The sequence below is a fragment of the Streptomyces sp. A01 genome, assembly GCF_059026195.1.
The window spans coordinates 1-56,749 of sequence record NZ_JBWLKN010000038.1 but is presented as its reverse complement, the minus strand read 5'-3'; the positions used below and the strand labels follow the sequence as shown (position 1 = coordinate 56,749).

Sequence of the window (56,749 nt, the reverse complement as noted above, 5' to 3'; positions counted from 1 at the left end):
AGGAGTCTCCCGTCTCAGCCAACCAAGTCCCACCAGGTCAAAAGCTCGTCGACGACTAGATTCCTTGAGACAGGTCAGTAGCGCGCGCCCTTGCACGGACGGCCTCCGCACCTGTCCCCCCGCCTCTCCCCTACCGCTGACGCCTCTCCCCTCCCGCCGAGCGGGCCCTGGCACGATCTGAGGCCGTCGAAATGACTGGTCCGCCGCTTCGTGCCCCTGTTAACGTGACCGCCGTGACGCACGGCGACATCAGCACCTCTGGTTCCCCGACGCGTGGCCGAGGCGGTCCTGCGCGAACATGGAGCAGACCTTGCCAGCGCCGAACACGGCCGGGGCTGGACCAACGCCACGTGGCTGGCCGATGAGCTTGTCGTGCGTGTCGCGACCAGGCCGGGAACAGCGGATCTGCTCCGTGAGGAACGCCTGGCGAGACTTCTTCCCACGGAAGTCGGCTATCCCGCCATCATCGACGCGGGCGTCCGGCACGGTCATGAGTGGGTGCTGACCCGGCGAGTGGCCGGAGAGAACCTTGAGGAGGTCTGGCCGTCGCTGGACCCCACAGCCCGGTCACGCGCCATCGAGCAGATGTGGGAACGAGCCCGTCACGTCCACCACGTCGACGTGGCCGCCGCCGCACGGCACGCCCGCTCCCGCTCGCCGTTCTTCTCCCCAAGCCCGGCGCAAGCGACGGCCGGCCTCAACCGGCTCGTCACCGCGGGAGAACTCACCGCGCCCCAGGCCAAGGGGCTCGGCCGGGCACTCGACCTCTTCTGGGCCGCCCTGCCCAAAGCGCCCAAGGCGCTGAACCACGGCGGCTTCTGCACACCGAACACCCTGTGGCACGACGGCCGGGTCGTCGCGCTGCTCGACTTCGAATTCGCCGTCGTCGCACCGCTCGCGATCGACCTCAACGAGGTCGTCAAGATGGCCTTCGCACCGGGTGACCCCGACGAACGCGCGCCACTGCGGGACGTGGTCCGTCGCATCGCCACATCCACGCTGGACGCCGCGGGCGGCCCCGACGTGCTCGTCGGCTACTCCATCATGCTCGAAACGTGGGTGCTGGAGAACGAGCTGGCCGCGGAAGACCCCGACGAGACCGACCGCGCCAACGCCACGGCCATGCTCACGGCCTTCGCCGAGGAGGACGGTGGGTACTTCGCACCGCTCCTCGCCGATATCCGGCAACGGGACCGCTGAGGACGCTTCAGCGGCTTCCGAGCCGGTGGTGAGGCGGTGACGGTGGCGCTGGCGGCGGCGGTGACGGTGGTAGCGGTGGGCTGGGGGTGACGCCGGGGGTTACTTCACGCCGAAGCCGCCGGAGAAGGACCCGGCGTTCCACATGGATGAGCCCACCTGGTGGTAGGCGTCGAAGAACGCCACGGCCCCGGACGGGAGGTTCTTCGGGACCTTGACCGTGAAGACCACCTTGGAAGAACCCGCCGGGGTGGGGCACTTGAAGCCGGTGCCTATGCCGATGTTCTTCGGGTCGTCGAAGGCGACGCACTTCTTGTCGGGCTTGGCGGTCAGGCCCGGGTGCGGGCCGTTGGCCCACTGGGGACCCATCTCGCCGACGTGCACCCGGTCGAGGTAGACCCAGATGTGCCCGGCCTCGGGCGAGTCGACCGTCACGGTCACCTTGGTCTTGCTGCCCGGCTTGACCGGCACCTCGTTGCGGGTGACCCGCACCTTGGAGATCTCATCCGACGCCGGGGCGGCGTGGGCGGCCCGCTGGCTGGCGGGGAAGCGCACGGCCGAGGCGCTGTCGCCCGACGTCTTGTCGCCGGCGGCACCGGCGCTCGGCACCGCGAGGAGGCCGAACAGCACGGCACCCGCGCCGACCGCCGCACCCAGGGTCCGGCGGGGGCGACTCGTCAGAACAGTTCGCGTACGGCGGGCAAGGGAAGGGCGCATGGGGAGACCTCTTTCGAGTAGCGCGGGGAACGACTCGCATCCGTGTGGCCGGTGAATCTCAGCCGGGCGAAACGCTAAGAGCACGCCAAGTGGCGCGGCAATGACAGCCGACAGGCAAATGCTTGCCTCGGGGCGACTCTTCGCGGGACCCCGCCGAAGGCGTCGGCCTCGCGGGCGCCGCTCCCGCGGGACCACCGAGCCGCCGGAGGTTCAGCGGTCGGCGCCAGGCGCGCCGGGCCGGACATCCGGGCCCGGCCTGCGACGCGCCACGTCGGCCAGCCAGCATGACCTCATCTCATATCTGAGATAACATTGAGCCCATGACAGACGCCTACCTCGCCCGTATCGGGAAGCTCATTCGCGACGCACGTCAGCACCGTGGCTGGACGCAGTCGGAGCTAGCAGAGGCGCTCGGCACCAGCCAGAGCGCTGTCAACCGCATTGAGCGAGGAAATCAGAACATCAGCCTTGAGATGATCGCCCGCATCGGTGAGGCGCTCGACAGCGAGATCGTGTCCCTCGGTTACGCGGGACCGATGCATCTGCGCGTGGTCGGCGGCCGCCAGCTGTCGGGCTCCATCGACGTCAAGACGAGCAAGAACGCCTGTGTGGCGCTGCTGTGCGCGTCGCTGCTCAACTCGGGCCGTACGACGCTGCGCCGGGTGGCCAGAATCGAAGAGGTCTACCGCATCCTGGAGGTGCTGGGCAGCATCGGCGTCCGCGCCCGCTGGATCAACGACGGCAACGACCTGGAAATCGTGCCCCCGGCCGAACTCGACCTGGACGCCATGGACCTGGACGCCGCCCGGCGGACCCGTAGCGTCATCATGTTCCTCGGCCCGCTGCTGCACCGCGTGGACCGGTTCCGTATCCCCTACGCCGGTGGCTGCGACCTCGGCACCCGCACCGTCCAGCCGCACATGACGGCACTGCGCCACTTCGGCCTTGAGGTCACGGCCACCGACGGGATGTACCACGCCGAGGTCGACCGCGACGTCGCCCCGACCCGCCCCATCGTGCTGACCGAACGCGGCGACACCGTCACCGAGAACGCGCTGCTCGCCGCCGCCCAGTACGAGGGCGTCAGTGTGATCCGCAACGCCAGCTCCAACTACATGGTGCAGGACCTGTGCTTCTTCCTGGAGGAGCTGGGCGTACGGGTCGAGGGCGTCGGTACGACGACGCTGACGGTGCACGGCGTCGGGCAGATCGACCGCGATGTGGACTACGCGCCGTCGGAGGACCCGGTCGAGGCCATGAGCCTGCTCGCGGCGGCCGTGGTGACCCAGTCGGGGCTGACGATCCAGCGCGTCCCGATCGAGTTCCTTGAGATCGAACTCGCCGTGCTGGAGGAGATGGGCCTCGACTACGAGCGGAGCGCGGAGTACCCGGCGAACAACGGCCGTACCCGGCTGGTCGACCTGGCCGTCAGGCCGTCCAAGCTGAGTGCGCCCCTCGACAAGATCCACCCCATGCCCTTCCCGGGGATCAACATCGACAACGTGCCCTTCTTCGCGGCCATCGCGGCCAGCGCGCAGGGCTCGACACTGATCCACGACTGGGTCTACGACAACCGGGCGATCTACCTCACCGACCTCAACCGCCTCGGCGCCGGGGTCAAGCTGCTCGACCCGCACCGGGTGCTGGTCGAGGGCCCGACCCGGTGGCGCTCCGCGGAGATGATGTGCCCGCCCGCACTGCGGCCCGCCGTGGTGGTGCTGCTGGCGATGATGGCGGCCGAGGGCACCTCGGTGCTGCGCAACGTCTATGTCATCAACCGGGGGTACGAGGACCTGGCGGAGCGGCTGAACTCGATCGGCGCGCAGATCGAGATCTTCCGCGACATCTGAGCCGGGCCTGCCGCCGCACGCCCTCGGCGCGGGGCGCACTCCGCACAGCGGGAACGCACGGGGCCCTGGCGGCTGAGCCATCCGGGCACGTTGGTCACGGCTGATGCCCCCTGGTCGCCGCGAGCTCGGGGGCGTCGCTCTCCGATGGGGTGTAGAACTGCCGGGACCAGCGCCGGAACTTGGTGATCGGCCCGTCTCCCCTGGTGAGCCGGGGCCGCTGTGCGTACCTGCGGTGCTCCCAGATGGGGAAGTCCTTGCTGGTGTCGTACCAGAACAGCGCGGTGAGCGACCGGGCGGTCAGCGCGGCGAGGGCCTCGGTGGCCCGGCCGTCGCCGAGTCTGGTGAACCGGGTGCTGATCGCCAGGCGCAGGTCCACATGGGCGGCGTCCACGGGGGTGGGGCAGAACCGGGTGCGGACCTGGATGCCGAGCTGGGGCACCTCGATCTCCGTACAGCCCACGCCGACGCCCTGGACCACGACCTTCGCCTTCGGCGAGACCGCCGACGCCCACGCCGACTTCTTCGTGGACTTGGCCGCGAAGAACCGGTACGTCGCCCCCATACGCACCCCGTCGAACCACGGCTCCTCGATGACTTCGTGGCCGATCCCGTGCACCGGCAGGAAGTGTCCGTAGTCCACGATGTTCTCCAGCACGTCCTGCGGATACTCCACGAGTGCCCGGACGGTGCTGTGCGGCTTGGAGAAGCCCTCGGTCGGCCGCGGGTCGATCTGCCAGGACGGCGGTTCTCCCAGCGCGTGCCGCCACACGAAGACCAGGCCGTCCACTTCGCAGCACTCCATCGTCGACAGACGGGCCTTGGGCGGCGGCGGAGTGCCGTACCTGGTCTTGAGACAGGCCCCGTCCGGGCCGTACTCGAAGTTGTGGAAGGGGCAGACGATGTTCTCGCCGCGTACCGTCCCGCCGTAACCGAGGTGGGCGCCCATGTGGGGACAGTGCGCCCCGGAGGCGCACAGCCGCCCGCTGGCCGTGCGGTACAGCACGACGTCCTCCTCCATCAACCGCCGGGTGAGGACCCTGCCCCGCCGCAGCTCGTCGCTCCCGGCCAGAGCGAACCAGCCGTTCGGGTAGGGCCCTTTGGGCTGGAGCCGCGCCATCGACGGCGGCAGGCCCGCGGGCCCCTCGTCGAACCACCCTGTCTTCCTGTCCTTCATGCCGTACCTTCCCTCGCTTCGGGCATGCCGCCCCGGCCAGACGCGACCTTCTCGATCTTGGTAGGACTCCAGCCGCGGTCTTCACAGCGCGCGGCAGTGGGTTTGGGGGCGCGCGAGGCGCGCGCACGGGTGCCACCCTGCCCTCCACCGAGCACCGTCGGCGGGATGCACGCGCGAGGCGCGTGCACGGGTGCCACCGCGCGAGCCGGACACTCATCCGGGTGCCGGAGCGAGCTGTCGGCGGCGCGGCGCCCCCTCATGACGCCACAACGTGCCGACGGGCCAGGTCCGTCAGGGTGCGTTCGAGGGGTGCCAGGGTGTGCGGGCCGATGGCGGCGACGGTGATGGCGGCGGCGACTCCCGCCCAGGCCAGCGGGCCCAGCGGGGTGCAGCCGAAGAAGTGGCTGAGGACGGGTGTCTGCACCAGGGCGGCCAGGGCGATGGCGGAGCCGAGCGCGGTGGCCAGGACCAGGGGGCTGCGGCGACGGCCGGTGAGGGTCTGGGCCAGCTGGGCGCCGACCAGGCCGCACAGGGCCATGGTGCTGGTGCGGCGCGCCGTTCCGGGGGTGAGAGCGCCGATGAGCCATGCCGTACCCGCGCCGAGTGCGGTGATCAACCCCCGCTGACGGATCTGCCGGGTCAGTGGCTCTCCGAGGGCGGCGATGGCGACCGGCGACTGCGCGGCATCGGTGTGCTGGGGAGGTTCCGGGTTCGGCTCGTCCTGCGGGGTGACCGCCACGGCCATGGCGGGGAACATGTCGGTCAGCAGGTTGACCAGCAGCAGTTGACGGGTCGACAGGGGCGAGGCGCCGGAGACGAGGGTGCCGACGACGGCGAACCCGACTTCTCCCGCGTTGCCGCCGATGAGGATGCTGATGGCGTCGGCGACACTGCGCCACAGGGCCCGGCCTTCCTCGACGGCGGCGACCAGGGGGGTCAGTTCCTTGGTGGTGAGGACCAGGTCGGCGGCGTTGCGCGCGGCGGCGGAGCCGCGTACGGCGATGCCGATGCCGATGTCGGCGGCGCGGATGGCCGCGGCGTCGTTGGCCCCGTCGCCGACCATCGCCACGACCCGCCCGGCTTCCTGGAGGGCCTCGACGACCTGGAGTTTCTGCTCGGGCGCGACGCGGGCGATGACGCCGCACCCGGCGAGCAGCCGGGCTCGTCCGGAGCGGTCCAGGGCCGCCAGTTCGTCCCCCGTGGCCACCGCGACGTCCTCCGGCCACCCGAGGCCGACCGCGATCGCGCGGGCGGTGCGGGGGTGGTCGCCGGTCAGGATCACCGGGCGTACCCCGGCGCTGATCAGGTCGGCGACCAGGGGTTCCGAGCTGGCGCGCGGGGTGTCGGCCAGGGCTACGAAGCCGACCAGGCGGAGCCCCTTCAGGGGGCGGCCGAAGAGGTCGTCCGTCTCGCCGGGGCTGAGTGCGCGCTGCGCCACGGCGAGAATCCGCAGGCCCTGGGCGGCCAGGGTCTGCGCCGCCTTGGGGGCGTCCGCACCGGCGCCTTCGCAGCACGGCAGGACCATCTCCGGGGCTCCCTTGACGACGAGCACAGGCGGGCCGTCGGCCTCGCGGCCGATCGCGCAGGCGTAGCCACGGCTGGCTTCGAAGGCCTGAGCGGCTGTCTGCTTCCAGTGCGGATCGGGTGGTGCGGCGGCCAGGACGGCTTCGTCGGTGGTGTGGGCGTGGCCGATCTCCTTGGTGGTCAGCGGGCAGGCCCGGGCCGCCACCCGCAGGACCGGGTCGGACGGTGAGCCGTCCGCCGCGTCGGTCCTGCCGTCCGCGGTGACCGTGTGGACCAGGCGCAGCCGGTTCTCGGTGAGGGTGCCGGTCTTGTCGAAGCAGATGGTGTCCATGCGGCCCAGCGCTTCCAGCGCCCTGGGGGTGCGCACCAGGACACCGTGGCGGCTGAGGCGGCGGGCCGCGGCCATCTGCGCCACCGTCGCCACCAGCGGCAGGCCCTCGGGGACGGCGGCCACCGCGACCGCCACGCCACCGCCGACGGCTTCGTTCACGGGCCGACCGCGCAGCAGCGCCAGGACGGTGACCGCCGCCCCGCCCGCCAGGGTGAGCGGCAGTACCTTGCGGGTCAGCTCGCGCAACCGTTCCTGCACACCTCCGGCGACCGAGCTGCGGGACGCCAGGTGGGCTGCCCGCCCCGCCTCGGTCTGGTCGCCGGTGGCGACGACCACCGCCTGGGCGTGCCCGGCGACGACGGTGGTTCCCTCGAACACCATGCAGCCGCGGTCCGAGACCACCGCCTCCGGGGTCGCGGCCAGCTGTTTGGACGCGGGAAGCGACTCACCGGTCAGTGAGGACTCGTCCACCTCCAGGCCGGTGACCTCCAGCAGGCGCGCGTCAGCGGGCACGACGTCACCGGTGCGCAGCTCGATCACCTCACCCGGCATGAGCTTGGCCGCCTCGACGGTGGCCGCCTCGCTGTCCGCGGCGGCGGCACGGCGCGCTTGCCGGCGCTGCCCCACCGCGAGCGTGGCCAGTGCCCGCTCGGCACGCAGCCGCTGCACACCGCCGAAGACGGCGTTGACTCCCATGGCACCGGTCACCAGCAGGGCGTCCACGGGCGCCCCCAGCACCGCGGACGCCGCAGCGCCGACGGCGAGCACCGGAGTGAGCGGATCGTTCAGTTCCGCCACCACCGCGGTGAACAGCCGCGCCGAGAGGCGTACGGGGGTGAAGACCGGCAGCCGCGCGATGGCCGCGGCCTGCTCGCTGACGGTGGTACGCAGCGCGCTGACCGGGCTCGGGGCGGGGCGGGCCGTGGCGGCCAGCCGGGCGACTGCCTCGTCGGGGTGCAGGGCGTGCCAGGGAACCTGGGGCCGTGGCGGGGGCACCGTCGTGGCGGCCACAGCGGAAGCCGACCGCCAGCCCACGAACAAGGCGGCGGCCGCCGCCGCGTTGACCGGGTTGATGCGGCAGCCCAGGGCGAACAGCGCGTGCCGGGGCCAGGACCTGCCCGTCATGACCATGAGACCGGACAGCGTGGCGCCTGCCTCGGCGAGGACCTTCGCCTGCCGGTCGGTCTTGCGCGCGGCGGGGACAGCCGCCAGCAGCCGCCACACTCCGGCCAGTCCGTCCAGGGTCAGGACGTCCGCTCCCCAGACCACCGCGCTGCTGTCATCGGTGACGGCCACGGCCAGGTCACTGGCCAGCAGCCCGTCCAGCACCTCCTGCCCCTCCGTACTCAGGTCCTGCCGCGCGGCGCCCTCCCCCGGCACCCGGGCGACGGTCGCCACGACGCGCCCCTGTTCACGCAGCCGCCGCACGACGTCAGCCAGTGCGCGCTCCCCCGTAGGGGCCTCGTCGGCCAGCATGGCGAAGGCCCCGAGTGAGGCGTCAGCCGGGATCACCACGTGCAGCCTGGCCCGGCGTGCCGCGTCCAGCACCGCGTCGGCCAGCGGATCGAGCTCCCAGCCGACCAGGACGGTGCCGATGTCCCTGCCGCGCGCCGAGGCGATCATCAAGCCGGTCTCGGCCGCTCCTTCGCCCGGCACCGGGCGCAGCCCGATCTCCGGTTCGCCGCTGGACGCCTCGGGGAACGCGTCCTGGTGCAGCGCGGCCGCGGCGGCGTGCCAGAGCCGGTCGTGGCTCCACCGTGCGACGCTGGGGTGCACTTCGAGTACCGCGCGCCGGTTGCTGCGCAGCGCGTCGGGGTGCAGTACGACGGTGTCCACGCGCTCCAGTTGGCGCAGCCGTTCGGTGTCGCGCACCAGCACGTCCTGGTGGGCCAGCGCGGTGCCCAGCGCGGCGGTGAAGGCCACCGGGCCGTACCGGGCGGCCTTCGGCGAGCCCGCCAGCACGGCCTCGGCCGCCTGTTCCGCGTTGCGGGCGAACAGCAGCGTCGCGGCCGCGCCCACCAGGCTCCCGGTGACGGCCTGGTCCGCGTACTCCTGCGCCGAGGACCGGCCGATCGATGGCCGGGGGACCCGGCGGCCCGACACGCTCGCCCGGTCCGGCGCGCACAGGGTGTCGTGCGCCGCGTCGAACGCGGCGGCGCGGGTGAGGGCCTCCACCACCTGGCTGGTCCGCAGGGCGGCGTCCAGCGCGAGGACACCGGGTGACTGGCCGAAGCCGTGGGCGGCGGCGTTGGCCGCCGCCAGCACCACCTCGGCCGCGGAGGCGCCCAGCCGGTGGCGGAGCACCGCCCGGACCCGCGAGTCCTCACGCAGCAAGGTCACGGCCGCGGTGACCAGCTTGGGCGAGCTCTTCAGCCGGACCGCCCGCGCCGTCACCGCCGTGGCGATACCCGCCACATCGCACACCAGGGCCAGCGCCCCCGACCGCACACCGCTGACCGCCCCCGGGTGCGCGCACCCCGGCGTGCCCTGCCGCTCATCCGGCCGCTCGTCGGCGTGTTCAAGACCGTGCCGTTCGGCCAACTCCAGGGCCTCGCGCGCGACGTGCTCGGTGAGAGCGTCGTCGGTGACCTGTACGACCAGCCGCGCCAGCCCGCCGTCCCAGTAGGCGCTCACCACGTCAGGCCGCCGCATCAGCGCGAGCGCCACCCGCTTCACCGCCGACTCCAGAGTGCGGGCGCCGCGTCCGGCGGCGCCCGGCCTCCTCCGCAACGCCACATGCACCCGGGAACCGGCCCGCCACATGTCCGCGCCGGGCGTCACGGTGTTACGGGCCACCCGGCCGACCCGGACCGCGGCGGCGGACACCTCCGCCGTGGTCCGGAACCCGGCTTCGACGGCATCGACCGCCAGCCGGGCCGCGGCGTCGGCCGACGCTACGGCCCGGCGTGCGGCCTGGACGGGGACGCCCAACGCGAGATCAAGCCCCGCTACCGGGAGCCGTGTCAGTGAGCGCAGCACCATGCCCTACCTTTACCCGAAATTTCCACCAGTCGCCCGGTCGCGTCCATCGCGCATTCACGTGTACCCCGACCCGGGCTTGTCACCAGGTGTGTGTCAGCGGGGCGCCACCGGGGCGGTCGGCCCACTGGCCGTCGCCGGACGGCTGACCGGCTGACCGTCGCCGGGCGAGCGGCCGTCACCGGCCGAGTGGCCGTCACCAGCCGAGCTGCGCTGGTCGGCTGACGCCGCGCCAGACAGAGCACGGAGCACGGAGCACGGACCACCGGGAACGGCGCACGGAGCCCGAGGAGCGGAGCACGGGGCATGGGGCACGGAGCCAGGGGCCGTGTCGTCCCCCCGCGTCGCTGGCGGCGCCGCTCAGGAGGCGAGTTCCGCTGAGCGCAGCAGTACGCCGAATCCCTTGCCCCTGCCGCCGACTTCGAGTGCCCTCAGCCGGGTCGTGTCGACTCCCTCGAACGCGCGGAGCGGCACCCGGATGGTCGAGATCTGGAAGTTCTCCGGGTCGGCGCCGCGCTGCACTCCCGTCAGGGCGGGGTGGCTCGCGGGGAGGGTGACCGTGGACGCGCGCCCGCGCGTGTCCCGCAGCGTGACGCGCAGCGGCATCCCGGCCGTGGCCTTCGTGGGCATCCCCCAGGGGCTGAGTTGGAGGGCCAGCGCCCGGCGCACGGCGCTGGCGCGGGGCAGAGTGACGCGTACGCCGCCGGACCTCTCCCAGCCCGCCCACTGGACGTGGGCGGTGTTCCGGCTGACGATGCCGCTCCCCGGCCGCGGGCAGGCGTCGGGGTGGTCGCGGGGGTCCATGGGCGGGTAGTAGCGGCAGACCCTGGTCCTGGCGTCGCCGATGGGCACGACGGGCTGCTGCCGCCGCTCCGTGGACTGGCGCGGGTCGAGGAGTACGACGCGCCCGCGGGCGGGGGTGTTCACCAGCCAGCGCGCCCAGCGGCCGTGGAAGGTGCCGGGCACCGGGGCGGCCGGGTCGGTGAGGTGGCGGGGGTAGCGGGGCGGCCCCGCGCCGCGATGGGTCTGGTGCAGCCAGTCGGCCGCCGCGCCGCGCAGCAGCCTTTCGTGGTCGGCGACCGTCGGGCACGCCTTGCTGCATACCTTGCGGTCGTCCTCGTGGTGGCGGCTGGCCTCGCGGTTGAACGGGTAGTGGCCGATGCCCCGTACCGTCACGGCGGCGGCGGGCGCCGTGCGCCGCTGGGTCACGTACCGCGCGAGGTGCGCGTTGCCCATCATGTTGACGTCGCCGTCGAGGCCGCCGATCACGGTCAGGTACGGCAGCCCGGGCGGCGGTGCGGGTGAGAAGTCCTGGCCGGGGAAGGTGTTGACGTCGTACGCGGGAGTCAGCGCGAACACCGACGTGAGGCGCGTCGGGGCGCCCGCCCGCCAGGTGCGGGCCATCGGGGCGATGCCGTAGGCCGAGCGGGAGTGCGCGATCAGCGCGGCGCGCGAGGTGTCGACGCGGCCGGTGAGGCGGGTGCCGAACGCCCGGTCGCCGCGTCGTACGGCGGCGGCGAGCTTGTCGCGCGTCGCGTCCATGACGCCCAGCCACGCGGCCTTCTGGTCGTAGCCGCCCACGATCTTCTGCCCCACGAACAGGGGCGCGAGGTCGGGTACGAGGACGGCGTAACCCTTCTGGGACAGCGTTTCGGCGAGGTAGCGCATGCCCCGGTCGTAGCGGCGCTCCTTCGTTCCCCTGGGGCAGGGGTAGGCGACCTTGCCCGCCGTGCAGCCGCCCGCCCGCATGTGGCCGACGACGACGAGCGGCGCGGGCCGGCCCGGGGACCGGGCGGGCACGGTGAGCATGCCCCGTACGGGGGTGCGGTAGCGGCCCGGGTCCCTCACGGGGCCGATGTCCAGGTTGCCCAGGTCGAAGTAGCTGACGGTGACCGAGTCGTCGTGACTGACCCGGGGCGGGGCGAGGCGGCGGCCCACCGGGGCGTGCGGACCCCTCGGCGGGTCAGGGGCCGCCTCGGCCCGGGGATCGCCCGTGATCGGCCCGGCCGCCGGGTCCGCGCCGCGCGCCGCCGGTTCCCCGGCGTCGGCCGTACGCGCGGGGTCGTCCGTGCGCTGGGCCTCGGCGGCTCCGGCCTCGGCGGGAAGAACGGCGGTCGCCAGGCAACCAGCCATCAGTAACGCGGCAGCCGCGACGGCGCGGGGGGATCTGGTCACCAGTGCCTCCTTTGGATAGATCCGTTTTTCCAGAGGAAGGCGGTGCGCGCCACCGGGGTACCGCCAATGGCGCGGGGCATGGACCCACGTGGCCCTCGCGCCTACGGCAGCATCGCGATCCCGTCCAGTTCGACCAGCGCCTGCTCGTCCCACAGCCGGACCACGCCGATCACCGCCATCGCCGGGTAGTCGCGGCCCGCCAGCCGTTGCCATACGCGCCCGAGTTGGGCGGCGTGCGCCCGGTAGTCGGCGACGTCGGTGGCGTAGACGGTGACCCGGGCGAGGTGTTCGGGCGCTCCCCCGGCGGCGCGCAGCGCGGCGAGGAGATTGCTCAGGGCGCGTTCGAACTGGGCCGGGAGCGGTCCTTCGACGACCTTGCCGCCGCCGTCGAGCGCGGTCTGCCCGGCCAGGAAGACCAGCCGGGAACCGGTGGCGGTGATGGCGTGCGTGAAGCCGGTGGCCGGGGACAGCTCGGGCGGGTTGGTGCGGTCGAGGGTCACCGGTAGAGCTCCTTCGCGATGATGGTGCGCTGGACCTCCGTGGCGCCCTCGTAGATCCGGGGCGCGCGCACCTCGCGGTACAGGTGCTCCAGCGGGTGCCCGTGCTGGAGGGCGCGGGCGCCGTGGATCTGGACGGCGGCGTCGACAACGTACTGGGCGGTCTCGGTGGCGAACAGCTTGGCCATCGCGGAGTGCCGTGCGATGCCGGGCCCGCCCGCGTCGCAGGCGGCGGCCGCCGCGTAGACCAGCAGCCGCGCGGCCTCGGTGCGGGTGGCCATCTCGGCCAGCTGGTGGGAGACGGACTGGAGGTCCTTCAGCGGCCCGCCGAACGCCGTACGCGCGCCCGCGTGCGCGATGGACAGGTCCAGCGCGGACTGCGCCATGCCGACGGCGAAGGCGCCGACGCTGGGCCGCAGCAGGTTCAGGGTCCGCATGGCCACGCCGAAGCCCGCGTCCACCTCGCCGAGGACATCGGTGGGACGGACGGGCACGGCGTCGAAGGTGAGGCTGCCGATGGGGTGCGGGCTGAGCATGTCGAGAGGCCGTCCGCCGAGCCCGGGGCGGTCCGCCGGAAGCAGGAACGCCGTGATGCCCCGGGACCCGGCATGCGCGGTGGTGCGGGCGAAGACGGTGTAGAAGTCGGCCTCCGGCGCGTTGGAGATCCAGCACTTCTCGCCGGTCAGCCGCCAGCCCTCGCCGTCGGGTTCGGCGGCGAGCGCGAGCGCGGCGGCGTCGGAGCCCGCGCCGCTCTCACTGAGCGCGTACGCGGCGACCGCCCGGCCCGCCACCACCTCAGGCAGCCAGCGGGCGCGCTGCGCTTCGGTGCCCGCCTGGACGAGCGGGTAGCCGCCGAGGCCCTGGAGGGCGAGCGCCGTCTCCGCCTCCGTGCACTCCATGGCGAGCGATTCGCGCAGCAGGCACAGGTCGAGGGCGCGCACCGGACCGTCGTCGGGGAACAGCCGCCGCAGCAGCCCCAGTTCACCGAGGGCGGCGACCAGCGGGCGGTTGACCCGGCCCGGGGCTCCGCGCTCGGCGAGCGGGCGCAGCCGCTCGGTGGCGAGGGCACGCAGCGTGGCACACCATTCCCGCTGCGGCGGGTCGAGAGCGAAGGCGGACACCGGCATCCTCCTCTATCGCGGCATGTTGACTGTCGTCACCAACACGTTACGCTGACGAAGCAGCTTCAGGGCAGGACTGCCGCACTTCCCCGCCCGGTGCCAGGCCGGACGGCAGGCCGTAGGGGGCGCATCCTCGATGGAGTTCATGCCGTCAGCCCACACCGACACCTTCGCCCGCGAACACCTGCCGCCCGCCGCCCAGTGGCCCACGCTGCTGCTCGGCCCGCCGGGCCCGGCCTACCCCGACAGGCTCAACTGCGCGGCCGAGTTGCTGGACGCCACCACGGAGCGGTTCGGCGCCGACCGGATCGCGCTGCGCGGCGGCGACGGGCAGCACTGGACGTACGGCGAACTGCGCGGCCGCGTCGACCAGCTGGCCCACGCCCTCACCTCCGACCTGGGCGTACGTCCGGGAAACCGGGTGCTCCTGCGCGGCCACACCTCCCCGTGGCTGGCCGCCTGCTGGCTGGCGATACTGAAGGCGGGCGGCATCGCCGTGACCGTGCTGGCCAGCCAGCGGCCGAACGAGCTGGCCACGATCTGCGCCATGGCCCAGGTGCGGCACGCGGTGTGCGCCGCCGACTCGCTCAGCCACCTTGAGGAGGCCGGTGTCCCTGGCCTACGCATCGCCGCTTACGGGTCCGACGAGCCCGATGACCTGCTACGGCTCGCCGCCGGGCGGCCCCGCTCGTACGAGGCCGTGCCGACCGCCGCCGACGATGTCGCCCTGATCGCCTTCACCTCCGGCACCACGGGGCGCCCCAAGGGGTGCATGCACTTCCACCGCGATGTGCTGGCCATCGCCGACACCTTCTCCGCGCACGTGCTGCGGCCACGCCCTGACGATGTGTTCGCGGGCAGCCCACCGCTGGGTTTCACCTTCGGCCTGGGCGGTCTTGTCATCTTTCCGCTGCGGGCGGGCGCGTCGGCGCTGCTCGACGACTGGGGCGGCCCGTCGAAGCTGCTCGCCGACATCGCCCGGCACCGGGTCTCTGTGCTGTTCACCGCGCCGACCGCGTACCGGGCGATGCTCGGGCTCCGCGGCGGCCACGACATCTCCTCCCTGCGCCGCTGCGTATCGGCGGGCGAGAACCTGCCCGAGGCCGTATGGCACGCCTGGCACGAGGCGACGGGGCTGCGGCTGATCAACGGAATCGGCGCCACGGAGCTGCTGCACATCTTCATCTCCGCCGCCGACGACGCGATCCGGCCCGGCACGACGGGGCTGCCGGTCCCCGGCTTCGAGGCGCGGGTGGTGAGCCCCGACGGCGCGCCGCTGCCCGACGGCGAACCGGGGCTCCTCGCGGTACGGGGCCCCACCGGCTGCCGGTATCTGTCGGACGAGCGGCAGCGGGAGTACGTACGCGACGGCTGGAACCTCACCGGCGACACGTACGTACGGGAACCAGACGGCTACTTCCGCTTCGTGGCCCGCGCCGACGACATGATCATCACCTCCGGGTACAACGTCGCCGGGCCCGAGGTCGAGGAGGCCCTGACACACCACCCGGATGTGGTGGAAGTGGCCGTCACCGGCCGCCCGGACGAGGCGCGCGGCGCCGTCGTCGTCGCCCACGTCGTCCTCGCGCCGGGCCTGCCGCGCGGGGAGGAGACGGCGGCGGCCTTACGGGAGTTCGCCGCCCGGAAGCTCGCCCCGTACAAGTGCCCGCGGGAGGTCCGCTTCCTCGACGCCCTCCCCCGCACCCCGACCGGGAAGCTACAGCGGTACCGGCTGCGCGGCGGCGATCTAGAGTGACCGCGTGACCGACCCGCTCGCGCAGCACACCCCGCGTTCCCTGATCGTCACGTACTACGGCGCGTACGGCCGTGGGCACGGGAAAACGCCGGGCGGCCCCGTGCCGGTGGCCGCCCTGATCCGGCTGCTCGGCGCGGTGGGCGTCGATCCGCCGTCGGTACGGTCCGCCGTTTCCCGGCTCAAGCGGCGCGGACTGCTCGTCGCCGCGAAAACAGCGGACGGAGCCGCCGGTTACGCCCCGTCGGACGCGGCGCGCCAACTCCTCGACGACGGCGACCGGCGCATCTACGGCCGCATCGGCGCCAGCCGCTTACCCACGCGGCCGGGCCCCGCCCGGCCGGACACCGCACCGCCCGCTTCCACCGTGCCCGACGGCTCCCCGCACACCGGCTCCCCAGAAGAACGCTTCGAACGGCCGGGCCCCGCAGGCCCCGGCCCCGTGGTCCAGGAACCGGACAGCTGGCTGCTGGCGGTCTTCTCCGTGCCGGAACACGAGCGCCACAAGCGCCACCTGCTGCGCTCCCGGCTCTCACGCCTCGGCTTCGGCACGGCGGCACCGGGCGTGTGGATCGCCCCGGCCCACCTGTACGAGGAGACCCGGCACACCCTTGAGCGGCTGGAACTCGCCCCGTACGTGGACCTGTTCGAGGGCGCGCACACCGGATTCGAGCCCACAGCGGAGTCGGTGCGCCGCTGGTGGGACCTGGACGCCCTGGCCGCACGGCACCACGCCTTCCTCGACACCCACGAACCGGTCCTGCGCCGCTGGACGCGCCGCCGGTCCCTCCCCCCGGCGGACGCCTACCGGGACTATCTGCTGGCGCTCGACTCCTGGCGCGCGCTGCCGTACGCCGACCCCGGGCTCCCCTCCGCCCTGCTGCCCGCCGACTGGCCGGGCGACCGCTCGGCGCGGGTCTTCGCCGCACTGCACACCCGGCTACGGGACGCGGGCGCGGAATTCGCCGCATCCCAACTCCGGTAACCACACGGCACGTGCACCCGGACCGGGGGCCCGATAACCGTTCGATCACCCTGCCCCCCACCAGGCACACTGCCGTCATGCCCATCGCGCTGCACCACATCGTCATCGACGCCCACGACCTGCCCGGGCTGGCCCGGTTCTGGGCCCAGGTGCTGAACTGGAAGATCCTCTCCGAACGCGAACGCGAGGTCGTGATCGGCCCCGACAAGACCGCCCCGGTCGGCATCTGCTTCATGCCGGTGACCGACCAGAAGGCCGGCAAGAACCGCCTCCACCTGGACCTGACGTCCGCACCGGAGGACCGGAACGCCGAGATCGAGCGCGTCCTCGCCCTGGGAGCACGCCGGGTGGACGTCGGCCAGACCGGCACCGAGTCATGGACGGTCCTCGCCGACCCTGAGGGCAACGAATTCTGCGTGGTCCGCCCGAAAACGACCCTCATCGGCTAGCCACTGCCAGCCGGGGCTGCCATGGATGGCGTGGTCACCCTGGTGCATCCACCTGTATTCACCGGGACATCCCCTCACGAGGGGAACGGGATTCCGCCCGGCCGGTGCCGCGGACAAAGGAAGGAGCGTGTCGCCATGAAGTGGCGAACCTAGCCGCCCGCCCGGAAGGTCCGGGAGCCCGGGCGGCGGTTCCGGAAGGAACGAGATGTCCCGTACGGACAGGACGAAGCCGTTGTGGGTGCGCTTCATGGAGCACCGTCCCCGGCCCGTCCACGATCACCGCTACGGCGCCTGCGATCTGCCGCAGAACCCGACGCGGGAGGACGCGGACACCCGCTGCCAGTGGGAACACCCCGGCATGCTGCTGTTCCGCCGCACCTGCTGTTCGGGATGCGGTGTGCGCTCCTGCATCAAGGAACGGCAGCGCATGGCCAGGGCCGGCAACCGCAAGGAACGCTACGCGGGCCGGCGCGAGGCGCGCCGTTTCGCCACCGGGCAGGACAGCGACTGACCCCCGCTTCACGCCAGGTCCGGCGGCCCCGGCCGCTCGCCGGGCGTCAGCCGATCTTCGGCGGCTGGTCCGCCAACGCCGTCACCTGCAGCCGCCCCCAGTCCACGACCCGGTCGAACCGCAGGGTCGCGGACCTGGTCTCGGCGGGTGGCGTGACCTTCAGGTATCCGGCTTCCACCGCGTCTGTGCCCGACTGGGTCCAGGCCATGTCCGCCCACGCCGAGTCACCCGGCTCTATGCGGACATTGGTCTTTCCCGGGTCCTTCGCGTACCAGGTAGAGCCCCATTCGGCCTTGGTGGGGAGTGCCTTGCGGTCCGCGCTTTCCAGCCCCAGGCCCGGATAGCCGCGGAGTACGCAGGTGTGGTCGGTGGTGTTCTTGAACCGCAGGTAGATGCCCGCGTGGCTCATGCCGTTCCGGACGCCGTCCGGCACGCCGCCCTTGTCCAGCGTCACCTTCAGTCCGCTGAGCTTGCAGGTGGGGGTGGCGGCCGCCACGACTGTGGCACGGTCGTCCGCCGAGCGGCCGTTGGCGCTCGCGCCGCTCGTGGCCAGCCCGGTGGTCAGCAGCGCCGCGGCCACGACGGTGACCCCGGCGGCGGTGCGGGCGGTACGGGCGGCATGCGCGCCGCGCGACGCGGCAGCGGCCCCGGTGCTGGTGGTGCCCGTAGTGCTGCTCGTAGTGCTGGAGATTCGCATGATCGGTTCGGCTCCTCCTTGTGCTGACCCGGAGTTCGAGTTCCACCCGGGATGGCGGTGTTGGCACTGTTACGCCTATCCGTACTTGTGATGACAAAAAGCGGACATCAACGGATGGGCCTATTTCAGGCCAAGAGCAGGAGTTCCCGGAGTGCGGTGCTCACCGCCCGCCCCGGCTGTGCGCTCCCGTGCGCCGGGAACGCCGCGCGAGCGCCCCGCCGCGCCCACGTCGCGCCCACGTCGCGCCCGTAAGATCACCACAGGTCACGACTGATGCCGTCATTCCTGTCGGCACCCGGGCGGCCCCGCCGCCCTGGCACCCTCCTGCCGGGCAGGAAGAAGCGCAGACCACATAGGGTGCTGGCATGTCTCGGTCACACAACTCTCAGCAAAACCTTCAGCCCCATCAGCACCAGCAGTCCGCCCCGGTGCGGCGGCGGCGCCACAAGACGCTGCTCGCGGCCGCCGGTGTCGGCATAGCCCTCGTTCTGAGCGGATGCAACGACAACGGCGACACGGCCACGGACGACAGCTCCGGCGCGGCGAAGTCCAAGGCGCCCTCGTCCGGGGCATCCAAGCCGTCCTCTCCTGGCGCGGCGGACCCCTCCGGCTCGGCGAACCCCTCGGCTGACAAGCCGCTCGTCGCGGGATGGCAGACGCAGACCCAGAAGAAGCACCACTTCCGCTACGACGTGCCCGCCAGGGCCGCCAAGTGGAAGGTCCTCCCCCAGGACACCGCCCTCTCCTACACCGGCAAGGACGGCAAGCCGATCGTCGTCATGACCGGTGTCGCCAACTTCCGCGAGGGCGGCTGCGAGTCGAGCCCCAACCCCAAGGTCCTCGGCGAGGCGGGCAAGGGGCAGCTCGCGACGGTCGGCACCACCGGCGGCGGCAAGGACGGCACGCTCCAGGAGAACGCCCGCAACTGGGCGGGCAACTGGGGCTTCGCCGCGTACGGTGGCCCGGACCACAAGCCCAAGATCGAGGTCAGCCAGGCCAAGCCGTGGAAGCAGGGCGGCATCGAGGGTTACACGGCGACCGCCAAGGTCACCGTCACCAACCGCCCGAGCAGCTGCGTCCCCCCGACGGCCGTCGTGCACAGCATCGCGCAGAAGCTGCCCGACGGCACCATGCACGGCTGGGTGATCTACGCGGACCAGGGCGTCCCGAACGCGCTGACCGGCGCCGACATCAAGAAGGTCATGAAGACCGTCCGGTCCACGGCCAGCTGACGCCCATCGGGCCGGCACAGCCCTGAGGACCCCCACACCGGAAGAGCCTGGCACAGCCCGGAAGAGCCGGACGAGCCCGCCGCCGCGAAGGCGGCGGGCTCGCGGCTTCCGGCGGCGTCCCGGGCGGACCGGACCGGCTCAGGACCGGCTCAGGACCGGCAGGACCGGTAGGCGTCCTCGGTTACGAGCCCAGCGCCAGGCGTGGTTTGGGGCCGTCGACCCGTCCGGTGGGTGGTCGGCGGCTGCCCGCCTGGTACTGCGCCGGCCAGGGCGCCGCAGGCCCGCTGTAGCCCTGTTCGGCGGCGGCGTGCAGGGTCCAGTGCGGGTCGTAGAGGTGGGGCCGGGCCAGGGCGCAGAGGTCGGCGCGGCCCGCGAGGATCAGGGAGTTGACGTCGTCCCAGGAGGAGATCGCGCCGACAGCGATGACCCGTACGCCCAGCTCGTTGCGGATGCGGTCGGCGTACGGGGTCTGGTACGAGCGACCGTAATCGGGCGTCTCGTCCGGTACGACCTGGCCGGTGGACACATCGATGGCGTCGGCTCCGTGGGCGGTGAAGGCGGCCGCGATGGCGACCGCGTCGTCCACCGTGGTGCCGCCGTCCGCCCAGTCCGTGGCGGAGACCCGCACCGTCATGGGCGCGTCGGCGGGCCAGACGGCCCGTACCGCGTCGAACACCTCCAGCGGGTAGCGCAGGCGGCCCCGCAGGTCGCCGCCGTAGCCGTCGGTGCGGTGGTTGGTGAGCGGGGACAGGAAGCCGGAGAGCAGATAGCCGTGGGCGCAGTGCAGTTCGAGGAGGTCGAAGCCCGCGCGGGCCGCGCGCCGCGCCGCGTCGGCGAACTGGTCGCGTATCTCCGTCAGTCCGGTGGCGTCCAGCGCGTGCGGTGTCTGGCTGACGCCGGGACGGTAGGGCAGGGCGGACGGGGCGACCAGCGGCCAGTTGCCGTCCGGCAGCGGATCGTCGATGCCCTCCCACATCAGCCGGGTGGAGCCCTTACGGCCACTGTGGCCGAGCTGGACACCGATCGCCGCGCCCGGTGACGCGTCATGCGCGAAGGCGACGACACGTCGCCAGGCGCTCTCGTGTTCCGCCGTGTACAGGCCCGCGCAGCCTGGCGTGATCCTGCCGGTCGGGCTGACACAGACCATCTCGGTCATCACCAGTCCGGCGCCGCCCAGCGCCCGGGCGCCGAGATGGACGAGGTGGAAATCGCCGGGCGTGCCGTCCTTGGCCGAGTACATGTCCATCGGGGACACCACGACGCGGTTGCGCAGCGTCAGGCCGCGCAGCCGCAGCGGCGTGAACATCGGCGGTGTGCCCGGCGGCACCGCCGCCTCACGTTCGACGGCGGCGACGAAACCGGCGTCGCGCAGCCGCAGGTTGTCGTGGGTGACGCGACGGCTGCGGGTGAGGAGGTTGAAGGCGAACTGGCGCGGTGGCTGACCGAGATATCCGGCCAGCCCCTCGAACCATTCCAGGCTCGCGCGGGCCGCGCGCTGCGTCGACGCCACGACGGGGCGCCGCTCCGCCTCGTACGCGGCCAGCGCCTGCGCCACACCGGGCTGCTCCTCCAGGCAGGCGGCCAGCGCCAGCGCGTCCTCGACGGCCAGCTTGGTGCCGGAGCCGATGGAGAAGTGGGCGGAGTGCGCGGCGTCACCGAGCAGCACGATCGAGCCATGCGACCAGCGGTCGTTGACGACCGTACGGAAAGCCGTCCAGGCGGAGTTGTTGCCCCGCAGCGGCCGCCCGTCGAGGGCGTCGGCGAAGAGCTTCGCGCAGGCTTCGGCGGACTCCCGTTCCCCGCACCGGTCAAGACCGGCCCTGCGCCACACCTCCTCGCGCGCCTCGACGATCACGGTGCTCGCGCCGGTAGCGGCGGGCCCGGCGTGGCGTCGCGCACCGGACTCCGGCGGCGGCTGGGCGTACGGGTAGCCGTGCAGTTGCAGCACTCCGTGCTCGGTCTCTGCGATCTCGAAGCGGAACGCGTCGAACGCGAAGTCGGCGGCGAGCCAGACGTAGCGGCAGCGGTGGGTGGTCAGCCGGGGGCCGAAGGCGGCGGCGTGCGCGGAGCGGGTGGCGCTGTGCACGCCGTCGGCGGCGATCACCAGGTCGTGGTCGCGGGCGAGCTCGGCGGCGGGCGGAGCCGAGGTACGGAAGCGCAGCCGCACGCCCAGGGAACGGCACCGCTGGTGCAGGATCTCCAGCAGTCTGCGGCGGCCGATCGCCGAGAAGCCGTGCCCACCGGACGTCAGCACCCGTCCTCGGTGGACCACGTCGATGGTGTCCCAGCGGACGAACTCGCGGCGCAGCGCCTCGTAGACGACGGGGTCGGCGTGTTCGATCCCGCCGAGTGTCTCGTCGGACAGGACCACCCCGAAGCCGAAGGTCGTATCGGCCGCGCCACGCTCCCAGACGGTGACCTCGCGCTGGGGGCGCAGCCGCTTGAGTAACGCCGCCGCGTAGAGCCCGCCGGGCCCGCCGCCGATGACCGCGACCCGGGCGGCCGTGGTCACCGCTACCGCCCCCGCCACTTCGGCGCGCGTTTGCCGGTGAAGGCCGCGTGGAATTCGGCGTAGTCGGCGCTGTGCATGAGCAGCGCCTGGGTGGACGCGTCGAGCTCGATCGAGGCGGCGAGCGGCATGTCCAGTTCGGCGGTGAGCAGGGCCTTGGTCTGCGCGTAGCCGAGCGCGGGCCCTTCCGCGAGGCGGCGGGCCAGGACTGCGGCCTCGATATCGGCGCGCCCCTCGTCGGCGAGCTGGCTGATCAGGCCGATGCGCTCCGCCTCGGGCGCGCGCACCGGGTCGCCGAGCATCAGCAGCCGGGTGGCGTGCCCCAGCCCGACGACGCGGGGCAGCAGGTAGGCGGCGCCCATGTCGCCGCCGGACAGACCGACCTTGGTGAAGAGGAAGGCGAAGCGGGCGGAGGGGTCGGCGACCCGGAAGTCGGCGGCGAGGGCGAGCACAGCGCCCGCGCCCGCGGCGATGCCGTGCACCGACGCGATCACCGGGAACGGGCACTCCCGCAGCGCCCGGACGACCTGGCCGGTCATCCGGTTGAAGTCGAGCAGAGCGTCGGTCTCCATGCCGAGCGTCGCGCCGATGATCTCGTCCACATCGCCGCCGGAGCAGAAACCGCGGCCCTCACCGCCGAGTACCAGGGCGCGGACCGATCGGTCCCGGGAGAGTTCGGCCAGCAGATCGCGCAGATCCGCGTACGCGCCGAAGGTGAGCGCGTTGAGCTTCTCGGGACGGGCGAGGGTGACGGTGGCGACCGCGCCGTCGAGCGTGAGGCGCAGATGCCGCCACTCGTCGGTGGGTGACGCGGAACCGGTGAACGGACTCATACGCACGGTCTCCTTCAGCCGGACGGCTGGTGCCTGCCCATCGAAGCTATCACCGTAATGTGACTGTCGTCACGAGTACGCGATAGTGGCGGACCAGCGACGGACACGGAGGGCGCAGGAGCGGGTCACGCGGGCGTGCGCGGGCGGGGCGTGCGAGATCGCCGCCCGCCTCGCGGTGCGCATCGGCCGCGCGGGTGGGGCGCGCGGGCGTGCGCGGGTGGGGCATGCGCGCGTGCGGGCATGCGGGCATGCGGGCGTGCGGCGCCGATTTGGGGGGCGGGTTTGCCGACTCGGAGCGCGGGGCCTGGGCGCGGCTCGGCTCACGGATGTGGCGAAGGTCCCGTCTTTGGGGCCCGACTGCCCCTGCCCGGCGAAATGTCCGCTTCGTACGGTAGAGAGGTGCCCGTCACCAGGGCGCTCTTCCGCCGAAGGAACGATTCCCTTGTCCGACCACGATCCAGGCCCTGATACCGGCCCCAGCCCCGCTGCCCGACCTGGCTCCGGCCTCGGCCCCGCCCCAGCCGCCGCAGCCGCTTCCTGGCATGTGTCGCTGCCGCACAGCCCGGCCGCCGTGCCTCTCGCCCGCGCCCTGATCCGCAAGGCTCTGGCGGACATCGACATGCCGGACTGCGACACCGCCGAGCTGCTGACTGCCGAACTGGTCGGCAACGCGGTGGCGCACACCGCCGACGACGAGCCCATCGAGCTGGTGGTGGAGATACTGCCGACCGGCTGCCAGGTCGAGGTGCACGACCGGAACCCGGACGTCCCCGCGCACCTGGAAGGCCCGGTGCCGCAGGCGGACCCGCACGAGCTCGCTGAGGACGGCCGCGGCCTGCTGCTGATCAGGACCCTCAGCGCGGACTCCGGCTACCGCCCCACGCCGCACGGCAAGGCCGTCTGGTTCGTCCTGCCGGCGGCGTCCGGGTAGCCCCCGCCGGCAGCTGTGCCGGCCACGGTCGCCGCCCCGGCCCCGTCCCCGGCTCCGGCGTCACGCCCGCGAAGAGGACGACTCCAGCGGAGCGTCGTCGGCCACGTCCGCCGCGGCGGCCCTGGCGGCCAGCCGTGAGCGGCGCCGCCCGTATCCGAGGTACACCAGCACGCCCAGCAACACGAAGGCACCGAACTGCAGCCAGGCGGTCGAGCCCGTGCCGTACATCAGGTAGACGCCGCAGACGACGCCGAGCACCGGGGTCAGCGGGAACAGCGGGGCCCGGAAGGGGCGGGGCAGTCCGGGCCTGGAGCGGCGCAGGGCGATCACGCTCACATTGACCACGACCATCACGGCGAGCGTCCCGATGGTGGTCAGGTCGAGCACCACGTCGAGCGGCACGAAGGCGGCCGGTACCGCGAAGACCGCCGCGACGATCCACGTGTTGGCCACGGGGGTCGACGTCACGGGCGAGATCCGCTCGAAGACACGGGGCACCAGGCCGTCGCGGGACATCGACATCAGGATGCGGGTCTGCCCGTACATCACCGCCAGGACGACGGAGGCGATGGCCACCACGGCGCCGAAGGCGATGACGCCGCCGCCCACGGTCGAGTCGGTGACCTGGTTGACGATCATGGAGAGGGCCGCGGGCTTGCCCGCGACGTCGTCGGCCGACATCGCGCCGATCGCGGCGACGGCGACCAGGCAGTAGAGCAGCGTGACGACACCGATGCAGATCATGATGGCGAGCGGAACGTTCCTGCGCGGGTTCTTCACTTCCTCGCCGGCCGTGGTGATCGCGTCGAAGCCGATGTACGAGAAGAAGGCCACCGAGGCACCGGCGGTCACCCCGGCGACGCCGTGCCCGGCGAACGGGGTCAGGTTTCCCGCCTCGTAGGCCGTGAAGGCGATCACGCAGAAGAGGACCAGCACGCCGATCTTCAGGACGGCCATCGCCGCGGTCGCGCGGGCGCTCTCCCGCACCCCGCGCACCAGCAGCGTCGCGGCCAGCGCGATCACGATCACGGCGGGCACATTGACGACACCGCCCTCGCTGGGGCCGCTGGAGAGCGCGGCGGGCAGGTGCCAGCCGGTCAGGCTCTGCAGCAGCTCGTTGAGGTACTGCCCCCAGCCCACCGCGACGGCCGAGACCGACACGCCGTACTCCAGCAGCAGGCACCAGCCGGTCAGGAACGCCACACCCTCGCCGAGGGTCGCGTACGCGTAGGAGTAGGAACTGCCCGAGACCGGGATGGCGCCGCCCAGCTCCGCGAAGGAGAACGCGGTGAGGACGCAGGTCACAGCGGCCAGGACGAACGAGATGACGGTCGCGGGACCGGCCTCGGCGACCGTGTCGGAGAGCCCGACGAAGATGCCGGTACCGACGATGGCTCCGACACCGAAGCACACGAGCTGGAAGAGCCCCATGGTGCGTTTGAGGCCGTGGCCTTCGAGGTCCGCGCCGGACTCGGCGATGAGCAGGTCGGGGGACTTGATGCGCGGGGAACGCGGACGCATGGGGTGGTTCTCTTCTCGGTCTCGCAGGTGGTACTGACCGCGTGGGGTGGGCGGCCCGGCTGGCGGGGTGCGCGGGTGGGCGCTGCTCCGGTACGCCTGGCCGGCGCCCGGAGAATCTGCTCGGGAGAATGCGTTCTGGGATTCCGGGGGTGCTGCGGTGCTGCGGTACTGCGGGTTTCCGGGACTGCGGGAGCTGCCGGATCTGCGCGGGCGCGCAGAAGTGGGGCCCGAGCCGGTGAGCTCGAACCCCACTGAATGGCGTCATCCTAACCATGCACCCCGCACGGACGCTGTATGACTATTCACTCATTGCCCGCCGTCGCCATGCCCGCCCCCGGGTCGGGTCCGCGACGCGCGGCGCCGGTCACTCCGCCAGCGAGGCGACCAGCACCGCCTTGATCGTGTGCATCCGGTTCTCCGCCTCGTCGAACACCACGGAATGCTCGGATTCGAAGACCTCGTCGGTGACCTCCAGCGAGGTCAGCCCGTGCCGCTCGTGGATCTCCCGGCCGATGCTCGTGCCGAGGTCGTGGAAGGCGGGCAGGCAGTGCATGAAGCGCACCGCCGGATTGCCCGTGGCACGCAGCACGTCCATCGTCACGGCGTACGGGCCGAGCAGGGCGATCCGCTCATCCCACATCTCCTTGGGCTCCCCCATCGACACCCAGATGTCGGTGGCGACGAAGTCCGCGCCCCGCACGCCCTCGCCGACGTCCTCCGTGAGGGTGATGCGGGCGCCCGAGGCTTCGGCGAGCCGGTGGGCGCACACGACGATCTCGTCGTCGGGCCACAGCGGCTTCGGGGCGACGATCCGCACGTCCATGCCCAGCAGCGCGGCGGTGACCAGGTAGGAGTTACCCATGTTGTAGCGGGCGTCACCGAGGTAGGCGTACGCGATCTCACTCAGCCCCTTCTCGCTGTGCTCGCTCATGGTGAGCACGTCGGCGAGCATCTGCGTGGGGTGCCACTGGTCGGTGAGGCCGTTGAAGACCGGCACCCCGGCATGCGCGGCCAGTTCCTCGACGACGTCCTGGTCGGCGCCGCGGTACTGGATCGCGTCGAACATCCGCCCCAGCACGCGCGCGGTGTCCTTGACGGACTCCTTGTGGCCGATCTGGGAGCCGTTCGGGTCCAGGTAGGTCGTCGACGCCCCCTGGTCGGCCGCCGCGACCTCGAAGGCGCAGCGGGTGCGCGTCGAGGTCTTCTCGAAGATCAGGGCGATGTTCTTGCCCGTCAGCCGCCGGGTCTCGGTTCCCGCCCGCTTGGCGGCCTTCAGCTCGGCGGCCAGCTCGACCAGACGCACGAACTCGTCGGCGGTGAAGTCCACCTCCTTGAGGAAGTGGCGGCCGGAGAGGGCATCTGTCGCCATGGCAGGCTCCTAGGTCACAGCGTTCAGTCACAGCAGTCGGGAAAACCCCGGAAGCATATACGAAGCTCAGCATTAATATGCAACCAGTGCGGTGCTGCCGGGCTCGCCGCCCGGTCGCCATGGTCGCGCGGTGACGCGCGCGGCGCCCCTCGCACGCCCTACGCGAAGGCGTGGATACGCCAGCACGGGAGCACGGGAGCACGGGAGCACGGGAGCACGCGGATGTGCGAACACGCGGATGTGCGCTAGACCGGATCGCGCTCGACCGGGCAGCTCATACAGCGAGGGCCGCCCCGGCCCCGGCCCAGTTCGCTGCCCGGGATCGTGATCACCTCGATCCCGCGCTTGCGCAGGGAGGTGTTGGTGGTGGCGTTGCGCTCGTACGCGACGACCACGCCCGGCTCGACCGCCAGCACGTTGCAGCCGTCGTCCCACTGCTCACGCTCGGCCGCGTGCACATCCTGGGTCGCGGTCAGCACCCGGATCGCGTCCAGGCCCAGGGCCGCCGCTATGGCCCGGTGCATGTGCTCCGGCGGGTGGTCGGTGACCTTCAGCTCGCGCTCTTCCGCGCCCGGTTCGATGGTGTACGAGCGGAGCATCCCCAGCCCCGCGTACTGCGTGAAGGTGTCCCCGTCGACCATGGTCATCACCGTGTCCAGGTGCATGAACGCCCGCCGCTTGGGCATGTCGAGCGCCACGATCGTACGGGCGGAACCGGCGGCGAACAGCCCGCGCGCCAGCATCTCCACGGCCTGCGGGGTCGTCCGCTCGCTCATTCCGATGAGCACGGCGCCATTGCCGATGACCAGGACATCGCCGCCCTCGATGGTGGAGGGGTAGGCCGCCTGCCCCTCCGACCAGACGTGGAAGCCGCCGTCGGCGAACAGCGGATGATGCCGGTACACCGCCTCGTAGTGCACCGTCTCGTGCCAACGTGCGGGCCAGCGCATCGCGTTGATGGACACCCCGTCGTACACCCAGGCCGAAGCGTCGCGGGTGAAGAGGTGATTGGGCAGCGGATGCACCACGAAGTCGTCCGGCTCCATGGCGTGGAAGCGCACGGACACCGGCTCCGGCTGCCGCTCCAGGAACTCCCGCTTGGTCTCCCCTCCGACCAGCGCCTCGGCCAGCTCGGCCGCTGTCAGCTTCTCGTAGGCGGTCCGCAGGTGATCGGTGGCCAGTGGGCCGTACTCCTTCTCGTCGAAGACGCGGTCGAGTACGAGCGTCCGCGCCTCGGGCACCTCAAGGCTCTCCGCCAGCAGATCGCCGAAGAGATGCACCTCGACACCCCGGTCGCGCAGCACGTCAGCGAACCCGTCGTGCTCCTGCCGGGCGCGCCGCACCCACAGCACGTCGTCGAAGAGCAGTGCGTCCTTGTTGCTCGGCGTGAGCCGCTTCAGCTCCAGATCAGGGCGGTGCAAGATGACGCGGCGGAGCCGCCCGGCCTCTGAGTCGACATGGAATCCCATAGACCTATCCTGTCCCCAAGCCGGCCGCCGCACATCGCCTGCGGACCGGTTCGATCACCTCACCGCCGCGCCCAGCCGCCGTCTGCCCCGCCGCCGTCACCGCCCTGTCCTGCCCGCCGCCGGGCTCCGTGCCCCCGTCCTGCCCGGCGCCTGGCCCCGTGCCCCGCCCGCGCCCGGGCGGCAGGAACCGCGCCGGGCGACGGGCAGGCGGGGCGGACGGACGGGACAGCGGCGGGGGGCGACGGAGCCGGACGGGGCTGCGGAGACCGACGGGAACGCCGAGGCGGACGGAGACTTGCCGACAACTGTCGGCAACCGTCACCGCGGTCACCGCCGTCATGGCACTCACGGCCGTCACAGCCGCGGATCGACCGGCTCCGCCTCCAGCGCGAGGACCGCGAACACCGCCTCGTGCACCCGCCACAGCGGCTCGCCACCGGCGAGCCGGTCCAGTGCCTCCAGACCCAGCGCGTACTCCCGCAGGGCGAGCGAGCGCTTGTGGCCCAGCTGCCGCGCCCGCAGCCGCTCCAGGTTCTCCGGGCGGGTGTACTCGGGACCGTAGATGACGCGCAGGTACTCCCGGCCCCGGCACTTGATGCCCGGCTGCACCAGCTTGCCCGCCTCCGTACGCGCCAGCGCCTGGACCGGCTTGACGACCATGCCCTCACCGCCGCCCGCGGTGAGGTCAAGCCACCACTGCATACCCGCGGCCACCGACGCGTCGTCCTCGGTGTCGACAAAGAGACGGCCGGTGCGGCGCAGCAGCCCGCCAGCGTCGCCTTCGACGAGCCGGTCGAGCCAGCCCAGTTGCTCGTCATGCGGTACGGAGGCGAGATTGCGGCCCTGCGCCGCGAGCAGCTGGAAGGGGGCGAGCCGCACACCGTCCAGCCCGTCGACGGGCCAGCAGTAGCGCCGGTACGCCTCGGTGAACGCCTCCGCGTCCACCGCCCGCTCGCGCTGCCGTCCCAGCAGCTCCGCCACGTCCACGCCGCGCGCGGCCGCCGCCTCCAGCGCCCCGAGCGCCGGGGGGAACACGGTGCGCGCGGCCGCGCCCACGGACGCGTACTGGGAGCGCAGCAGCCCCTCCGCCTTCAGCGACCACGGCATCAGCTCGGCGTCGATGAGCAGCCAGTCCGTGTCCAGCTCCGCCCACAGCCCGGCCTGGCCGATGGCATCGCCGATCCCGCGCAGGACGCGCCCCGTCAGCTCGGCGTCGGTGAGGAACGACCGCCCGGTACGGGTGTGCAGCGCGCCGGTCACACCCTCCGGCGCGCCGAAGCGCTCCCGTGCGACGTCCGCGTCACGGCAGACCAGGGCCACAGCCCGGGAACCCATGTGCTTCTCCTGGCACACCACGTGCCGCACACCGTCCGCGCGGTACGCGGCGAACGTCTCAGCGGGGTGCTCCAGATAACCGGGCTCCTTGGAGGTCGCGCAGGGCGCCATGGTCGGCGGCAGATAGGCGAGCAGCCGTGGGTCCACGGCGAACCGGCTCATCACCTCCAGGGCGGCGGCCGCGTTCTCCTCCTTCACCGCGACGCGGCCGTGCTGCCGGGTTTCGACCACCCGGCGCCCGGAGACGTCGGTGAGGTCGAGCGGGCGACCGTCGGCTCCGCCGGGCGCCTCGCTGGCGAGCGGCTTGACCGGCTCGTACCAGACCCGCTCGGCGGGGGTGCTGACCAGCTCGCGCTCCGGCCAGCGCAGCGCGGTCAGGGACCCGCCGAAGACGCAGCCGGTGTCGAGGCAGATGGTGTTGTTCAGCCAGGACGGCCGGGGAACCGGCGTGTGGCCGTAGACGACAGCGGCCCGGCCCCGGTAGTCCTCGGCCCACGGATAGCGCACCGGCAGCCCGAACTCGTCGGTCTCGCCCGTCGTCTCCCCGTACAGCGCGAAGGAGCGCACCCGGCCGGAGCTGCGGCCGTGGTACTTCTCCGGCAGCCCGGCATGGCAGACCACCAGCTTCCCGCCGTCCAGCACATAGTGGCTGATCAGCGACCGGACGAACTCCCTGACCCGGTCGCGGAACGCGGGGTCGTCGGCGTCCTCCTTCGCCAGCTGCTCGATGGTCTCGGCGAGGCCGTGCGCGTGCCGCACGGTGCTGCCCGCCAGGTAGCGGCCGAGCTTGTTCTCGTGGTTACCGGGCACGCACAGCGCCGCACCGGACGCCACCATGCCCATGACCAGGCGCAGCACCCCGGGGCTGTCCGGGCCCCGGTCGACGAGGTCGCCGACGAAGACAGCCGTGCGCCCCTCGGCGTGCGCGGCGTCCACGGGGCGGCCCGACGCATCCCGCCGTAGGGCATAGCCCAGCTTGCCGAGCAGGGTCTCCAGCTCGGCGCGGCAGCCGTGGATGTCGCCGATGATGTCGAAGGGGCCGGTATGGTGCCGCAGGTCGTTGTAGCGCCTCACCAGCGTGACCGTGGCGCTTTCGACCTCCTCGACACCACGCAGGACGTGCACCTTGCGGAACCCCTCGCGCTCCAGGTGCCGCAGTGAACGCCGCAGCTCGCGCTGGTGGCGCTGGACGACATGGCGCGGCAGCGCGGCCCGGTCGGGCCTTGCGGCGTTGCGCTCGGCGCAGACCTGCTCGGGCACGTCGAGCACGATGGCGATGGGCAGCACATCGAACTGCCGGGCCAGCGCGACGAGTTGCTTACGGCTCTCCGGCTGGACGTTGGTCGCGTCGATGACGGTCAGCCGCCCGGCGGCGAGCCGCTTGCCCGCGATGTAGTGCAGCATCTCGAAGGCGTCGGCGCTGGCGCTCTGGTCGTTCTCGTCGTCGCTGACCAGCCCACGGCAGAAGTCGGAGGACAGCACCTCGGTGGGCTTGAAGTGTTTGGCGGCGAAGCTGGACTTTCCGGAGCCGGTGGCGCCGACGAGCACCACGAGGGACAGGTCGGTCACGTCGAGCGGGCGCGCGCCGGGCGCCTCGTCCGCTATCCCGCTGACCGGTTCCCCGGATGCCCCGCCGGGCGTCTCGACGGCCATCTCACTGGGCGTCTCGTTCGGCGTCTCGTTCGGCGTCGCGCTGGGCGTCTCGCTGGTCATGCGGCCTTCTCCTCCTTCGGGCTCATCGGGCCCGGGGCGTGTTCCGGGGCTGGTTCCGGGGACTCCGGGGCTTGGCCTGGGGTCCGGTCCCGCGTCGGGGCGTGCGTCGGGGCTGGGGGCCGGGCCTCGCCCTGCGGCTGGGGGCCGGTGGGGCGCGGTGCGGACTTCTCTACGGCCTTCTTCGCGTCGTTCTTCTTTGCGTCGTTCTTGACGTCGTTCTTCACGTCCTTCTTCTTGACGTTGGTGAAGACCGCGAGCTGCGTCGGAGGTCCGACCTCGGGGTCGTCCGGGCCGACGGGCCTGAACTCCACGTCGTAAGCGTGCCGTTCCGCCACCTCAAGCGCCCAGCTGCGGAACTCCTCACGGGACCACTCGAAGCGGTGGTCGGCATGCCGTACATGCCCGGCGGGAAGGGTCTCCCAGCGCACGTTGTACTCCGCGTTCGGCGTGGTCACCAGCACCACTCGCGGCCGCGCCGCCCCGAACACCGCGTACTCAAGGGCGGGCAGCCGGGGCAGGTCGACATGCTCGATCACCTCGCTCAGCACGGCCGCGTCGTAGCCTTTCAGCCTGCTGTCGGTGTACGCGAGCGAGCCCTGAAGCAGCCGTACGCGGTCCGCCTGGCGCTCCGGCAGCTGCGCGAGGCGCAGCCTGCGCGCCGTCGTGCTGAGGGCGCGCATCGACACATCGACGCCGACGACCTCGGTGAACCGTGCGTCCTTGAGCAGCTCGCCCACCAGCTGGCCCTGCCCGCAGCCGAGATCGAGCACCCGCGTCGCCCCGGTCTCACGCAGCGCGGTGATGAGCGCCTCGCGACGCCGCACGGCGAGCGGCACCGGCGCCTCTTCGGTGTCGCTGGCCTCGTCCACCGCGTTGTCGAACCGCTCGGGCTCGCTGTCGTCCGCCTCGGCGAGCCGGGCGAGTTCGAGCCGCTCCAGCGCCTCGCGGGTGAACGACCCGTGCCGGACGAGGTAGCGGTCGGTGATCAGCTGGTGCTCGGGGTGGTTCGCCAGCCAGCCCTCGCCGGACCGCAGCAGCTTGTCCACCTCGTCGGGCGCCACCCAGTAATGCTTGGCGTCATCCAGCACCGGCAGCAGCACGTACAACTGGCGCAGCGCGTCGGCCAGCCGTGACCGCCTCTCAAGCACCAGACGTACGTACCGCGAGTCGCCCCACTCGGGGAACCGCTCGTCCAGCGGCACCGGCGTGGCCTCCACCGTCCAGCCAAGCGGCGCGAACAGCCGCTCCACCAGCGCCGGGCCGCCTCGCGCGGGCAGCACGGGCACCTCGACGCGCAGCGGCAGCAGCCGCTCGACCAGGTCGGGGCGCGCCTTGCACTGGCCCTTGAGCGCGCTGGAGAACACCGCGCTGAGCGCCACGGCCAGCAGCGACGACGCCGCGTACGGCCGGTCGTTGACGTACTGGCCGAGCGTGGCGCCCCCGGCGGGCGCGCCGCCGCCCTTCCCGCCCCTCGCCCGGCGGACCAGCGCGACCGCGTCAACTTCGAGCAGCAGCGCCGCCGTACAGCGCTCGGGCGACGCCTCGGGGTAGAGGACATGGGCCGTGCCATGGGAGGTCGAGAACTGTTGCGCCTTGTCAGGATGCTTGTGCAGCAAGAATCCAAGATCGGTCGCAGGGCTCTCGTCGGTACCGGTGGTGGTGATCGTCAGGAACACGTGCCCGAGTATCACCCGGCGCCACGTCCGCCTCCTATCGATTTCTCACAGCACTTTCCCACGGCTCGTTCCTCCGGGCTCGGCCTCACCCGGCGCCCCCTGCCTCACAGCACCGCCCGCTCCACGGTCCTGCCGTACTCGCCCTTGGCCAGGTGCGCGTTCCTCACCCCCTCTCCGTGTCTCGATGCCCGCTGGCCGTTGCCCACTTCCCCGCGCTCGGCGCAGCCCGAAGCAGCGGCGCGGCCGAGGGCCGGGACGTGTCCGCTGGCGGTCTCCCGCGCCGGAACACGCCGGGACACGCTGGGAAACGTTGGGACACGCCGGGGCACGCCGGGCCCTGACGGCAGGGCTGCCTGCCGCCTAGTCCGGGCGCGGTCCGGCCAGGGCCACCGCGAGGCCGGCGATGCGGTCGGGCCCCACCCGGCAGCAGCCGCCGATGAGCCGCGCGCCGCTGGAGCGCCACTCGGCGACGCGTGCGGGATCGAACGTCGCCCGCCCGCGCCAGCCATCCGCCGCCGCATCCCACCGCTCCCCGCTGTTCGGATAGACGACCACCGGCTTTCGCGTGGTCTCGGCGGCGAGCCGGACGGCACGGTCGGCGTCGGCGGGCATGCAGCAGTTCACGCCCACCGCGATCACCTGGTCGTTGCCAGTGGTGAGCGCGAACGCCCGCTCCAGCGGCTGTCCGGCCCGGGTCTCCCCACCCTCCGCGCTGTACGACAGCCACACCGGCACACCGCATCCGTCCGCCGCCCGCAGCATCGCCTCGGCCTCGTCCGTGTCGGGGACCGTCTCCAGCGCGAGGACGTCGGGCCCGGCCTCGGCCAGCGCCGCGATGCGCGGCCGGTGGAACTCCTCCAGTTCACCAACGCTCAGCCCGTACCGGCCGCGGTACTCGCTTCCGTCCGCGAGCATCGCCCCGTACGGCCCGACGGAAGCCGCCACCCATACCGGGCCACCACCGACCGGCCGTTCCGCGACCCGCTCACCCGTGGCACGCTCTGCCGCCCGCCGGGCCAGGCTCACGCTCCGCCGCAGCAGCGCGTCCACCTCGTCCCGGGACATGCCGCGCCGCGCGAAGCCCACGTAACTCGCCTGGTAGCTGCCGGTGATGAGCACACGCGCACCCGCCCTCACATACGCCGCGTGAGCCGCCTCGATCTGCCCTGGATCGTCGGCGAGCAGCCGGGCCGACCACAGCCCGTCCGACAGGTCGCAGCCCTGCACCTCCAGCTGGTGGGCGAGCCCCCCGTCAAGGAGGACCGTCCCCCGCGCCAGCGCCTCGGCAAGGGAGGACCTGGGGGCGGGCGGCCCGCTGGCTGGCGGCCCGTCGCCGGGCGGCGGGGCGACGGGCGGGGTGGGCTTCACGGGAACACCTCCGCGATCCTCAGCTGAGCTGGGACTGCACTTGCGAGGAAATGAGCTCCAGATGGTCGAGGTCGTCAAGGTCGAGGATCTGGAGATACACGCGGGAAGCCCCGATGGCCGCGTAGCGACCGATCTTGTCGACCACCTCATCGGGTGACCCCGCGAGCCCGTTGGCCTTCAGCTCCTCCACTTCCCGGCCGATGGCCGCGGCACGGCGGGCGACCTCGGCGTCGTCCTTGCCGACACACGCCACCAGCGCGTTGGAGTACACCAGGTCGTCTTCCTTGCGACCGGTGGCCTCAGCCGCCGCCCGCACCCGGCCGAACTGCCGCTCACTGTCCTCAATGGAGGCGAACGGGATGTTGAACTCGTCCGCGTACTTCGCCGCGAGCTGTGGCGTACGGACCGCCCCGTGCCCGCCGATGAGCAGGGGGATCTTGGGCTGCGCCGGCTTGGGCAGCGCGGGCGACCCGGTGAGCTGGTAGTGCTTGCCGTCGTGGTTGAAGACCTGGCCTACCGGGGTCTGCCAGAGGCCGGTGACGATCGCCAGCTGCTCCTCAAGCCGCCCGAACTTCTCCTTCGGGAAAGGAATGCCGTACGCCCGGTGCTCCTCCTCGAACCAGCCCGAGCCCAGGCCGAGCTCCACCCGGCCACCGGACATGTGGTCGACCTGCGCTACCTGAATGGCAAGCACCCCGGGCAGCCGGAACGTGCCCGCGGTCATCAGCGTGCCGAGCCGGATGCGCTGGGTCTCCCTGGCCAGCCCCGCCAAGGTGATCCACGCGTCGGTCGGCCCCGGGAGGCCGTCGGAGCCGCCCATGCACAGGTAATGGTCGGAACGGAAGAAGGCGTCGAAGCCAAGATCCTCGGTCGCCTTCGCGACGGTGAGCAGGGTGGCGTAGCTCGCCCCTTGCTGGGGCTCGGTGAAGATGCGCAGATCCATGTACTCCATCCTGCACTCTTCGGCGCACGTCAACTACGTGTTCCTCTCCCGGGCCAGAGGGCATCGGTCGAGTGAAACCACCTCGACGCGGCCAGCCGCGCCAGCCCTCGGCAGTGACCAGCCCTGGCGGAGGATCGTTGGCCCGGCGGAGCCGGAGCGCCCGGCGCGCTCCCCTCGGCCCAGGCCGCCAGAGCCGGTGGCCGCACCCTCTCCCCGCCGGGAGCACAGGCCCCGAGAAGACGCCACACGGCAGGAAACCACACCCGAACCGGGTGCGTCGGCACATCCCAGCCGCCACCCGGCCGCTTCCCAGCCGCCATCCGACCGGCCCAGGGCCGCCACCCAGCCGGCACGGCCCCACCGCCGTGGCCCGACCCGGCGCTCGGGTCCGGTCCGCGCCCGCCCGTCAATCCCGCCGCATCGCTCTTCCAGCTCCTGCCACCGCGCATACCGGGCCGTGGCCGCGCCCGCCTACGGGAGGGTTACGCCGCACCACCCTCCGCCTGCTGCGACAGCTCCCTGAGCATCCCGAACACGCGGTCCCTGGACTCGTCGGCGGCGTCCACCGCCTCGACGCACTGCCAGTACAACGCTTCCTCATCCGCTACGCAGGCCACCTCGACCAGCGCTATCCCCACTTCGCCGAGCAGCACCCCGAGGGCCAGTAACGCCCGCCGGGGGTCGCGCACTTCCGTGAGCCGCATGGCCCTTATGCCCCCGGTTCGCAGCGCGGGGTGGCTCAGCGCGGGCCGGTGCAGCGCACCGCACGCCCTGCCGCCCGCCTCGCTCAGCCCCTCGGCCTCCCAGCGCGCCGCTGGTATGGCGCTGCCCGCGAAGTACCCACCGATCACCTCAGCGAGTGCCTGCGCCTGCCACGCCTCGGCGACTATGTCCTGCACAGTGCCCGACTGTGTCAGTGCCTGCCGGGTGGCTTCGATGAGCCGCATCGCCTCCATGCCCCGTTCCCCTCTCCGCCGCCGCGCCCACGCGGTCACTCATTCGCTACCCAGAGTGATGAATAACAGGCAGAAAAGCTAGGGGAATTCAGGAATCTGTGGACAACAGTTACGCTGTGGATAACCTTGTCACTCCGGAGAGTGACGATCGCCGCCCGCGTACCGCGTCGGCGAACCCACGGGGAACCGCAGCTCATTGCGCTCGATCTTGGCGGCCAGCGCCTTCAGCACATCCACGCCGAGCGCGTCGCAGAACTGCAGCAGATACGCGAGGACATCGGCGACCTCGTCCTCCACCCGTCCCGCCGTCCCGGGGTCGGCCATCACCCGCGCCGACTCCTCAGGCGTCAGCCACTGGAAGATCTCCACCAGCTCGGCGGCCTCGACGCTCAGCGCCGTGGCCAGGTTCTTCGGGGTGTGGAACCGCCGCCAGTCGCGTGCGGCCGCGAAGTCGGCGAGCCGCCGCTGCAGCGCCGCGAGATCAGGGTCGGGGTGAGATGCCTTGGTCACTCCCCAGGTCTACCACTGTCAGCCCGGGTACCCCGAACGCACCCTCACGCCCGCCCGCCCCGCACCCCTCACCGGCTAACTCCCGCGCGGCCCGCTCCCCGGCGGCCCGCTCCCCCGCCCGTGCGGTGGCCCTGACCCTGGACGCGGCCGCCGACGCCGCCCCGGGGACCTCGTGCACGGCGCCCACCAGCCTGATGTGGCCCCGCTCGCACATCCGCCCCGCGAGTTCGAGCAGCAGCCGGGCCTGCCGCCGGTCCAGGCACCGGTCGAAGCCATCGGCGAGCACGGTCAGCGTCTGCCGGGCCGGAAGCACATCGGCCACCGGGTCCATGGCGAGGACGCCGGGCCCGGTCAGCAGCACCAGAGCCAGCCCCAGGTAGCGCAGTTCTCCGTCGCCCAGCCGCTCCACGGGTGTCCGGCCGAAGGTCCCCCTGCCCAGCACCGCCCGCACCGTCGCCTGGGCGTGCTCCCCCGGTTTGCCGCTCGCGTCGGCCATGACGTCCTCGGCCACCAGCTCCGCCACCGCGGGGCCCGCGCAGCCCGCACGTACAGCGGCGACGAGCGCCGCATGCCGGGTGCCGCACTCCTCACCGGTGCGGCGCAGCACGGCCGCCAGGTTGTCGCAGCCGCCGCGCAACTGCCCGTCCTTGCGTCCCGCCGGTGCCCGCATCGTCTCCGGCCTGGGGTCGCAGGCGAAGACGGAGCGGAGCGCGACGACGACCTGTTCGGCCGCCGCGAGAGCCAGCCGCTGCCCCGCCGTCTTGCCCGCGATACGCAGCGGCAGTAACGCCGTCGCCAGCCGGTCGTCGGGCAGCGGAGCCCGCGTGACCTGCACGGCTCCAGCCGTGTACCAGGCGGCTTGGACCGCGCGGCGGCGCGGGTCGCGCAGCGCGGTCTCCAGCAGGGTCTCGCCGGCGCCCCTCATGCGCTCGCCCACGATGCGCAGTTCGGGCTCGGCCTGCACGGCGACATCGAGCTGGACGGGGCCGACCGGGCCGTCCACAGTGCAGCCGATGCGGAAGCCGCGCCGCCCCTGCGCGTCGGGTCTGGCGTACTGGGGAACGCAGCCGCCGGGATCGGGGAAGACCTCGGTGAGCTGGTCGCCCGCGGCGAGCCCGGCGAGTGCCGCGTACGCCTGGAGCGCACCGGACTTTCCGCTTCCGCTCGGTCCGGTGAACAGGGTCACGGGGCTCAGCGGAAAGACCGCGCCCCGGTGCGTCTTGAAGGCGGAGAGCCTCAGTTCGGTCACGGAGGGCCGCTGCCCGGGTGCGCTCATAGTACGGAACGTATCGCCGCCGCGTTCCGCCGAACCGTTACACCGTCGGGCCGTCCTACGATCGGGGGACAGGCGCTCCGGCCATGGTCCGGAAGGCGGGCTTGAGTTCGGGCTCGTCGACCTCCGTGCCGACCGGTGCGAGCAGGAAGACGTTGGTGTCGACCCGGTGCATGCCGCTGCCGAGGCCGAAGACGACACCGCTGGAGAAATCCAGGATGCGCTTGGCGACATCCAGGTCGGCGCCGCTCAGGTCGAGCAGGACGGGGATCTGCGCCATCAGGTATTCGGCCACCTCGCGCGCGTCCGCGAAGCACTGGACCCGGATGACGACGAACTGCCGCTGGTCCTCTTCCGCTTCCTCCTCGGGCAGCGCCCTGTGGTTGGGCCAGGACGGCCACGCGTTGCTGCTGCGCAGCGGAACGACTTCGGCAAGCCCCTCCCACTGCTCGTCGGTGACGTCGTGGCTGTTCACCGGTCCACCCCGCAGGCATGTTCGCTGGATATCTGCATCGGGCGATTCTATGGATAAGCGCATCATGCGGCCGCGCAGCGACACAGGTGACGGAGCGGAGAGTGACGTACGTGACGTCGGGTGAGCGACCACCGGGCCCCGGAGGCCGGGCGACTGGGGAGAGCCGGCCCGGCCCCCGTAGGCGACGCAGCCGCCCGACCCCTGGGTCGCGCCCGGGGCGTCGTACGCCCGCGTCTGTGGGCAGCCGCCGTCCGCGTGCGCGGGCGGCCGTCCGCCCACGTCGCGGACGGATTCCGTCCACGTCTGGAGGTCAATGTCCGTACAGGGCGGACGTGTTGCGGGTGTCCGTCGCGGAGACAGCCTCAACGGCCGTTCTCCGCGACGGAGTTTCCCCCGTGTTCCCCCGTAGTTCCCCCGTTGCACCGCACCGCGGAACCCGTGGTGCGGGGTTCCCGGGCACCCCCCGTGAGTGCCCGGGACGACCGCCTGGGGGCCGTAAACAGCCCCTGAGCAGCACGAGTTAGGAGAGGCGGCGGTGAGCCCCCCGTTTGCGCTTCCCCCGACACCACCGCCTCTACCCCCTGAGCATCACATGCCTGCGAGGCAAAACTCAACGCTGCGTTGAGTTTTGCCGAAAGTGCGTTACAAGCCGATCGAAGAGTTACGGTGAGCCACATGGACGACCACGGGGACGAAGCACCACACAGAACGCTGCCGCCCCCGGCTCCAGCCCAAGGCCGCAGACGCCCACGGCTGAGCCGAGGGGACCGCAGGGAGGTCGCGATTCTCGACAGCGTCGTCCGCTTGCTGCGGGAGCGGCCAGCGACGAAGGTCACAATCGAGGAGATCGCCAAGGGCGCCGGGCTCTCCCGGCCATCGGTGTACTTCTACTTCGACAGCAAGCAAGCGATCATCGACGCCGCAGTTCAGCGCGTTATGGGAAGCCTTCTGTCGGCGGCGGCGGCCGTCGCCGGCGACGACGGGATCTCGCTGGAAGAATCACTCGATGGGCTGATCAACAACGTCCTGAACACCTGGCAGGAGCACGGGCCGCTGTTCTGCGCGGCCATCGACTACGTCGGCAGGGACATGGACGCCCGTATCGCCTGGCGGGACGTGCTGGAGGCGGGTGCGGTCTCACTCGCCGCCATGCTCGAACGGGACCGGGCCCGTGGCCTGGTCAAGACCGGCGGAGACGCGCAAGCGCTGGCGGTCGCGGCGCACTGGATGGTCGAGCGCAATTGCTACATGCTGTTCAGCCGCGAGCATTCGGCCGCCGAGGAGCATGACCTGCGCGCGACGATGGTCCTCAGCGCCCGCCGCGTCCTCGGGCTGCCCGATCCGCCTGCTCTCAGCTGAAGTGTCGTACGCCACCGCGTACACCGCGTTCCGTACGCCCCACTCCGCTCTCATGCGCCGCGCTCGATACGTGCCACGCTCCGGCCCACCCGCCCTCGCGCCGTACGAGGTCGCCTTCGCATCGTAGACAGCCGTCGGCCCGCACCGTACGGAACCGTACGAGACTGCCTCCGGATGCCCTGAGCGGCGGCGGCACCGACCGTACGGGAGAGCCTTCGGGCACCGCATCGGCCGTTCTCGACGGCGAGGATCGGTCGTGCCGTCACTGGCCGGGAGACGGCGGACGGGAGATGGCGACCGGAGACCGGAGACGCGAGGACGTAGGGGAAACGCGACGGGCGGGGGTGCGAGGAGGCCGTTCGCCTCCTCGCACCCCCGCCCTGTCCGCGTCCGGCCCAGGCGGCTAGTCCCTGCCGGCCGGTTCCAGATCGCGGTCGGCTCGGGAGGCGTCGGGGGCAACGGCCGGTTGGCCCTCGCCCTCGTGCAGGCCGATCTTGGCGTGCAGCGCGCGGAGCGGCCCCGGCGCCCACCAGTTCGCGCGGCCCGCGAGCCGCATGAAGGCGGGCACCAGCACACCGCGCACAAGCGTCGCGTCCATCAGGACAGCCAGCGCGAGACCCACCCCGATCGACTTCATGTAGGTGATGGAACTCCAGACGAAACCGGCGAACACGATCGCGATCAGCAGCGCCGCCGCTGTCACCGTCGACCCGGTGTGCTCCAGGCCACGGGCCACCGCCTTGGTGTTGTCACCGGAGTGGTCATGCTCTTCCTTGATACGGGAGAGCAGGAAGACCTCGTAGTCCATCGACAGACCGAAAGCGACGCAGAACAGCAGCACCGGGACGGTCCACGTGATGGCGCCGGTGACCGCGAAGTCACCCACCCAGCCTTCCAGATGACCGTTCTGGAAGCCCCACACCAGGACGCCCATCGTGGCGCTGAGGCTGAGGCAGTTCAGGATGAGGGCCTTCAGCGGCAGCAGCAGGCTCCCGGTGAACAGGAACAGCACGATGAACGAGCTGATGGCCAGCACGGCGAGAGCCAGCGGCAGCCGGTCGTTCATCGAGTTGATCGAGTCGTTGAGCTCGGCGGCGGGCCCGCCGACCGTCACGTCGTACGGCGCGTCAACACCCCGGATGTCCCTGACCAGTTGCCGCCCCTTCTCGGACAGCGACTGGCTCTTGGGGACGACGGACAGATACGTGCTGTCGGCGACACCGAATCGGGCGGACGACGCGCCGGCGGGGGCGACCTGCTTGCCCCCGGCGAAGGTGCCGCTCTCGGTGTCCACCCGGGCCACGTTCGGCAGGCTGGACAGCCGCTCGGCGTAGCCGGTGATGTTCCGCTGGCCCTTGGCGGGCGCGTTCTGCAGGACGACGTTGAGCGCCTGGGTCTCCTGGGCGCTGAAGTCCTTCCTGAGGATCTCACCGACCTGCCGCGACTGCGTGCTGGTGGGCAGCACACGCTCGTCGGCGAGGCTCATCTTCAGGTCGAGGAAGGGCGCGCCGAGGAAGAGCAGCAGACCGATGACGGCGGCGGCGATGGGCAGCGGGAACCGCATGACGGCCATGGCGAGGCGGTGCCAGAAGCCCTCGTCGGTCAGCTTCGGGGCGATCGGCCGCTTGCGACCGAGGATCTTGCCCTTGTCGATGCGCGGGCCGAGCGCCTTGAGCAGAGCGGGCAGGAACGTCACCGAGATCAGGGCGGCCAGCAGGGCCGTCGGGATACCGGCGTAAGCGAAGGAACGCAGGAAGTAGAAGGGGAACACCAGCAGCGCGGCCATGGCCAGGGCCACTGTCACGGCGGAGAACACGACGGTGCGGCCCGCGGTGCGCAGCGCGGTGGCGATGGCGCCGTCGGTATCCGCGCCTCCGGCCATCTCTTCTCGGTACCGTTTGACCAGGATCAGGCTGTAGTCGATCGCGAGGCCGAGGCCGAGACCGGTCGCGACGTTCGTGGCCATCACCGACACGTCGGTGAAGAGCGTGAGGATACGCATCGTCAGCAGGACCGAGACGATCGTCAAGCCGCCGACGAGCAGCGGCACCAGGGCCGCCACCAGACTCCGGAAGACGAACAGCATCACGACCAGGAGAATCGGGAAGGTCACCATCTCGATCTTGAGAAGGTCCTTCTCGGTGATGTCGAAGATCTCCTTGTTCGCGAGGACCGTTCCGCCCTGCTGGACGTCGACGCCGTCGATCTCGCCCTCGTAGCGGGACTCCAGCTTGTCGAAGTGGTCCTGGACCTCGTCCTCGTCACCGGAGAGGCGGGCGAGCACCAGCGCGCGGTCGCCGCCCTCGCCGCGCAAGGACTCCGCCTTGCCCAGCGACCAGTAGGAGACGGCCTGTTCGACGTTGTCCTCACGCGCGAGGCGTTCGGTGATGTCCCGGCCCGCCTTGGCGACCTCGGGGGAGTCCACGCCCCGCTTGTCGGTGATGAGCAGCGTCAGGTTGGGAGCGCCCGCCTTGAAGCGCTCGTCCATGACCTCGGCGGTCTTGGCCGCCTCGGTGGAGCTGTCGATGAACCCACCGCTGGACAACTTCTGGATGACCCCACCACCCAGCGCTCCCGCGATGACGAAGAGAACAGCCGAGAGATACAGGACGAGTCTGCTGCGACCGGAGGTGAGCCGGGCCAGGGAAGCGAACATCTGGCGGAATCCTTAGTTCAGGGATCAAACACGGTGGCAGGGGGCGAATAAGGGCATGGGCGCACGTCAGAGACCCCCACCCGCAATCTATGGAACAAGTTGCCCCTGTGGAACAGTCTGCCCCACAAGACGGGAAGTCGCCACCGGACCCCGTCGTCAAGCCCTTCGCGAAGCAAAAACCGGGCGCCGCACGGAAACTGCTTGCCCGTCACATCCACCGGGAGCCGTGGTCGTCAGTAGTGGTCAGCGGCGATGGCGCGGCGTCATACGCCGTCCACCGAAGCGCGGGGCTGGAGCCCCCGCTCGACGCCGGAGGCGTCCCAGAATCCGGACAGCGCCGCCCCGGCCCCCGTCTCCCCGCGCGCCGGACAGGGTGCCGCCGTACGGCACCGAGAGCGCGTACGGGCCCGTACGGCCTCGTATCGCGCCCACGGGACCGCGAGCCACGGGGCCACAGGGCCACAGACGAGCCCGGCGGAGAGCGCACGGCGCGGACAGCCCCGCTCGCGCACGGTGCGGAGGTCACGGCTCGCGCACGGTGGTGGAGACAGCGTGGAGGCAGCACGGTTCGCCCATGGGGTGGATGGGGCTCGTGCGGGCGTAAGCAGGTGTAAGCCCGATTCGTCCGGGCACCCGGGCCCGGGAACGAACACGCCTACCAGCACAGCGCGTCCCGGCCCGGCCAGGACGCCGGAACGGATGGCTATGAGCAGCGGGTTCATGGGTCCGGAGGGCTACGGTCCGGACCCGTTCGGCGAGTTCCTCGCACGTTTCCTCGGCGGGGGGCCGCCGCGTGGTCCCCGGCAGATCGACCTCGGCCGGCTGATGAGCGAACCAGCCCGCCAGCTGGTGGCCGCGGCGGCCTCGTACGCCGCCGAGCACGGCAGCAGCGACCTCGATACCGAGCACCTGCTGCGCGCGGCCCTGGCCATCGAGCCTACCCGGAGCCTGGTCGCCGGTGCGGGGGCCGACCCCGACACGCTGGCCACCGAGATCGACCGGCGGGCCGAGGAGGTCGAGCGCAGGACCAGCGAAGGGCCATCCCAAGGGGCTCTGTCCGTCACCCCGGCGGTCAAGCGCGGCCTGCTGGACGCCCACGAGCTGGCCCAGGCGACCGGTGCCACCTACATCGGACCCGAGCACGTCCTGAAGGCGCTGGCCGCCAACCCCGACTCAGCCGCCGGACACATCCTCCACACGGCCCGCTTCGACCCCGCCTCAAGCCCGCCGCACGCGCCCGGCCAGCCGGTGCCCGCGGCCGAGCAGTACTCCGGCCGGGCACACGACACCCCCACCCTGGACAAGTTCGGCCGGGACCTGACCGACCTCGCCCGGCAGGGCCGTATCGACCCGGTCATCGGCCGGGGCCAGGAGATCGAGCAGACCGTCGAGGTGCTGTCCCGCCGGGGCAAGAACAATCCCGTACTGATCGGCGACGCGGGTGTCGGCAAGACCGCCATCGTCGAGGGGCTCGCCCAGCGAATCGCCGACAACGACGTGCCCGACATCCTGGCCGGCCGCCGGGTGGTCTCCCTCGACCTGTCCGGCGTGGTCGCGGGCACCCGGTACCGAGGCGACTTCGAGGAGCGGCTGACCGGCATCATCGACGAGATCCGTACGCACTCCGACGAGCTGATCGTCTTCATCGACGAGCTGCACACCGTTGTCGGCGCGGGCGGCGGCGGCAGCTCCGAAGGCGGGTCGATGGACGCGGGCAACATGCTCAAACCGGCACTGGCCCGCGGCGAGCTGCACGTCATCGGCGCCACGACGCTGGAGGAATACCGCCGGCACATCGAGAAGGACGCGGCCCTGGCCCGGCGCTTCCAGCCCATCCTCGTCCCCGAGCCCACCGCGGCCGACGCGGTGGAGATCCTGCGGGGGCTGCGCGACCGCTACGAGGCCCACCACCAGGTCCGCTACACGAACGAGGCACTGCGGTCCGCCGTCGAACTCTCCGACCGCTACCTCACCGACCGCTTCCTGCCCGACAAGGCCATCGACCTGATGGACCAGGCCGGGGCCCGGGTGCGGCTGCGCGCGCGTACGAAGGGAACGGACGTACGGGCCCTGGAGCGCGAGGCGGAGCAGCTCTCACGCGACAAGGACCAGGCGGTGGCCGCCGAGCAGTACGAGCGGGCCACGGAGCTGCGCGACCGCGTCAAGGAGATCAACCAGCGGATCAAGACCGGCAGCGGCCGGCAGAGCAGTGACGGCAGCGGCCGGCAAACCGGTGACGGCCAGATCATCGAGGTCACCGCCGAGGACATCGCCGAGGTGGTCTCCCGGCAGACCGGCATCCCCGTCAGCAGCCTCACCCAGGAGGAGAAGGAGCGGCTGCTCGGCCTGGAGGGACATCTGCACCAGCGCGTCGTCGGGCAGGACGAGGCCGTCACCGCCGTCGCCGACGCCGTACTGCGCTCCCGGGCCGGGCTGGCCAGCCCCAACCGCCCGATCGGCAGCTTCCTGTTCCTCGGCCCGACGGGCGTGGGCAAGACGGAGCTGGCACGCGCCCTGGCCGAGGCCCTGTTCGGCAGCGAGGAACGCATGGTGCGCCTGGACATGAGCGAGTACCAGGAGCGCCACAGCGTCAGCCGGCTGGTCGGCGCCCCACCGGGATACGTCGGCCATGAGGAGGCCGGGCAGCTCACGGAGGTGGTGCGGCGGCATCCCTACTCGCTGCTGCTGCTCGACGAGGTCGAGAAGGCCCACCCCGATGTCTTCAACATGCTGCTTCAGGTACTGGACGACGGGCGGCTCACCGACGCGCAGGGCCGCACGGTGAACTTCGCCAACACCGTCATCGTGATGACCAGCAACCTCGGCTCCGACGCCATCACGGGGCGCGGCGCCACGCTGGGCTTCGGGGCGCGCGGCGCCGAGGCCGACGAGGAGGCCCGCCGCGAACAGGTGCTGCGCCCGCTGCGTGAGCACTTCCGTCCGGAGTTCCTCAACCGCATCGACGAGATCGTCATCTTCCGACGGCTGTCGGAGGACCAGCTGCGGCGGATCACCGACCTGCTGCTGGAGGAGACCAGGCGGCGGCTGCACGCCCAGGATGTGGCGATCGAGTTCACCCCGCAGGCCGTCGACTGGCTCGCGCACCGCGGCCACCAGCCCGAATACGGGGCCCGTCCGCTGCGCCGCACGATTCAGCGGGAGGTCGACAACCGGCTCTCCCGGCTGCTGCTCGACGGCGAGCTGAGCCCCGGCAGCCGCGTCCGGGCGGAGGTCGCCGACGACGAGTTGGCGTTCCGTACCGAGGGCGCCGCCGCCTGACCTCGCTCCAGCAGACCGCTGAAGCAGACCGCTGACGGCCGGTGATGCGCCGGTCGGCTGACAGCGTGGGCGGGGCGTGGGAGGTTCACGACGGCCAGGGCAGGCATGCGGTTGAGCGTGCAAGCATCCGCGTACGGGAAGGAGCGGGCGATGACCCACCCGCCCGGCAGCGAAACAGCCAACGGTGGTACGGACAGCGGTCGTACGGGTCGTACGGGTCGTACGGGTCGTACGGGTCGTACGGGTCGTACGGGTCGTACGGGTCGTACGGGTCGTACGAGTCACACGGGTCGTACGGAGAGCGGTCGTACGGACGGCAGGAACGAACGCATCGAACGGAACGAACGGAACGAACGCGACAGGGACGCACAAGACAGGGGCGCAGGGGCTGATGAGGCGAACGCCAGCGAGAGCGGCGAGAGCGGTGGCGGTGGGCCGAACGGCGAGAGCGGTGGCGGTGGGGCGAGCGGCAACACGGAGTACGGCAGGAAGCCCTTCAAGCGGTCACGGAGCCACTTCACCGACCGGGTGACGGCCGACGCCCGTGACGGCTGGCCCGTCGAGCCGGGCCGCTACCGCCTCGTGGTCAGCCGCGCCTGCCCCTGGGCGAGTCGCGCCGTCATCTCACGGCGGCTGCTCGGCCTGGAGGCCGCGCTCTCGCTCGCCATCACCGACCCGATCCAGGACGACCGCAGCTGGCGCTTCACCCTGGACGCGGGCGGCCGCGACCCCGTACTCGGCATCCACTTCCTCAGCGAGGCGTACGACGCGCGCGAGCGGGACTACCCCGGCGGGGTCAGCGTGCCCGCACTCGTGGACGTACCCAGCGGGAAGCTCGTCACCAACGACTTCCAGCAGATCACCCTGGACCTCGCGACGCAATGGACGGCGCTGCACCGCCCCGGCGCGCCCGACCTGTACCCGGAGCCGTTGCGCGAGGAGATCGACGAGGTCATGGACGGCGTCTACCGGGACGTCAACAACGGCGTCTACCGGGCCGGTTTCGCCGCCGGGCAGAGCGAGTACGAGGATGCCTACCGCGCTGTCTTCCGGCGCCTTGACCAGGTGTCAGACAGGCTGACCCGGCGTCGCTACCTGGTAGGGGAGACCATCACGGAGGCCGACATCCGGCTGTTCACCACGCTGGTGCGCTTCGACGCCGTCTACCACGGGCACTTCAAGTGCAACCGTTTCAAGGTGGCCGAGGACCGCGTGCTGTGGGCCTACGTTCGCGACCTCTTCCAGACACCCGGGTTCGGCGACACCGTCGACTTCGACCACATCAAGCGGCACTACTACCAGGTGCACACCGGCATCAACCCCACCGGCCTGGTCCCCCTGGGTCCCGACCTCTCCGGCTGGCTGGCACCGCACCACCGCGAGGAGCTGGGCGGCCGCCCCTTCGGCGACGGCACACCACCGGGCCCGGTACCCCCGGAGGAGCTCGTCCCGCGCGCGGGACGGCCTTGACGGGGCGTGGACGCGCCTTGGTGCGCCCTGGGGGAACAGGTCATCTCACGGCCCCGGCGGAGACCGCGCCGCCGGTCTTCGCGCCGGACTGGCCGTCGGTCTCCGCACCGGTCCTGGTCGGCAGTTGGTAGACCGCGAAAGCCCGCTGGATGACCGGCTGGGCGACATTGCGCACCCGGACGCCGCCGCTGGTGATGCCGTGCTCGGTGCCCGCGTGCGCGTGCCCGTGGACGGCGAGGTCCGCGCCTGCCGCGTCCATCGCCTCGGCCAGCAGGTAGCTGCCGAGGAAGGGGTAGATCTCCAGTGGTTCCCCGGCCAGCGTGTCCGGTACGGGAGAGAAGTGCGTGAGAGCGACACGGACGGCGCACCGCTGCCGCTCCAGCTGCTCCAGACCGGCCCGCAAGCCGTCCGCGCAGCGGCGGGTGTAGCGGATGAACGACTTCATCTCCGCTTCGCCGAACTCGCTGCCACTGCGCCCGGCGAACCCTCCGCAGAAGCCCTTGGTCCCCGCGACGCCGACCGCGGTCCCGCCCACGTCGACGACCGTCGCCTCCCTCTCCAGGACACGCACGCCCGCGTCACGGAGAATCCGGGTGACCTCCTCCGGCTGTCCGTCGTGATGGTCGTGGTTGCCGAGTACGGCGATGACCGGCACCGGCAGCCCCGCGACCTCCCGGGCGACGACCTCCGCCTCCTGCGGCGTACCGTGCCGTGTCAGGTCCCCGGCGAGCAACAGGAGGTCGGCGCACTCGGGCAGGGTCTCGAAAGCGGGCCGGAGCAGCCCCTGGCTGTCCGGACCCATGTGGATGTCCCCGACGGCTGCGATACGGATCATGCCAGCTCCTCCGAATGGTCGGGGGCGGAAGCACCGGCCACGACGATGTCGGTCCGCACCGGCAGGTCCGCCAGCTCCTCGCCCACCATGCGCAGCACCTCCTCGCGGCACTGGGCCGTGGAGACGGTGCCGGTGACGATCACCATGCCGCCGCGCGGCTCGACCCGTATGCCCAGCTCGCCGATGTCCTCAGCGGCGAGCCGTTCCCGCAGATGGGCGATGCGGTATTCGGTGTTCTCGGTGTTCTCGGTGTTCTCGGCTCTCGACTCGTGCTCGGCACTTTCAGCGTTCTGACGGTGGCCGTGGTCGGTCATGAGAGTCCTTCCTGCGGGGTGATGACTTCCAGCCGTTCCAGCAGATAGAGGAAGGCGGCGGGCATCGGCGCCTGCCCGCACTCGCGGCGCACCTCGTCCCAGTCGATCTTCTCCCTGAGGACGCGGGCGATCGGCAGCACGGCCCCGAAGTCGCAGTGGTGCTCGGAGAAGGCGGCGAGCAGGCCGCGGAGCAGGTCGGTCGGCGCGAGCACGGGCATGCGCACGGAGTCCACGGGCAGCTCCTCCGCCCTGCCGAGCAGCTCGCGGGTGACGGGCTGGTGGGCCAGTTCGAAGATGAGGTCGATGTCCTGTCCAAGGCACCGCGCCTTGATCAACCAGTCCTCCGGCGGGGTGAAGACACAGAGCCCGGCCGCCCGCAGGGTGTCGCCCACCGGACCGGCGTCCTCAGGCAGGACGCAGAAGTCGGCGTCGTGCTGGAGGTTCCCGCCCCCGCCATGCGCGTAGACGGCGACGCTCCCGGCCAGGGCGAAGGCGTGCCCTCCCCTCTTCAGCAGGGAGCCGACCTGCTTGGTCGCCTCCAGGATCGCCTGGGCACGGTCGGGAGGCAGATGCTCATCCCGCCAGTCGCGCTGCTGGCGGACGACCTGCTCGTCGCCGGGGACCGGTGCCGGGCAGCGCTCGGAGGGCCTGCTCCGCCCTGCGATAGCGGCACGGTCCGGGTTCTCCGCCACTGTCGCTCCGTTCCACGGTGCCAGCCCGCCACAGACCCATGGCACTGGCCGCCGCCATTGATCCGGAAACCTTGCGACATCACCGGTACCCGCTCCGGCGCCGTCGACACCGGCCGCCCCCGGTCACTCCGCCACGGCCCCGTGGGCGGCGCGGCGGGACCAGCGCCGGCGCGTGTACGCGCCGAATACGCGTGCTCACGGTTTGCTCGCGCCCGGCCCGGTTACACGGCCTCCGGTGCCCGGTCACGGCACCACGTCACGCACCGATCAATGAATCGCACGCACCGATCAATGAACCGATCGATGAAAGGACATGCCATGAGCCATGGCGGAGACGTCATCGCGGAACTGACCACCGACCACCGTGAGGTCGAGGAGTTATTCGCCCGCATCGAGGCCCTGCCGCCGGGCGACAAGCAGCGCAAGGTCTACGCCGACCAGGCAGTCATCGAACTGGTACGGCACTCGGTCGCCGAGGAACAGCATCTGTACCCAGCGGTACGCGAGCACCTGCCTGACGGGGACACCCTCGCGGACAAGGAGCTGGAGGACCACGCGGCGGCCGAGCGCACGATGAAGAAACTCGAAGAGGCCGAGGCAGGCGACCAGAAGTTCGAGCAGCTCATCGGCGAGCTGATGGCGGAGATCCGGCCCCACGTCCGGGACGAGGAGACCAACCTCTTCCCCCGCCTGCGGACGACCGCACCCGGAGCCACCCTGACCGAGCTGGGCGACAAGGTCCGCGAGGCCAAAAAGACCGCACCGACGAGGCCACACCCGTCGGCCCCGGACACTCCCCCCGCCAACAAACTGCTGGACGCCGGCGCGGGCATGGTGGACCGGATCAGGGACGCCTTGACTGGCCGCGGCAAGAAGCCTTGACCCGGGCCGCTGACCCCGCCGGGCCGGTTCCTCCGGGCCGACGGCGAGGACCCGCGCCCAGGCCGGTCCCCCGTCGGCGCCGCGTTACGGGATGACGTGGCGCCGACGGGGGCACGCGGAAGACCGTCCGCGACCGGTCAAGACCGGGGTCGCTACGCCCGGCTCCGTACCGGCTCACGTGCGAGCTCCGTACCGCGCTGGCAACGCGACTCCCGACGCAGGGGCAGACTTGTCCCCGTCCGCTGTTCAGCAGCCTGGAACCGCCGTGTCGTAAAGCTTCCATGCAGGCATCCGAACGGCCGTGCTTCCCGTCCTCCCACCGTCGAGCAGGTCGCGGCGACGCAGCATCAGCCGTATGTGCCGCGCCTCGTCAGTGCCCTCTTCCGGCCCGGGGTCCAGTACCACTGCGGTTGTGCCACTGTCCGTACGCAGCACGGCATCAGCCGAGTGACCGTGCACACCGGCACCAAGCTCCACGGTGGCCCCAGGACGGTCGCTGAGGGCCCTGTACAGGCGCTTGAGCAGTTCGTCGGGAATATCGCTGCCACCACCGGAAGACTTCTCGGATGCGTCAGCCAGCGCGGCGCCGACTCCGCCTCGCCCCCTCCACAACTCGATATCACCGACCACGATGAGATGCGAGCGTGCGCGAGTCATGGCGACGTTCCAAAGGTTCAGCTGCCGGTCGATCCATCCGACGGCACCGGGGTGCATGCCCTGTCCGGCGACCAACGAAAAGATCATGACGTCCCGTTCGCCGCCCTGGAACGTGTGCACCGTGCCGATCCGCACCCGGTCCGCGTACTCGCGCAGCCGTCTCTGCAAAGCCTCCTCCTGGGCCTTGAACGGCGTGACCACACCAATCGTCGCGCCGGTCTCGGCAGGCAACTGCTCCAGGAGATGCCGGACACTGGCCGCGACTTTCTCCACCTCGTCCGCATTGACCCACGAGCTACCGGAGGTCGGGCGCACAGCACGCCCGGACACCGGGGCCCAGATCACCGCCCTTCGGTCGAGAGCCGGGCGGGTCCGGGTGTCGGTGAGAATGGTCAGCCGACCATCGTAGAAGAGCCGGTTGGGGACCGCGGCGATGTCCGGGTGGCAGCGGAAGTGCTCATCGAGGAGGAGCGTGCCGCCCGCCGCGGATTCGGAAGCGTGGAAGGCGGAGTGACGCCGATAGGCGAGGCGGTGGCGCTCAAGCCAGTCGGCGCGCAGTCCGGCGGCACGGCGGATGACTCTTTCCCTCTCTGGGCTGATCTTGGTGATGTGAGTGAGCTGCATAGCGTCACCAATGACCAGTGCGCGACGAGCCCGGAACAGGAGAGGCAGCACGTGGGGAATGGCACACTGGCTGGCCTCGTCGACGATCACCAGGTCGAAGAGTGCAGCATTCGGTGGGAAGCGCCGCGCCGAGAGGCTGGTCACAGCCCACCCACGGGCGGCAGGGAGCACGTCTCGCACTGCGGGCCAGTCGCTTCCGCTGGTGTCACGGGCGGTCAGAAGCCCAGCGATACGCTGCCGTCCTGCCTTGGCATTCGCCTGTACGACACTGTCGAGCAGAACCGCAGACGCCGTACGGACCACGTCTTCGGCCTCTGCCAGCACCGCGCCGAGTCCTGCGTCGTCCCGGCAAGATGTCACTCGCTCGTACTCAGCCCGCCATGCCTTCTGAGCGACCGCGAAGTCCGCGAGGGCGTTGCAGGCCTCTACGGTGCCACCCTCGCCGGACGTCGGCACCACAACACCGACGCGGCCCAACAGCTTCTTGCGGCGCCACTCACCAAGAAAGCGGGCCTGAGCAGCACGCGACGCCTTCTGCGCCAGGCCGCCCAAATCGGCCACCGGCGATATCAGTTTCACCAGGCCCGCGACCGGCTGACGCAGCCGGGCGGCGTGCGTCTCCCGGCTCTGCCCGGCCAGGTGAAGCGCCCGCTCGGTGCGTGCGGCGGTGGTGAGTTCGTCCCGCGCGCCACTGAGACGATCATGGGCAATGTCCACGTCCATCATCGAGGTGGCGGCGTTTCGCGTGGAGGCGGGAGCAGTCATCAGCTCGCGCAGCGTCTTCGCTTCCTCTTCCGCATAGTTCGTGACGCCGGAAGATGATCCTGTGCGGACGACGCTGCCTGGCGAAAGCTGCTCGCAACGCCTCCAGACTTCGTCCACCGCTTGGTTGTTGGTTGACGCCACGAGCACGCTCTGGCCTGCGGCCACAGCCGTCGCGACGAGGTTGGCGACCAGCTGGCTCTTACCCGTCCCGGGTGGGCCGGTGGCGACCGTGAGGCGACGAGTCATCGCTGAGCGGAGTACGGAGGACTGCGCCTCGTTGGACGGTAGAGGCGTCACCAGCCTTACGGGTCCTGCGGCTTGCCCGGCGGACGGCTCCGAGCGCTCGGTGGGGTCGGGTGAGAGTGCCGCCAGGGCCGTTCCGTGGATCTGATCGCTCTTCTTGGCGATGCTGTCGAGATCCGCAAGAAGCTTCTTCGTCGCCTTGGCGTCGCGGGGCGCGAGGAAGAGGACAGCGGCGTTGCGGGCGCCGTCGCCTGGTGTGCGGACATCGATCTGATGCGCGAGCTGGTCGGGCCTAGGCTCCTGGACGCAGGGCAGCTCGTATTCCTGGCTGAGGAGATTGCGCACGTCAACGGCCATTCGGTCATGCTGGCCGGCATGCCACGTGGGCTGGTAAGTCTCGGCGAGCTCCGCTGCTTCGTCCTCTCCCAGCCAGTCCTGGGCGAGCCGGGGGTGAGGGAGTACCGGACCATACGGCTTGAGGCGGATTTCGCCGCCGTCGTGCACCGCTTCAACGCGTCGCACGAGGAGCGGTGCGAACTTCGGTCGGCTCCAGGACCGCCCTGCACGCGGGCCGTTGAGGACCACGGCCGGATATCCGGCCCAGAGCTCGGCCTCCTCCTCAGCCGCCGCCTCCACGAGCCCGACCGCTTCCTCGGGCACAGCGACGCAATCGTCGTCGTCAAGGTCACCGGACAGGAACCGCTCGCGGCCGCTCAGGCACACGTAAGATCTGCCGCCGTCATTCACCGGCATCAGGGGAGTGTCGGCGTCCTCCGACAGCACGCATTCCCGGTAATAGCCCAGGAGGCTGCTCCAGGTGGGTCGGCCTCCGTATCCCTTGGACACCTGAGGTGGGGATTTCTCTGACACCGGGGAGCCGGCCGGGTCCTTCCGACTGAACGGCAGCAACTGCCGCGGACGTCCCAACGGACAACCGGCCAGAACAATACGGTCGTCGACGCCATGGGCGGACTTGACGGGAACCTGCTTCGGATCGATGACCCGCATTCGCTTGTTGACGTACTGGAACAAGTCGTCCACCGATATTTCTCCGGTGCCGTCCTTGCCCACCTTTCCTGTCCGCAGCGCCTCCACGACCTCAGCCGTGAAGGCGGACGGAGCAACGCCATCGGCCGTCACGACGCCAGCCATGGAATCCTCACCCGCACGGGACGAAGACAAGACGTACACACCGCGGCTTGAGAGAAGCGCAGAATCGCCCGACTTGGTGGCGGCCGCAGGGGGTCGGCCGGAGGTACGCAGTCCCACGGCGAACCCCCCGCTTCGGCAGCAGTCGATCAGTGCCACCTTCTGCGGCGCCCAGCACTCCTCCAGTCTCTCGTTGACGAAGCTCGCGCTCACGCCGGTCCCAGCTACCCGGTCGAAGTCGGTGTCCCTGGCAGCGAAATAGAATTCTCCTCCGGACTCAACCACCCTGGTCCCATGGCCGGATACGTACAACAAGGCCAGCTCGTCAGCTCCACAGCTTTCGAGGAAATCGCTGATCTCGAACCGCATATCATCCGCGCTCAGGTCAGCGACCGTCTTCACCGAGACAAAAGCTCCTACGTTGCGATCCTCCAAGACTTGACGCAATTGCCAAGTGTCGACCTGTGTCGACGGCAAGGGAGCAAAGCGGCTGTCGTCGTACCGTTCATTACCGATCAGCAGGGCCCTGCGGCGGATTCGCCGGGTCACTCCGCCTCGCTCCCCCTGTTTTCGCCGACCTTGTCCATGAACTCGCGGATGATGCGCTCCTGCGCCTCATCAGGACGCGCCGGGATCGTGACGGAGTCACCGCGGTAGGTGAGCTCAACCTTCCGGTGACGTTCCTTGGCACACCATTCCCTGATCAGCGTGATCAGTATCCGGGATGCCGGTCTCGCCGCCGTCCCGACAGCCGCCCAGAGCGCCACATCGCTGACGCCGCTGCCTTTTCTACGGTCGTCGGCGGCTGCCGAGTGGCTGACGAATCCGACGCTGACGCCGTCAGCCGTCAGAAGCTCGTCATACAGCCCCCGTGTAAGCCGCTCCTGCCGCAGAGCGTCACCACCCGCGAGTACGCCGATCCGCCACTTCTGCCCCCCGTGGTCCATCCTGTCCCCTCAGCTATCGGCCCGCTCTGCATGGCGTACCTCGCCAAAAGTCCCAGCCTAAGAGCAGGCGCATGCGAATAGCAGGACCATATCCAGTCAGCTGCCAGGCCAACAGGCCACTCCGCCGGGCAAGGCCCGCGTCTTCTGGTCGACCACACCCAAGGCCCAGACCTTCAGCTGTCGGTGGCCGCGGACAAGCTCGCTCCGCGTGTCAACACCAAGGGCAAGCTGACGATCGACACGCGTGAGCCTGCCTGGAATCCGGGCCTGGTCGAACTCGCAGTGCTCGGCTGCCATCCGCAGGACGGCGACGTACCCGAGGCCCTGGCACTGGCCGTCCACCAACTGCGGCAGCCCCGGACCTTCCCGACGCACTGAGCTTGCCGCTGCGGTTGCTCCTCGTGGGGTTGTCCCAGGAGTACGTGCCCCCACCCGCACAGAAGAGGACTCAGCCTCGGGCACAGACCAGACGGCAGACACGAACCCGGACTCGGCCGCAGCCCCCGGGGCTGGCCGGGGTACCGGAACCTGCCGAGCACGACGAGCAGTTGTCACTCCTCGAATCTTCCACGGGAGTCACCGAGGTCTGACTCAGAGTTCGTCCTGGCCTTCCGGAGTCCTCGCAAACCTGCGCGTAGAGGGTGACACGGGCAGGACACCGTGTTCTGCCTGTCCCTGTACCGGAATTCAGAGACCCGCAGCAGACGTCCTCCCACAGCGCCCGCTGAACCGGCTCACCCTGCACCAGCAAGCCGAGAATATTGAGCAGGGTGAGCAACTCGATGGTCCATTCCGGACACCACCGCTGAGCGACCACATGGTCGAGCTCCAACCGGCGCTTACCTGCGGGCTCGCGTCGACGGTAGCCGAACCACTTGTTCAGAACGTTCATTCCGGAGACCTGATAGGCCCTGGTGGCTGGTGAACCGAGGCAACACAGCCGTCACCGATCCACAAGCGCTGATTCGCCATCTCGTAGCGGAGGGCCTGCGGCATCCCCTCTCCGGTATCGGGTATTCCCACGTCGCAGCGTGGCCGACCCGAGGACAGACGTGCTTCTCGTACGAGCGGCCTTCGGCGGGGTCCGCGTATAGATCGCCGTAGGGTCGCCGGCGGTGTCGGCCTGGATGTCGGCGGTGACCACGGTGTCAAGGGCGAGGCTTCCAACCGGCGACTTCACCTCATTGAGGTAAGCAGAGACCGGCCTCACTCTTCGAGCAGGCCTGAATTGTTCGGCGCTCCCAGGGAATTGATCTGGTTGCGCCCCTACTCCGCCTGCACCGGAGCCAACCTGGCGGAGCGCCGAGCGGATCGCAACAAACGCGGTCGCCGCCCATGGATCTGGCAATGTGGCTACCGTCCCGCTCCGCAGCTGAGCTCGGCACGGGCAGACGCTTCCTGGCATGGCTTGAGAGGCGTCATTCGAGCGCCAAGAATCCTCAGCGGTGCCACGTGGCTCAGGTAGACGAGACCCATTCTCTAGCAAATCTGCAGGTCAAAGCATCTGCGGCAGGCGCCTGTTCCGCTCGACTCGTTACCGGAGGTAAAAGGTCGAGCGACCCGCCCAAGCTACGAACCCCCAGGTCACGCACCCTTACCGACCGGCTCAAGCACCGCCACGCACTCCACATGCTGCGTCGTGTGGAACAGCTTCAGGCCCGACACCTTCCCCTCCTCGGTTCGGAGATCACCAACGCCGATGAGGGGCGGGATTGTTTCCGCGAGGGGCTTCGGAGGCGTGAAGATAGTGTGAGACCCTACGTACGGCCTGGCTGGAGGCTGCTCGCGTCCCCCAACCGCCAGGGATCTACGATTCCCCCATGTGTCCCCCGTGCCCCGGGGGACAGCGCTAGGAAGCTGCGTTTTCGCAGGTCAGCCCCCGTAGCTCAGTGGATAGAGCACGTGCCTTCTAAGCGCCTGCTGCATCCTTGCCCCCCGTAGCCCCCACTCGGCACCGTCCGCATAGGCGAGTTCGGCAGGCAGGAGACGACCACTCAGGCGGAGGGCGAGCTCGCCGAAGCCTCCTTGTCCCGACGGGCCGCGCCGTCTTCAACACCGACGACACCCAGGGCCGAATGTACCGACGTCCGCGTCATCGGTTACGGCCTGCCGGTGATAGTCGCGCTGAACCGCCTCTTCGCCCGTCTCCACGTCGTTGCCGGGCATGTCGGCCTCAGCGGGCCCGTGGTCGGGCACGGCGGCGAAAGGGGTCCTTTTCGCTACCTGCCCGTGACCGTCCTCGACGACCGCCATGGTTCCCGTGGAGACGACAGCGGTGGCCAGTAGGCCGCACCCGAGAGCCGCTGACGCCCGATGCTCGTGGCCTCGCTCGGGTATGGCGAGCAGGTCGACAAACGCGACTTCATGCGGCTGGACAAGGCGGTCCTCCCGTTCGGAACGTCATGTTCCGCCAATAGAACCTTGAACACTGGTTCGAGAGTAAGGAGTATTTGAGTGCCTTCCGGTCTCAACCTTCAGTCGCATAGAAGGCGGACATAAGGAGGATGCGGACGGCCCGCGAGACACCCTCCAAGACAGGCAGAGTCACCCAGCACCGATCCAGCACGGTGCAGGTGATGAGGGGTGATGGCAGGTGACGAGGCGTCAGATTATCCAGCACCGATCCAGCACGGGAAAGACTTAGGGGTCCAGCCTCGAAAAGCTGGACCCCTTCTGAACTGCACATTTGCCAGATCAGCGACGTGGTGACATATCACCCACTACACATTGAACCGGAATGTGCACTACAAAGCTCCCACCTGCGGAAACACTGTTCTGGGGCGCTCAAGTCAGCACAGAATCAG

Annotated in this window: 40 protein-coding genes; 13 read left to right on the top strand and 27 right to left on the bottom strand. The window is 71.1% G+C overall.

Annotated features, from left to right (window positions below):
- Positions 1–273 precede the first annotated feature (273 nt).
- Positions 274–1,200, top strand: a complete 927-nt coding sequence (locus tag AC5P1B_RS32595; RefSeq protein ID WP_493891611.1) for a phosphotransferase family protein — start codon at positions 274–276, stop codon at positions 1,198–1,200.
- A gap of 99 nt (positions 1,201–1,299) precedes the next feature.
- Here AC5P1B_RS32595 and AC5P1B_RS32590 read toward each other — a convergent pair whose 3' ends face one another.
- On the bottom strand, positions 1,300–1,914 hold the full coding sequence (locus AC5P1B_RS32590) for a hypothetical protein (protein ID WP_493891610.1): 615 nt from the start codon (positions 1,912–1,914) through the stop codon (positions 1,300–1,302).
- A gap of 320 nt (positions 1,915–2,234) precedes the next feature.
- Between AC5P1B_RS32590 and AC5P1B_RS32585 the strand changes: the two genes are divergently transcribed.
- Complete coding sequence (locus AC5P1B_RS32585) at positions 2,235–3,764, top strand: helix-turn-helix domain-containing protein (RefSeq protein ID WP_493891609.1); 1,530 nt, start codon at positions 2,235–2,237, stop codon at positions 3,762–3,764.
- Positions 3,765–3,858: 94 nt separating this feature from the next.
- On the opposite strand, the gene AC5P1B_RS32580 is transcribed toward AC5P1B_RS32585, so the two are convergent.
- From AC5P1B_RS32580 to AC5P1B_RS32560, 5 genes are all read right to left on the bottom strand, one after another.
- Complete coding sequence (locus tag AC5P1B_RS32580; RefSeq protein ID WP_493891608.1) at positions 3,859–4,938, bottom strand: Rieske 2Fe-2S domain-containing protein; 1,080 nt, start codon at positions 4,936–4,938, stop codon at positions 3,859–3,861.
- 256 nt (positions 4,939–5,194) lie between these two features.
- Positions 5,195–9,775, bottom strand: a complete 4,581-nt coding sequence (locus AC5P1B_RS32575) for a cation-translocating P-type ATPase (protein WP_493891607.1) — start codon at positions 9,773–9,775, stop codon at positions 5,195–5,197.
- Positions 9,776–10,132: 357 nt separating this feature from the next.
- Positions 10,133–11,947 carry an alpha/beta hydrolase gene (locus tag AC5P1B_RS32570; protein ID WP_493891606.1) on the bottom strand — a complete coding sequence of 605 codons (1,815 nt, stop codon included), beginning with the start codon at positions 11,945–11,947 and terminating at the stop codon, positions 10,133–10,135.
- Positions 11,948–12,048: 101 nt separating this feature from the next.
- Positions 12,049–12,447 carry a RidA family protein gene (locus tag AC5P1B_RS32565; protein WP_493891605.1) on the bottom strand — a complete coding sequence of 133 codons (399 nt, stop codon included), beginning with the start codon at positions 12,445–12,447 and terminating at the stop codon, positions 12,049–12,051.
- Positions 12,444–13,565, bottom strand: coding sequence for an acyl-CoA dehydrogenase family protein (locus AC5P1B_RS32560; RefSeq protein WP_493891604.1), 1,122 nt, complete (start codon positions 13,563–13,565; stop codon positions 12,444–12,446). Before AC5P1B_RS32560 ends, AC5P1B_RS32565 begins: the two co-directional genes overlap by 4 nt.
- Positions 13,566–13,701: 136 nt before the next feature.
- Here AC5P1B_RS32560 and AC5P1B_RS32555 point away from each other — a divergent pair, with 136 nt between their 5' ends.
- The 4 genes from AC5P1B_RS32555 (at position 13,702) to AC5P1B_RS32540 (ending at position 17,263) form a co-directional block, all read left to right on the top strand.
- A complete protein-coding gene (locus AC5P1B_RS32555) occupies positions 13,702–15,321 on the top strand; it encodes an AMP-binding protein (RefSeq protein WP_493891603.1) in 1,620 nt (539 codons plus the stop codon).
- A 4-nt stretch (positions 15,322–15,325) separates the two neighbouring features.
- Positions 15,326–16,303: a PaaX family transcriptional regulator gene (locus tag AC5P1B_RS32550; protein WP_493891602.1), complete on the top strand. Its 978-nt coding sequence runs from the start codon at positions 15,326–15,328 to the stop codon at positions 16,301–16,303.
- A gap of 77 nt (positions 16,304–16,380) precedes the next feature.
- Positions 16,381–16,752, top strand: a complete 372-nt coding sequence (locus AC5P1B_RS32545; protein ID WP_493891601.1) for a VOC family protein — start codon at positions 16,381–16,383, stop codon at positions 16,750–16,752.
- Positions 16,753–16,957: 205 nt separating this feature from the next.
- Positions 16,958–17,263 (top strand): hypothetical protein, encoded by a 306-nt coding sequence (locus AC5P1B_RS32540; protein ID WP_493891600.1) that lies wholly within the window; start codon positions 16,958–16,960, stop codon positions 17,261–17,263.
- A gap of 46 nt (positions 17,264–17,309) precedes the next feature.
- Here the strand turns inward: AC5P1B_RS32540 and AC5P1B_RS32535 are convergent, their stop codons facing one another.
- Positions 17,310–17,960 (bottom strand): DUF4232 domain-containing protein, encoded by a 651-nt coding sequence (locus tag AC5P1B_RS32535; protein WP_493891599.1) that lies wholly within the window; start codon positions 17,958–17,960, stop codon positions 17,310–17,312.
- A gap of 365 nt (positions 17,961–18,325) precedes the next feature.
- Here AC5P1B_RS32535 and AC5P1B_RS32530 point away from each other — a divergent pair, with 365 nt between their 5' ends.
- Complete coding sequence (locus AC5P1B_RS32530) at positions 18,326–19,192, top strand: DUF8017 domain-containing protein (protein WP_493891598.1); 867 nt, start codon at positions 18,326–18,328, stop codon at positions 19,190–19,192.
- Between the two features lie 181 nt (positions 19,193–19,373).
- On the opposite strand, the gene AC5P1B_RS32525 is transcribed toward AC5P1B_RS32530, so the two are convergent.
- Both AC5P1B_RS32525 and AC5P1B_RS32520 read right to left on the bottom strand, forming a co-directional pair.
- Positions 19,374–21,704 carry a bifunctional salicylyl-CoA 5-hydroxylase/oxidoreductase gene (locus AC5P1B_RS32525; protein ID WP_493891597.1) on the bottom strand — a complete coding sequence of 777 codons (2,331 nt, stop codon included), beginning with the start codon at positions 21,702–21,704 and terminating at the stop codon, positions 19,374–19,376.
- Between the two features lie 2 nt (positions 21,705–21,706).
- Positions 21,707–22,534, bottom strand: coding sequence for an enoyl-CoA hydratase family protein (locus AC5P1B_RS32520; RefSeq protein WP_493891596.1), 828 nt, complete (start codon positions 22,532–22,534; stop codon positions 21,707–21,709).
- Positions 22,535–23,078: 544 nt separating this feature from the next.
- On the opposite strand from AC5P1B_RS32520, the gene AC5P1B_RS32515 reads away from it, so the two are divergent.
- Complete coding sequence (locus AC5P1B_RS32515) at positions 23,079–23,465, top strand: ATP-binding protein (protein ID WP_493891614.1); 387 nt, start codon at positions 23,079–23,081, stop codon at positions 23,463–23,465.
- A 60-nt stretch (positions 23,466–23,525) separates the two neighbouring features.
- On the opposite strand, the gene AC5P1B_RS32510 is transcribed toward AC5P1B_RS32515, so the two are convergent.
- From AC5P1B_RS32510 to AC5P1B_RS32455, 12 genes are all read right to left on the bottom strand, one after another.
- Positions 23,526–24,986 carry an amino acid permease gene (locus AC5P1B_RS32510; protein ID WP_493891595.1) on the bottom strand — a complete coding sequence of 487 codons (1,461 nt, stop codon included), beginning with the start codon at positions 24,984–24,986 and terminating at the stop codon, positions 23,526–23,528.
- Between the two features lie 364 nt (positions 24,987–25,350).
- On the bottom strand, positions 25,351–26,355 hold the full coding sequence (gene argF / locus AC5P1B_RS32505; RefSeq protein ID WP_493891594.1) for an ornithine carbamoyltransferase: 1,005 nt from the start codon (positions 26,353–26,355) through the stop codon (positions 25,351–25,353).
- Positions 26,356–26,600: 245 nt separating this feature from the next.
- Complete coding sequence (locus AC5P1B_RS32500; protein WP_493891593.1) at positions 26,601–27,824, bottom strand: arginine deiminase; 1,224 nt, start codon at positions 27,822–27,824, stop codon at positions 26,601–26,603.
- Between the two features lie 354 nt (positions 27,825–28,178).
- Complete coding sequence (locus tag AC5P1B_RS32495; protein ID WP_493891592.1) at positions 28,179–30,872, bottom strand: polynucleotide kinase-phosphatase; 2,694 nt, start codon at positions 30,870–30,872, stop codon at positions 28,179–28,181.
- Positions 30,869–32,548 carry a 3' terminal RNA ribose 2'-O-methyltransferase Hen1 gene (locus AC5P1B_RS32490; protein WP_493891591.1) on the bottom strand — a complete coding sequence of 560 codons (1,680 nt, stop codon included), beginning with the start codon at positions 32,546–32,548 and terminating at the stop codon, positions 30,869–30,871. Before AC5P1B_RS32490 ends, AC5P1B_RS32495 begins: the two co-directional genes overlap by 4 nt.
- A gap of 104 nt (positions 32,549–32,652) precedes the next feature.
- On the bottom strand, positions 32,653–32,847 hold the full coding sequence (locus tag AC5P1B_RS32485) for a hypothetical protein (protein WP_493891590.1): 195 nt from the start codon (positions 32,845–32,847) through the stop codon (positions 32,653–32,655).
- Between the two features lie 61 nt (positions 32,848–32,908).
- Positions 32,909–33,826 carry a homocysteine S-methyltransferase gene (gene mmuM / locus AC5P1B_RS32480; protein ID WP_493891613.1) on the bottom strand — a complete coding sequence of 306 codons (918 nt, stop codon included), beginning with the start codon at positions 33,824–33,826 and terminating at the stop codon, positions 32,909–32,911.
- A gap of 109 nt (positions 33,827–33,935) precedes the next feature.
- Positions 33,936–34,859, bottom strand: coding sequence for an LLM class F420-dependent oxidoreductase (locus AC5P1B_RS32475; protein WP_493891589.1), 924 nt, complete (start codon positions 34,857–34,859; stop codon positions 33,936–33,938).
- A gap of 482 nt (positions 34,860–35,341) precedes the next feature.
- Complete coding sequence (locus tag AC5P1B_RS32470) at positions 35,342–35,815, bottom strand: DUF6099 family protein (protein ID WP_493891588.1); 474 nt, start codon at positions 35,813–35,815, stop codon at positions 35,342–35,344.
- 129 nt (positions 35,816–35,944) lie between these two features.
- Positions 35,945–36,325 (bottom strand): nucleotide pyrophosphohydrolase, encoded by a 381-nt coding sequence (locus tag AC5P1B_RS32465; RefSeq protein ID WP_493891587.1) that lies wholly within the window; start codon positions 36,323–36,325, stop codon positions 35,945–35,947.
- Positions 36,297–37,601 carry an AAA family ATPase gene (locus AC5P1B_RS32460; RefSeq protein ID WP_493891586.1) on the bottom strand — a complete coding sequence of 435 codons (1,305 nt, stop codon included), beginning with the start codon at positions 37,599–37,601 and terminating at the stop codon, positions 36,297–36,299. Before AC5P1B_RS32460 ends, AC5P1B_RS32465 begins: the two co-directional genes overlap by 29 nt.
- Positions 37,602–37,656: 55 nt before the next feature.
- On the bottom strand, positions 37,657–38,073 hold the full coding sequence (locus tag AC5P1B_RS32455) for a cell division protein SepF (protein ID WP_493891585.1): 417 nt from the start codon (positions 38,071–38,073) through the stop codon (positions 37,657–37,659).
- Positions 38,074–38,748: 675 nt separating this feature from the next.
- Here AC5P1B_RS32455 and AC5P1B_RS32450 point away from each other — a divergent pair.
- Complete coding sequence (locus AC5P1B_RS32450) at positions 38,749–39,432, top strand: TetR/AcrR family transcriptional regulator (protein WP_493891584.1); 684 nt, start codon at positions 38,749–38,751, stop codon at positions 39,430–39,432.
- Between the two features lie 403 nt (positions 39,433–39,835).
- Here AC5P1B_RS32450 and AC5P1B_RS32445 read toward each other — a convergent pair whose 3' ends face one another.
- The gene (locus AC5P1B_RS32445; protein WP_493891583.1) at positions 39,836–42,088 is read right to left on the bottom strand and encodes an MMPL family transporter; all 2,253 of its coding nucleotides are present in this window, start codon (positions 42,086–42,088) and stop codon (positions 39,836–39,838) included.
- A gap of 705 nt (positions 42,089–42,793) precedes the next feature.
- Between AC5P1B_RS32445 and AC5P1B_RS32440 the strand changes: the two genes are divergently transcribed.
- Both AC5P1B_RS32440 and AC5P1B_RS32435 read left to right on the top strand, forming a co-directional pair.
- A complete protein-coding gene (locus AC5P1B_RS32440) occupies positions 42,794–45,367 on the top strand; it encodes an ATP-dependent Clp protease ATP-binding subunit (RefSeq protein ID WP_493891582.1) in 2,574 nt (857 codons plus the stop codon).
- 330 nt (positions 45,368–45,697) lie between these two features.
- The gene (locus tag AC5P1B_RS32435) at positions 45,698–46,837 is read left to right on the top strand and encodes a glutathione S-transferase family protein (RefSeq protein WP_493891612.1); all 1,140 of its coding nucleotides are present in this window, start codon (positions 45,698–45,700) and stop codon (positions 46,835–46,837) included.
- Positions 46,838–46,877: 40 nt separating this feature from the next.
- On the opposite strand, the gene AC5P1B_RS32430 is transcribed toward AC5P1B_RS32435, so the two are convergent.
- From AC5P1B_RS32430 to AC5P1B_RS32420, 3 genes are read right to left on the bottom strand one after another with little or no spacing between them, the layout of a single operon-like run.
- Complete coding sequence (locus AC5P1B_RS32430) at positions 46,878–47,672, bottom strand: metallophosphoesterase family protein (RefSeq protein ID WP_493891581.1); 795 nt, start codon at positions 47,670–47,672, stop codon at positions 46,878–46,880.
- Positions 47,669–47,986, bottom strand: coding sequence for a BON domain-containing protein (locus AC5P1B_RS32425; protein ID WP_493891580.1), 318 nt, complete (start codon positions 47,984–47,986; stop codon positions 47,669–47,671). Before AC5P1B_RS32425 ends, AC5P1B_RS32430 begins: the two co-directional genes overlap by 4 nt.
- On the bottom strand, positions 47,983–48,678 hold the full coding sequence (locus tag AC5P1B_RS32420; protein ID WP_493891579.1) for a nucleotidyltransferase family protein: 696 nt from the start codon (positions 48,676–48,678) through the stop codon (positions 47,983–47,985). The genes AC5P1B_RS32425 and AC5P1B_RS32420 overlap by 4 nt, the downstream gene beginning before the upstream one ends.
- Before the next feature lie 318 nt (positions 48,679–48,996).
- Between AC5P1B_RS32420 and AC5P1B_RS32415 the strand changes: the two genes are divergently transcribed.
- Positions 48,997–49,560 (top strand): hemerythrin domain-containing protein, encoded by a 564-nt coding sequence (locus AC5P1B_RS32415; RefSeq protein ID WP_493891578.1) that lies wholly within the window; start codon positions 48,997–48,999, stop codon positions 49,558–49,560.
- A gap of 246 nt (positions 49,561–49,806) precedes the next feature.
- Here AC5P1B_RS32415 and AC5P1B_RS32410 read toward each other — a convergent pair whose 3' ends face one another.
- Together AC5P1B_RS32410 and AC5P1B_RS32405 are read right to left on the bottom strand one after the other, a co-directional pair.
- Positions 49,807–53,547, bottom strand: coding sequence for a caspase, EACC1-associated type (locus AC5P1B_RS32410; RefSeq protein WP_493891577.1), 3,741 nt, complete (start codon positions 53,545–53,547; stop codon positions 49,807–49,809).
- Positions 53,544–53,945: a hypothetical protein gene (locus AC5P1B_RS32405; protein ID WP_493891576.1), complete on the bottom strand. Its 402-nt coding sequence runs from the start codon at positions 53,943–53,945 to the stop codon at positions 53,544–53,546. Before AC5P1B_RS32405 ends, AC5P1B_RS32410 begins: the two co-directional genes overlap by 4 nt.
- A 183-nt stretch (positions 53,946–54,128) precedes the next feature.
- Here AC5P1B_RS32405 and AC5P1B_RS32400 point away from each other — a divergent pair, with 183 nt between their 5' ends.
- Positions 54,129–54,323 (top strand): RNaseH domain-containing protein, encoded by a 195-nt coding sequence (locus AC5P1B_RS32400; protein WP_493891575.1) that lies wholly within the window; start codon positions 54,129–54,131, stop codon positions 54,321–54,323.
- Positions 54,324–56,749 lie beyond the last annotated feature (2,426 nt).

Coding starts and splice junctions, on each gene's coding strand:
- AC5P1B_RS32555 (WP_493891603.1), top strand. CDS start 13,702: ATGGAGTTCATGCCGTCAGCCCACACCGACACCTTCGCCCGCGAACAC.
- AC5P1B_RS32545 (WP_493891601.1), top strand. CDS start 16,381: ATGCCCATCGCGCTGCACCACATCGTCATCGACGCCCACGACCTGCCC.
- AC5P1B_RS32440 (WP_493891582.1), top strand. CDS start 42,794: ATGAGCAGCGGGTTCATGGGTCCGGAGGGCTACGGTCCGGACCCGTTC.
- AC5P1B_RS32540 (WP_493891600.1), top strand. CDS start 16,958: ATGTCCCGTACGGACAGGACGAAGCCGTTGTGGGTGCGCTTCATGGAG.
- AC5P1B_RS32470 (WP_493891588.1), bottom strand. CDS start 35,815: ATGGAGGCGATGCGGCTCATCGAAGCCACCCGGCAGGCACTGACACAG.
- AC5P1B_RS32445 (WP_493891583.1), bottom strand. CDS start 42,088: ATGTTCGCTTCCCTGGCCCGGCTCACCTCCGGTCGCAGCAGACTCGTC.
- AC5P1B_RS32495 (WP_493891592.1), bottom strand. CDS start 30,872: ATGACCAGCGAGACGCCCAGCGCGACGCCGAACGAGACGCCGAACGAG.
- AC5P1B_RS32510 (WP_493891595.1), bottom strand. CDS start 24,986: ATGCGTCCGCGTTCCCCGCGCATCAAGTCCCCCGACCTGCTCATCGCC.
- argF (WP_493891594.1), bottom strand. CDS start 26,355: ATGGCGACAGATGCCCTCTCCGGCCGCCACTTCCTCAAGGAGGTGGAC.
- AC5P1B_RS32580 (WP_493891608.1), bottom strand. CDS start 4,938: ATGAAGGACAGGAAGACAGGGTGGTTCGACGAGGGGCCCGCGGGCCTG.
- AC5P1B_RS32405 (WP_493891576.1), bottom strand. CDS start 53,945: ATGGACCACGGGGGGCAGAAGTGGCGGATCGGCGTACTCGCGGGTGGT.
- AC5P1B_RS32535 (WP_493891599.1), bottom strand. CDS start 17,960: ATGCGAATCTCCAGCACTACGAGCAGCACTACGGGCACCACCAGCACC.
- AC5P1B_RS32575 (WP_493891607.1), bottom strand. CDS start 9,775: ATGGTGCTGCGCTCACTGACACGGCTCCCGGTAGCGGGGCTTGATCTC.
- AC5P1B_RS32590 (WP_493891610.1), bottom strand. CDS start 1,914: ATGCGCCCTTCCCTTGCCCGCCGTACGCGAACTGTTCTGACGAGTCGC.
- AC5P1B_RS32450 (WP_493891584.1), top strand. CDS start 38,749: ATGGACGACCACGGGGACGAAGCACCACACAGAACGCTGCCGCCCCCG.
- AC5P1B_RS32530 (WP_493891598.1), top strand. CDS start 18,326: ATGTCTCGGTCACACAACTCTCAGCAAAACCTTCAGCCCCATCAGCAC.
- AC5P1B_RS32585 (WP_493891609.1), top strand. CDS start 2,235: ATGACAGACGCCTACCTCGCCCGTATCGGGAAGCTCATTCGCGACGCA.
- AC5P1B_RS32425 (WP_493891580.1), bottom strand. CDS start 47,986: ATGACCGACCACGGCCACCGTCAGAACGCTGAAAGTGCCGAGCACGAG.
- AC5P1B_RS32520 (WP_493891596.1), bottom strand. CDS start 22,534: ATGAGTCCGTTCACCGGTTCCGCGTCACCCACCGACGAGTGGCGGCAT.
- AC5P1B_RS32475 (WP_493891589.1), bottom strand. CDS start 34,859: ATGGATCTGCGCATCTTCACCGAGCCCCAGCAAGGGGCGAGCTACGCC.
- AC5P1B_RS32430 (WP_493891581.1), bottom strand. CDS start 47,672: ATGATCCGTATCGCAGCCGTCGGGGACATCCACATGGGTCCGGACAGC.
- AC5P1B_RS32415 (WP_493891578.1), top strand. CDS start 48,997: ATGAGCCATGGCGGAGACGTCATCGCGGAACTGACCACCGACCACCGT.
- AC5P1B_RS32500 (WP_493891593.1), bottom strand. CDS start 27,824: ATGGGATTCCATGTCGACTCAGAGGCCGGGCGGCTCCGCCGCGTCATC.
- AC5P1B_RS32460 (WP_493891586.1), bottom strand. CDS start 37,601: ATGAGCGCACCCGGGCAGCGGCCCTCCGTGACCGAACTGAGGCTCTCC.